The 43749-nt window shown below is 36.4% G+C and carries 41 protein-coding genes and 2 pseudogenes; 27 read left to right on the forward strand and 16 right to left on the reverse strand.

Going from position 1 to position 43749, the window contains the following annotated elements:
- The 11 genes and pseudogenes from HC176_RS14155 to HC176_RS14205 form a co-directional block, all read left to right on the forward strand.
- A pseudogene (locus tag HC176_RS14155) lies at positions 1–149 on the forward strand (IS3-like element ISLbl1 family transposase); the annotation flags it as partial.
- 166 nt (positions 150–315) lie between these two features.
- Positions 316–2208 carry an O-antigen ligase family protein gene (locus HC176_RS14160; protein WP_167919397.1) on the forward strand — a complete coding sequence of 631 codons (1893 nt, stop codon included), beginning with the start codon at positions 316–318 and terminating at the stop codon, positions 2206–2208.
- Positions 2209–2258: 50 nt separating this feature from the next.
- Entirely contained in the window at positions 2259–2420 is a 162-nt protein-coding gene (locus tag HC176_RS20360) for a hypothetical protein (RefSeq protein ID WP_167919399.1), read from the forward strand.
- Between the two features lie 281 nt (positions 2421–2701).
- Positions 2702–3754, forward strand: a complete 1053-nt coding sequence (locus HC176_RS14170; protein WP_167919401.1) for a hypothetical protein — start codon at positions 2702–2704, stop codon at positions 3752–3754.
- Between the two features lie 385 nt (positions 3755–4139).
- Entirely contained in the window at positions 4140–4361 is a 222-nt protein-coding gene (locus tag HC176_RS14175) for a hypothetical protein (protein WP_167919403.1), read from the forward strand.
- A 70-nt stretch (positions 4362–4431) separates the two neighbouring features.
- Positions 4432–4629: a hypothetical protein gene (locus HC176_RS14180; RefSeq protein WP_167919405.1), complete on the forward strand. Its 198-nt coding sequence runs from the start codon at positions 4432–4434 to the stop codon at positions 4627–4629.
- Between the two features lie 243 nt (positions 4630–4872).
- Complete coding sequence (gene lepB, locus HC176_RS14185; protein ID WP_209309721.1) at positions 4873–5991, forward strand: signal peptidase I; 1119 nt, start codon at positions 4873–4875, stop codon at positions 5989–5991.
- A 15-nt stretch (positions 5992–6006) separates the two neighbouring features.
- The gene (locus tag HC176_RS14190; RefSeq protein ID WP_167919409.1) at positions 6007–8004 is read left to right on the forward strand and encodes a transglutaminase domain-containing protein; all 1998 of its coding nucleotides are present in this window, start codon (positions 6007–6009) and stop codon (positions 8002–8004) included.
- Positions 8005–8315: 311 nt separating this feature from the next.
- On the forward strand, positions 8316–8933 hold the full coding sequence (locus HC176_RS14195) for a YqaA family protein (protein WP_167919411.1): 618 nt from the start codon (positions 8316–8318) through the stop codon (positions 8931–8933).
- Between the two features lie 74 nt (positions 8934–9007).
- Positions 9008–9304, forward strand: a complete 297-nt coding sequence (locus HC176_RS14200) for a DUF3817 domain-containing protein (protein ID WP_167919413.1) — start codon at positions 9008–9010, stop codon at positions 9302–9304.
- Positions 9297–10550, forward strand: a complete 1254-nt coding sequence (locus HC176_RS14205) for a mechanosensitive ion channel family protein (protein WP_167919415.1) — start codon at positions 9297–9299, stop codon at positions 10548–10550. Before HC176_RS14200 ends, HC176_RS14205 begins: the two co-directional genes overlap by 8 nt.
- A 253-nt stretch (positions 10551–10803) precedes the next feature.
- On the opposite strand, the gene HC176_RS14210 is transcribed toward HC176_RS14205, so the two are convergent.
- From HC176_RS14210 to HC176_RS14220, 3 genes are read right to left on the reverse strand one after another with little or no spacing between them, the layout of a single operon-like run.
- Positions 10804–11295 (reverse strand): GNAT family N-acetyltransferase, encoded by a 492-nt coding sequence (locus tag HC176_RS14210; protein WP_167919417.1) that lies wholly within the window; start codon positions 11293–11295, stop codon positions 10804–10806.
- A gap of 40 nt (positions 11296–11335) precedes the next feature.
- Complete coding sequence (gene trhA / locus HC176_RS14215) at positions 11336–11962, reverse strand: PAQR family membrane homeostasis protein TrhA (protein ID WP_167919419.1); 627 nt, start codon at positions 11960–11962, stop codon at positions 11336–11338.
- Positions 11963–12646: a DUF4294 domain-containing protein gene (locus HC176_RS14220; RefSeq protein ID WP_167919421.1), complete on the reverse strand. Its 684-nt coding sequence runs from the start codon at positions 12644–12646 to the stop codon at positions 11963–11965.
- Between the two features lie 103 nt (positions 12647–12749).
- Here HC176_RS14220 and HC176_RS14225 point away from each other — a divergent pair, with 103 nt between their 5' ends.
- The 5 genes from HC176_RS14225 to HC176_RS14245 all read left to right on the forward strand — a co-directional run bounded on the left by HC176_RS14225 (position 12750) and on the right by HC176_RS14245 (position 18075).
- A complete protein-coding gene (locus HC176_RS14225) occupies positions 12750–13838 on the forward strand; it encodes a M42 family metallopeptidase (protein WP_167919423.1) in 1089 nt (362 codons plus the stop codon).
- A gap of 136 nt (positions 13839–13974) precedes the next feature.
- Entirely contained in the window at positions 13975–14526 is a 552-nt protein-coding gene (locus HC176_RS14230) for an NUDIX hydrolase (RefSeq protein WP_167919425.1), read from the forward strand.
- Positions 14527–14585: 59 nt separating this feature from the next.
- Positions 14586–15074, forward strand: a complete 489-nt coding sequence (locus tag HC176_RS14235; RefSeq protein WP_167919427.1) for a biotin/lipoyl-containing protein — start codon at positions 14586–14588, stop codon at positions 15072–15074.
- Between the two features lie 5 nt (positions 15075–15079).
- Positions 15080–16522 (forward strand): acetyl-CoA carboxylase biotin carboxylase subunit, encoded by a 1443-nt coding sequence (gene accC, locus HC176_RS14240; protein ID WP_167919429.1) that lies wholly within the window; start codon positions 15080–15082, stop codon positions 16520–16522.
- Between the two features lie 2 nt (positions 16523–16524).
- A complete protein-coding gene (locus HC176_RS14245) occupies positions 16525–18075 on the forward strand; it encodes an acyl-CoA carboxylase subunit beta (protein ID WP_167919431.1) in 1551 nt (516 codons plus the stop codon).
- Between the two features lie 10 nt (positions 18076–18085).
- Here the strand turns inward: HC176_RS14245 and HC176_RS14250 are convergent, their stop codons facing one another.
- The 3 genes and pseudogenes from HC176_RS14250 to HC176_RS14260 form a co-directional block, all read right to left on the reverse strand.
- Positions 18086–18739, reverse strand: coding sequence for an acyloxyacyl hydrolase (locus HC176_RS14250; RefSeq protein WP_167919433.1), 654 nt, complete (start codon positions 18737–18739; stop codon positions 18086–18088).
- A gap of 128 nt (positions 18740–18867) precedes the next feature.
- Entirely contained in the window at positions 18868–19446 is a 579-nt protein-coding gene (locus HC176_RS14255; RefSeq protein ID WP_167919435.1) for a YceI family protein, read from the reverse strand.
- A 154-nt stretch (positions 19447–19600) separates the two neighbouring features.
- A pseudogene (locus tag HC176_RS14260) lies at positions 19601–21577 on the reverse strand (alpha-ketoacid dehydrogenase subunit alpha/beta).
- A 138-nt stretch (positions 21578–21715) separates the two neighbouring features.
- Between HC176_RS14260 and HC176_RS14265 the strand changes: the two are divergent.
- From HC176_RS14265 to HC176_RS14290, 6 genes are all read left to right on the forward strand, one after another.
- Positions 21716–22669 carry an isopenicillin N synthase family dioxygenase gene (locus tag HC176_RS14265; RefSeq protein ID WP_167919437.1) on the forward strand — a complete coding sequence of 318 codons (954 nt, stop codon included), beginning with the start codon at positions 21716–21718 and terminating at the stop codon, positions 22667–22669.
- 41 nt (positions 22670–22710) lie between these two features.
- On the forward strand, positions 22711–23040 hold the full coding sequence (locus tag HC176_RS14270) for a translation initiation factor (protein ID WP_167919439.1): 330 nt from the start codon (positions 22711–22713) through the stop codon (positions 23038–23040).
- 4 nt (positions 23041–23044) lie between these two features.
- Positions 23045–23986, forward strand: coding sequence for a DUF1835 domain-containing protein (locus HC176_RS14275; protein WP_167919440.1), 942 nt, complete (start codon positions 23045–23047; stop codon positions 23984–23986).
- Positions 23976–24851 carry a nucleoside phosphorylase gene (locus tag HC176_RS14280; RefSeq protein ID WP_167919442.1) on the forward strand — a complete coding sequence of 292 codons (876 nt, stop codon included), beginning with the start codon at positions 23976–23978 and terminating at the stop codon, positions 24849–24851. Before HC176_RS14275 ends, HC176_RS14280 begins: the two co-directional genes overlap by 11 nt.
- Positions 24852–24889: 38 nt before the next feature.
- Complete coding sequence (locus tag HC176_RS14285; protein ID WP_167919443.1) at positions 24890–25744, forward strand: ABC transporter substrate-binding protein; 855 nt, start codon at positions 24890–24892, stop codon at positions 25742–25744.
- Between the two features lie 97 nt (positions 25745–25841).
- Positions 25842–27215: a TlpA family protein disulfide reductase gene (locus HC176_RS14290; RefSeq protein ID WP_167919444.1), complete on the forward strand. Its 1374-nt coding sequence runs from the start codon at positions 25842–25844 to the stop codon at positions 27213–27215.
- A gap of 30 nt (positions 27216–27245) precedes the next feature.
- Here the strand turns inward: HC176_RS14290 and HC176_RS14295 are convergent, their stop codons facing one another.
- Positions 27246–28826 carry an NAD(P)H-hydrate dehydratase gene (locus HC176_RS14295; protein ID WP_167919445.1) on the reverse strand — a complete coding sequence of 527 codons (1581 nt, stop codon included), beginning with the start codon at positions 28824–28826 and terminating at the stop codon, positions 27246–27248.
- A 343-nt stretch (positions 28827–29169) separates the two neighbouring features.
- Here HC176_RS14295 and thrA point away from each other — a divergent pair, with 343 nt between their 5' ends.
- The 4 genes from thrA to HC176_RS14315 are packed head-to-tail and all read left to right on the forward strand — an operon-like array spanning position 29170 to position 34983.
- Positions 29170–31614 carry a bifunctional aspartate kinase/homoserine dehydrogenase I gene (gene thrA, locus HC176_RS14300; protein WP_167919446.1) on the forward strand — a complete coding sequence of 815 codons (2445 nt, stop codon included), beginning with the start codon at positions 29170–29172 and terminating at the stop codon, positions 31612–31614.
- A gap of 3 nt (positions 31615–31617) precedes the next feature.
- Positions 31618–32547, forward strand: coding sequence for a homoserine kinase (locus HC176_RS14305; protein ID WP_167919447.1), 930 nt, complete (start codon positions 31618–31620; stop codon positions 32545–32547).
- A 2-nt stretch (positions 32548–32549) separates the two neighbouring features.
- A complete protein-coding gene (gene thrC, locus HC176_RS14310; protein WP_167919448.1) occupies positions 32550–33842 on the forward strand; it encodes a threonine synthase in 1293 nt (430 codons plus the stop codon).
- A gap of 25 nt (positions 33843–33867) precedes the next feature.
- A complete protein-coding gene (locus HC176_RS14315; protein ID WP_167919449.1) occupies positions 33868–34983 on the forward strand; it encodes a DUF2914 domain-containing protein in 1116 nt (371 codons plus the stop codon).
- A gap of 143 nt (positions 34984–35126) precedes the next feature.
- Here HC176_RS14315 and HC176_RS14320 read toward each other — a convergent pair whose 3' ends face one another.
- Positions 35127–35624: a CAP domain-containing protein gene (locus tag HC176_RS14320; RefSeq protein WP_167919450.1), complete on the reverse strand. Its 498-nt coding sequence runs from the start codon at positions 35622–35624 to the stop codon at positions 35127–35129.
- A gap of 163 nt (positions 35625–35787) precedes the next feature.
- Positions 35788–36432 carry a pyridoxamine 5'-phosphate oxidase gene (gene pdxH / locus HC176_RS14325; RefSeq protein WP_167919452.1) on the reverse strand — a complete coding sequence of 215 codons (645 nt, stop codon included), beginning with the start codon at positions 36430–36432 and terminating at the stop codon, positions 35788–35790.
- Positions 36433–36515: 83 nt separating this feature from the next.
- Between pdxH and HC176_RS14330 the strand changes: the two genes are divergently transcribed.
- Entirely contained in the window at positions 36516–36929 is a 414-nt protein-coding gene (locus tag HC176_RS14330; protein WP_167919454.1) for a hypothetical protein, read from the forward strand.
- A 449-nt stretch (positions 36930–37378) separates the two neighbouring features.
- Here the strand turns inward: HC176_RS14330 and HC176_RS14335 are convergent, their stop codons facing one another.
- From HC176_RS14335 to HC176_RS14365, 7 genes are all read right to left on the reverse strand, one after another.
- Entirely contained in the window at positions 37379–38284 is a 906-nt protein-coding gene (locus tag HC176_RS14335) for a ribonuclease Z (protein ID WP_167919456.1), read from the reverse strand.
- Positions 38285–38289: 5 nt separating this feature from the next.
- A complete protein-coding gene (locus HC176_RS14340) occupies positions 38290–38757 on the reverse strand; it encodes a DUF3291 domain-containing protein (RefSeq protein ID WP_167919458.1) in 468 nt (155 codons plus the stop codon).
- Position 38758: 1 nt separating this feature from the next.
- Positions 38759–39091 (reverse strand): ribonuclease Z, encoded by a 333-nt coding sequence (locus HC176_RS14345; protein ID WP_167919460.1) that lies wholly within the window; start codon positions 39089–39091, stop codon positions 38759–38761.
- A 3-nt stretch (positions 39092–39094) separates the two neighbouring features.
- Positions 39095–40024: an aspartate carbamoyltransferase catalytic subunit gene (locus tag HC176_RS14350; RefSeq protein WP_167919462.1), complete on the reverse strand. Its 930-nt coding sequence runs from the start codon at positions 40022–40024 to the stop codon at positions 39095–39097.
- 176 nt (positions 40025–40200) lie between these two features.
- Positions 40201–40740, reverse strand: a complete 540-nt coding sequence (gene pyrR, locus HC176_RS14355; RefSeq protein ID WP_167919464.1) for a bifunctional pyr operon transcriptional regulator/uracil phosphoribosyltransferase PyrR — start codon at positions 40738–40740, stop codon at positions 40201–40203.
- Between the two features lie 116 nt (positions 40741–40856).
- Positions 40857–41999: a T9SS type A sorting domain-containing protein gene (locus HC176_RS14360; protein WP_167919466.1), complete on the reverse strand. Its 1143-nt coding sequence runs from the start codon at positions 41997–41999 to the stop codon at positions 40857–40859.
- Between the two features lie 10 nt (positions 42000–42009).
- Positions 42010–43566: a T9SS type A sorting domain-containing protein gene (locus HC176_RS14365; RefSeq protein WP_167919468.1), complete on the reverse strand. Its 1557-nt coding sequence runs from the start codon at positions 43564–43566 to the stop codon at positions 42010–42012.
- Between the last annotated feature and the right edge of the window lie 183 nt (positions 43567–43749).

Consider the following 43749-nt stretch of genomic DNA (forward strand, 5'->3'; position numbering starts at 1 on the left):
ATAGTTATAGATTAAGATCTGAGGCCGAATTATCCATCTTTCAGTGGATAGAAACTTGGTACAATAATAAACGAAGACATTCCTTTTTAGGGAACAAAACAATTAAAGAATTTGAATTAGATATGTATAACCTTGAACTAGCGGCATAGTCATTCAACTAATTGTCCAGTTTTTTGTTGAAAGTCCAAATAATTTAACTTCAATAAAACATACAGGACAGTACAGGACAGTTGTTGTGCGTAAAATCTTTTAATTTAGGCAGATATTATAATACAACATGCATCTCTCAGCATAAATTAGAATATAAAAACACTTATGTTTAGAGATAAAACTGTATCAACTTTTCTTTGCTTAGAAACAAAGCAGTTTTTAACAATTCTCTTACTTATAGTTTTATTAGTTGCCATTCCTCAAATAAATCTAACAGATTATCCTCAATCTACAATTACCAGTAAGTTTATTGTGATTATATATAGTTGTATTGGTTTATTTGGCTTTTCCATTTTCTGGATTTTAAAATCGAAAGTAACTCACTTATCATTATCTAATATAGATTTGGTTTTAGTAGTCTTAGTTATTTATATCGTAATTAATAGATATTTATTTCAAACAGATTATGGTTTTTCCATTCGTTTTATAGAATTATTAGGGCTTGTTTTTTTGTATGTAATTTTCAGAACTATAAATGTTAAGCTGTTTTATTGGTTGCTGTTGGCTATTGTAACCTCTGGCATTATTCAAGCTATTTATGGTAATTTGCAATTATTAGGGTATTATCCATCTAACCATTTAGGGTTTAAATTAACAGGAAGTTTTTTTAATCCTGGTCCTTATGCAGGCTTTCTTGTTTCTGTTTTTCCAATAGCTTTAGGTTTATATCTTTTTAGAGAGAAAGTAATCAGTCATGTAAGAATAGATATAAAGAATAAAAGCTTTTTACATCTTAATACTATTATTAAGCATGCTGTGAGGTATATTCCGTTAATTGGCATAATAAGTATTATTCTAGTTATTCCAGCAACACAGTCTAGAGCATCTTGGTTGGCAATTATAATAAGTAGTAGCCTAATGTTTGAACAACGGTATAAAATTCTCAACAAACTATTTAATCGCTTATCTAAACTAAAACAAGTAGTATTAGAAACTAGCATAATATTAATTATAGGAATAAGCTTATTAGGCGTTTATCATTTTAAAAAAGGGTCTTCAGACGGACGTTTATTTATTTGGAAAGTTTCAACAAAAATGATAAACGACAACCCCCTTTTTGGTGTAGGTTTTGATCGCTTTAAGGCGCATTATATGAACTATCAAGCTAATTACTTTTCAGAGCATGGAGAAACTCAAGAAGCTTTGGTTGCTGATAATACGTATTATGCCTTTAATGAGTTTATTCAATTTATAACCGAACAGGGAGTCTTTGGTTTTATCATATTGATACTAATTTTATACTTCATTATAAGAACACCTGCAAGAAAAGAAAATAAGTATTTAAACATCATTTTTAAAATAAACCTATTGCCCATTGGGGTCTTTGCTTTTTTTTCATATCCAATGGAAATCCTGCCTATTAAACTTATTATGGTTGTGTTATTGTCAGGTTTAGCTCTGTTAGACCAAAACAAAATAAAGCGATTTCAAACTTTTAAAATTAATACTTCTATAAAACTTGCTTTAAAAACATCAATACTAGTAGGTCTTCTATTAATCACTGTTTTTAGTTTTAACCATGTAAATAGATTAGATACCAGCTTTAAAAATTGGAAATTAGCGCAAAACAATTATCAATATGGTGATTATAAAAGTGCTATACAAGAATATGAAGAAGCATATCCAGAATTAAAAAACAATGGCGAGTTTTTAATGAATTATGGTAAAGCACTATCCATTTACAAACAAGACAAAAAAGCTATTGAAATTTTAGAACAAGCCAAAAGGCATCTAAATACCACCATTATAGAAACAGCTATCGGTGACGCTTACAAATCTAGTAAAAAATACAAAAAGGCAGAATTTGCATATACAAAAGCGTACAATATGGTCCCTGTGCGTTTTTACCCTGTGTATTTATTAGCAAAATTATATGACGAAAGTAACCAAAAGGAAAAAGCGATAGATATTGCTAATAAAGTATTGCAAAAAGAAATAAAAGTACCATCTACTGCCATTAAAGAAATACAATTAGAAATGAAGAAAATAATTAACTAAAAATAGAATAATGACCTACCACCAAAAAAAAAAAAAAGGAAAAACATTTGTTGTATTTAATTGAACAGAAACGCTTATGTAGATTAGAAAAAGTAGCAGAGGATTATGGTTGTAGTATTAGAACAGTAAAGAGAATGCTAGAAAATCTTAGAAATGAAGGTAAAAGCATCGTGTATTGTAGAAAAAACAAAAAATATTTTATAGAAAAATAGCAAAGTGACAGAATTTGTCCCTGTGAGGTTTTAATTTTGAAAAATCAACAAAAAATATAAAACCTCTGAGCATATTAGGTTAAAAAATATAATCACAAATTGTTTAACTAAAAATTCATGCCAATGACATAAATAAAAATAACACCCAGAGGAAGTCTTTAATTTTTTTATTGACTAAATCGCTTATGAAGTCAAAAACGATTTAATATTCTGCAAAAGTAGTATTTCCTTTAAGACTTTTGAAAAAATATTAAATAAAAATCAATATAAAATTTTTAAAAATGAAAAAAATAATTTATTTAGCATTTATTGCATTATCTATTGTGTTTAATTCTTGCTCAGATAACCAAGAATTTAAAGACATTTATTATAATGGAGTTGAACCAAATTTTAGTGAATCTGATATTGAGCTAGGTAATCTTTTTGCTGAAAGTTTGAGCAAAACAACAAAAAAATTAAAGAATAACAACATTGATTTAAAAAACCGCTGGGCTGTACAAAAAGTTGCTAATGAGGTGACCACAGAAGTCATTGGTAATAAGTATGCTATCCCTCAAGAAGATATGCTTATTCTACAAGAAGAGAACATTGCTTTAAAGCAAATGAATAAAAACCCTACTACGAAGCAGACACTAACTACCATGCAACAACGTGCGCTTAATGCCATTGAACATGCACGTACCCACAGTAAATCGGCACTTGCATTTATGGATAAACTTGCTGCTATTAACCAAAGAGTTGACGACTTAGTTCCTGAAGGAGAAAGGGAGTTGTTACATCAAATAATTGCATTTGATTATTATGGTCTTAAAGTAATGAATAAACTCGTAAGAACTGGTTATATGCCTGGAAAGGCTGAATATAGGCCAAAAAAAATAAAAACAGGAACCACAATGGCTTTTAACAATACTAGTCTTTTAGATTTAACAAAAATAGCGCATGCCAATGGTGAAGTAGAGGTACTCGCTGAAATAGTGATAGTAGTTCCTGCTTATTCAGAGGGTGATGGAATTTCATGGTCAGACTGGTATCAACTTCAAGATGCCTATGGAAATTATTATGCAGATGAGGGGACCAATGATGATTATGACGACGATTATCAGAACACTAATTATTCTGAAGAAGAAGAAAGTTGGTGGAATGAATGGGGTGATAATTGGTATGACTGTATGCTAAGATCAGTTGGAGTTGATGCTGTTATTGAACTATTTAACGGAAAAGTTACAAAACAAGTAGCAAAAAAAGCTCTTAGAAAAATTTTGTCTAGAACTTTAGGGTGGGTTGGAGCTGGAATAGCAGTTTATGAGTTCGGAAGTTGTATGGAATGGTATTAAAAAGTTGAAATCCATGAGTTATAAATATAAAATGACAATACCAAGAAGAATTATGTTTCTAATATTTACTATAACAGGTATAATTCTTTTAATAATTAACTACGAGGTTATGAAATTATATGAAATACTCGGTAGTGTCTTGTTGATTGTTTTATTACTTTTTTTAATTTTTCCTCGTGATTTTAGAAAACAAAGGAAAACAAATCAATAAAGTAATATTAAAAGTTTTACGGGAAACAGCGGTTAATATAACCTAAAATTTAGTTTGTAATCCACCAGCACTTGGAGCTACACTGGCATCATCCTGTGTTACAGCAGGCTTATACTATGTTTCTGCCTCTGTTTCTGTAGGACTAGCTTGTGATGATATTTAAAAATGATAGACATGAAAAATTTTTGGCTGAAGTACCCGATTATATACTTGCTCCTATTCTGCTTATTAGCCGGATTCGCAGGAATTGATACTGGCTTTATTATTAAAAACGGTTTTCCTCAACAAAAAGGGATTATGTATTTAAAAATATTTCAAATAGTTATCGGTTTTACGCTCTCATTTCTTTTCTTATATACTTATGTGAAAATTAAAAACAAAAAAGGCAATGATTAAGAATTGTTGGTGTTATAACTGGAGCATTATATGCATTAGGTACTGCTGATGCATGTTAAAAAAACGAGACATGAAAAAAAATGAAAATAGACGAATAAGGATTATGTTTATAATTATGGGAATTCTGTTTTTTAGAAGTTTATTTTTATTTATAGAAAAAGGAATTCCGAACGGCTTTGATAATTGGAAATTTTATGTATCCCTATTAGGAACTGCTGGCTTTTTAGGTCTTTTTATTTTTTCTATTAAACAAATCATTAATAAATAATCACTTTCGAAAAAACTAGAGTATAAAAAATAGCAGCTAAGAGCTAAACTAAAACGTTTGTTCTTTTCTGCTATTTTTTTAAACTGACAACAGAAGAATTTCTAATTAACAATATGCTGAATTTAAGTCTTAAAACATCAATGACCAACTCACTAATCAATTAATTGATAATAATTGAAAACAATTAGCTTTACTAACATTAAGAACAAACATTATCTAATTTATTTTTTTTTGCTATTCATATTGATATCAGGAAAACTCTGGTTTTTTATATTTTTAGTAGTATTATGTTTAGTTTGTTTTTTAATCAACAAGTTCTTAACCCTGATTAAAAATAGTTATTGTAAAAAAGTACTTAAATTTATTTTAAGTATATTTTTTTTAGTGTTAGTAATATCGAGTTTTAAAACATTTGTTTTCGGAGTATTTAGAATCCCTAGTTCTTCTATGGAAGACACTTTATTTCCAAAAGACGTTATTATAGTTAACAAACTAAAATATGGCCCACGATTACCACGTTCGCCTTTTGATATACTTTTTATAAACATACCTTACTATTATAACGAAAATGCAAGAAAACGGTTTAACGAGTATTGGTGGCCCTATAAAAGATTTTCTGGTACAACCGCTATTAAAAAAGGCGATGTTATTGTTTTTAATTCTCTTTTAAGAAAAGACTTTATTTTAGTAAAACGATGTGTGGCTATTGCAGGGGATACTTTACATATAAAAAATGGCATAGTTTATAACAATGGTAAAATTTTTAAAGTTGAAGCCGCAAAATATAGATATAAATTTAAGGTAAAATATAAAACGGCTTTTGATAAGGCCATTGACTCTTTAAATTTGGGTCATATCAGATTCAGTATAATTCGCAAAAATAATTTTCTAAAAGCTAGGTTATCAAAAGATGAGGTGGAAAGGATTAAAAACTTAGAAAGCATTGAAAATTTCCAAATAAGTTTAGACCCTTTTAGACCCAAAAGAAAGTTTTTGGCAAAATTACCCAACAAAAACTGGACCTTCGATTCTATGGGGCCTTTTGTAATACCAAAAAAAGGCTTGAAAATTGATTTAAACTACGAAAACTATTTGTTATACAAGCAAACCATTAACAAATTTGAAAAAGGGAATCTAAAACATAATGAAGGTAAATTTTATGTTAACGGTAAAACAGCAACAACGTATACCTTTAAAAAAAACTATTATTTTATGATGGGTGATAATAGAAAAGCAAGTTCAGATTCTAGAGTATGGGGATTTTTGCCAGAAGAAAACATTATTGGCAAAGTACAATGTGTGTTGTTTTCGAATTATAAAAACAAATTTCAATGGAATCGTCTATTAAAAAGTATAGACTAAAAAACACGACCAAAAATGATATTTAAAAGATTAGGTATAGTATTTATTGTTAGTTTAACTTTTTGCTCTTGTAGTAAAGGAAACCTTCCAAAAGAAGTAAAACAAGCACTTTCATTAGCAGGAGAAAATAAAAGTGAGCTTTTAAAAGTAATTAATACATACAATAAGAATCCTAATGATAGTTTAAAGCTTAAATCTGCTTATTATTTGATAGCTAATATGCCATATCATTCTTTTAAAAAAGGTAATAAAGTTTTTGATGAAGCATTTGCATTAGCGGGCAAAGAACGTGAAAAGCAGATAAAAGAAAACCCAAGCGAAAAAAACCCAAAAGACTCTACATACACAAAACTGGGTTTGCTATTAGACTCAATATCAATAGCAAATCCATTATTAGATAAATCACCAGACTTACATTATGATTTAAAATTCGTAAATGCGCAATATCTTATTGATAATATTGAATTAGCTTTTATAGCTCATAAAAAAATGCCATTAAAGCTATGTGAAAACTTTGATGAGTTTTTATATTACGTCTTGCCTTATAGAGTTGGACAAGAACCAATTGAAGCAAATAAAAGAAAAGAATTACATGAAGAGTACTCATGGGTATATGATTCGTTAAAAACGAATTCTTTGGATGATGTGGTAGGGAAAATATATGACATCAATAGGTTTCGAGTGATATCAAAACGTCATCCTAATTATAATTACCCATATTCATTTTCTCAAATAAACCATATTAAGATTGCAGACTGTACAGATATAACTAATTATATCGTGTATATTCTTAGGGCATTAGGTATTCCAGCAGGTGTTGATTATACTACCAAGTTAGGAAATACAAATAGAAGTGGTGGGGCTCATACTTGGGTTTTTTATTTAAATAATGGCAATCAAAGAGCCTTGAACAGTGGTCCAGTCTATTTTGATTTAGAAAAAACGTTTAGGTTTAGTAGTACTCCTAAAGTGTATAGACGGCAATTTCATAAAAAACAAGAACCTGCATATGAAGTAACTCATTTATATAGAGATGTTTTTGACGTCGATATTCCTGCTATTTGGAATATAGATAAACTTAGTGATAGTAATATTTTTTTAGGAATTTATGATTCTAACAAAGACCTTTTCAAGGTAGCAACGGCTGAAAAGATTAATAATAACAGTGCCTTTTTTAAAAACATGGGGAACAATATTATTTACTTTCCTTATGTTGAAAGTCCTGAAAACCCAATTAATTACCCTTTTGAACTAACTAAGGATGGAAAGATTGTTTTTTTTAATAATAATGAAACTGTACTTGAGAAAGCAAAACTGTTAAGGAAATATCCGCCTTTTGGGATTAAATCAAAAAAGCAAAAATATAGAAGAATTGAAGATTTAAATGGGGCAATAATTCAAGGAGCAAATATTGATTCTGATACACATTACATTGATTTAGATTCAATTTCAAAATTCAAGAGTACACAGAGTATTAAATTTTATTTCAATACTCCGAAAAAGTATAAGTTTTTTAGGTTTAAAGCAAAGAAATATGGAAGAAAAGTTAGTATAGCTTCTTTCAAATTGCTAGATAATAAAAATGGTGAAGTTTTAAAAGATTGGGATAAATTGCTCATAAATAGTGAAGAGGAACCTGATGATTATACCAACATTATTGACAATAATCAGTTATCATATGTAGAAAGAAAATTTTTAACCATAACTTATTCCTTTAATAAACCTAAAGAAATTTTTGGTTTTGAAATTCAAGCTAGAAATGATGGGAATCACATTAATGTAGGAGACAACTACGAGTTACATTATTGGGATAAAAAATGGGTTTCTTTAGGAGAAAAAAAGGCTACAGATACTGTCTTAGTCTATAATTCAATACCCAAAAATCTATTGTATTTACTAAAAAATAATTCAAGAGGTAAAGAAGAATTTGTCTTTAAATTTGATGATGACGGCAATCAGTTTTGGGTAGGCTGTTCAGAATATGAAAATGATAAGTCTTTTTATAATTTGTAATGATTACAATTATAGATACAAATGCATTAACGCTGCGTAGCAGACCGATTCTTGTTTAATGACCCAAGTTCCAATTATCCTTATGAAAACAGATGCTTCTGGGATATTTTACATAATACTACATTATAGCTATCAAATGGAAACAATGGCTTAAACAACATAATGAACATTTGTACTATAATTTACATTATGTAAAATAGAAAATTTCAAAACCCCACTACCACTGTTAAAATAAGATTAAATATAATATAGTATTTTACAGAAGTTCGATCTTGTAGTATCTTTGTACTCCCAAAAATCTTGGATTGGACATGAAACCGAAACCAAAAAACAAATCTGAAAAATCACGATGGCAGTTACTGCACCAGTATTACAGCTATACGGGGTTTTATACGTTTGTTTGGCAAGCCGTTAAAAAAGCCTTGCCATATATTATCGGTATTGTGGTGGCGCTTTACGTAATCAATTATTTTTTTGATATCAATGCGGCATTAACCAGGCTCACCGAAATACTCCCGGCTTATGGCGTACTTAGTTTCTTTTTTGTTTCCGAAACGCTTTTGGGGCTTGTTCCACCAGAAATTTTTATTGCTTGGGCTGGAAAAATGTATGCGCCTTGGCTGTATTTAAGTCTGTTGGCACTGTTATCGTACAGCGGTGGTTTGTTATCCTATTGGATGGGACGCACCATTACCAAAATTCCATCGGTTCACAATTATTTGGAGCAAAAAATGGAGAAACAGTTAAAAAACTCCAAAAAATGGGGCGGTTTTTTAATTGTGGTTGGTGCCCTATTGCCACTACCCTTTTCCATTTCCTGTATTGCGGCGGGCATCATCAAATTTCCGTTTCGTAGTGTGATGCTTTACGGTTCGTTAAGGTTGCTGCGCTTCGTTATTTACGGCATCCTCATTTTCAATGTGGTTTAGCCATAGCCTAAAAAAGTCTTAAATCGTATCGCTATTTGGGTGTTGTGTTCTACTTTTGCACAAAACAAATCAACATGCTTTCATTTAAAAATATTTTCCGAATTGTAGCATTGCTGGAGGGCGTTTCGTATATCCTTTTGCTATTTATCGCTACCCCAATAAAATATATGGCCAACGACCCGCAATACGTTAAAATGTTGGGTATGCCACACGGTATTTTATTTATAGCCTATGTGGCTATGGCGTTTATGCTGAAAAACGACTACAAATGGAATAACCGCACATTTATGGTGGTTTTACTTGCCTCCATAATACCTTTCGGAACGTTTTATGTGGAAAAGAAATTTTTAAAACCTAACCGCAATGGATAGAATAAAACACTGGTTGTACGACTATTTAATTGAACTCGGCACTACTGAAGCCGCCGCCAAATATTTAAATATGTTGTTGCTATTGGTGGCCTTATTCATTCTTATTTTTATTGTCGATTTTATTGCTCGAAAACTGCTTATTGGTGTGTTTTCGCAATTTGCTTCAAAATCGAAGACCAATTTTGACGATTTGTTGGTAGCCAATAAAGCACCACGGAATATCGCACACATCGTTCCGTTGCTAATCGCTTTGGAATTTGTGCCCATCGTACTGGCCGATTTTGGTTACTACGAAAACATCGCCGAAAAAGGCTTAAAAGTATTTGGTGTTATTTTAATGCTATGGATAGCCCGTAGCTTACTCAATACCGTAAAAGATTATTTAAAAACCCTAAAGCAGTTTAAAGACAAGCCCATTGCCAGTTACATTCAGGTATTTATGATTTTTGCTTGGGTGGTTGGTATATTTTCGTGCTTGGCCATTATTACCGAAACCAATTTTATAAAATTCATCACCGGTTTGGGTGCCGCTTCAGCCGTGATTATTTTGGTGTTTAAAGACACGATTTTGGGCTTTGTGGCGAGTATTCAAGTCTCAATCAACGATATGGTACGCATTGGTGACTGGATTACCTTTGAAAAATATGGTGCCGATGGTGATGTTACAGAAATTACTTTGGCTACGGTTAAAGTCCAGAATTTCGATAAAACTATTACCACTATTCCAACCTATGCTTTAATTTCCGATTCGTTTAAAAATTGGCGAGGCATGACCACATCGGACGGCCGACGAATTAAAAGAGCGCTTTATATTAAACAGGATGGCGTAAAATACCTTTCGGAAAAAGATGTTGAAGAATTGAAAGATATACAATTAATCAGCTCGTATTTAGAAAGCCGTCAGTCTGACATTAATGCATTCAATACAGAACGAAACATCAATAAAGAGTTACTCATCAATGGTAGAAATTTGACCAATTTGGGCGTATTTAGAAAATACATTGATTCGTATTTAAAACAGCATTCGGCCATCAACAAAGATATGATGATTATGGCCAGGCAATTGGCGCCCACCACACAGGGTATTCCTTTGGAAATTTATGCCTTCAGTAGTGACAAACGTTGGGAAAATTACGAATATATCATGTCTGATATTTTCGACCATTTGATAGCCGCACTCCCCTACTTCGGTTTGGAAGTTTTTGAATTGCCTAGTAATTCCGTGTTTAAGGCCAATCACGCTTGATAAAAATATACTCTTGCAGAGGCGCTAAGTCGCAAAGAATACTTAAAATAAAACTAAGCATCTTTAATTTAAGAGTGGCGTCAGTTCGAGTGATTTTGAGGGACGATAAATTGTATCGAGAACTTTTCATGAAAATTCTATTCTCGATACAAATTTCACTCTTTCTATCGTGAAATTTACTCGAATTGACGAATTTTATAGAGATTAGATAAAACTTCGCGCCTTAGCGCCTTGGCGAGCCTTTCCCGAGAAATCAAAGCATTTTCACCATTTCAAAATCATCCATAACAAAGCCATGGCCAATGTCGATAACAATTGGTCCCACCAGTTTAAAGCCCAACTTTTTATAAACTTCAACAGATTGAACATTGTTTTTGTTTACGGTTAATCGGATGTGTGTTTTCCCAGAATCCTTTGCATGTTTTTCCACAAAATCCATAGCCTTTTTGCCTATTTTTTGTCCACGATAATGGGGCAACACATAAATCTTGCTTAAAAACAAGGCTGATTCTTCGGGTTTTATGGCTAAATAACCAACGGTTTCACTTTTATAAATCAACAGATAATATTCAAATCCGTCAGCTATTTGATTTTCAATGGCAGCTGCCGACTGGAATTTTTCCAGCATATAATCTACTTGGGCTTTTCCGATGATGGGAATATAATGGTCATTCCAAATCGTGTAGGCCAACACTTCAATGGTTTTATAGTGTTCCGTTGATTTTGCAAGGGATATTTCAATCATAATTCATTGATTAAGAGATTCCCGTTTTCACGGGAATTTGTCAAATCACATAAAAATAAATCATAAAAAAATGGCAAATCGCACCTGCTAAAACAAACAAATGCCAGATAACATGGTTAAACAGAATGCGCTCCACCACGTAAAAAACAATGCCCAAAGTATAGGCCATTCCACCAGCGAATAGTAACAAAATGCCATTACTGTGCATCACTTCTGATAGCTGACTAAAATCGAAAACAATCAGCCAGCCCATAACCAAATACAACAGCGTGGAAAAGACTTCAAACTTCCCGGTAAAAAACAACTTCAAAATAATACCAAACAAAGCAATACCCCAAACGGTGTAAAATAGCGTCCACCCTTTGCTGTTCAGTAGCGAAATAAGCAAAACGGGCGTGTAAGTACCGGCAATAAGGAAGTAAATACTAATGTGATCCAGGATTCTAAAAATATGTTTTCGGCTCTCATTTTTCGTAGCATGATAAAACGTAGAGGCGGTAAAAAGCACAATAATTGAGGTACCGTAAATAATAGCACTTAGCAGACTATGAGCCGTTTTGTGCGTATCGAATAAAATTAGCACCACCAAAGCCACAATGCCAAACAAGGCACCGATAGCGTGCGAAATGGCATTAAGTTTTTCCTCTAAGGGCGTTTGTTTGCGCATTTACTCTTGTTTTTTGTCATCTGAAAACACCCATTTGTTCGAGAGTTCGTAGAAATCGAATTTCAACGCCGGGGTTTGTTTTTCCAATAGGCCGCTCTGGAAATTACGCTGCAAAATATCCTCAATTAAATAGTCTTCCTCAACGTTTACGGGGTCGAACTCCCGTTTTAAAGAAATATCGAACATACTCGCTGTGGTATTGTACCAAAAGGCACGCCAACCGCTTCGGAGTTCTTTTACCAAATCGAAAGCCGTGGTGCCCGTTTGACGATGAATTAACTTCACGAGAATTTGCCCTTCGGTACGGGTCATTTTCTTGAGTTCTTCAGAAAACTCCCCTTCAATATATTTTTGAACAATTCGGGTATACCGTTTTTTATCACGATTACGTTTTAGTTGCGCCATACGTTGGTTCATCGAATCCAATCGTTCGGCAGCCAATTTAGCATACGGATATACTTTTAGGGTTTTTCGGCGTAAAATTAAATAGCGGATGCGATCTTCCCTACTGTCGAATTTCAGTTTGTGCAACAACATTACCTGATCTAGATCAATTGCTGTTCTCGGCACCGAATCGCCCTCAATAATTAGGTAGTCCACATCGGTTGAATCGGTTTCAAATTCATTTACCTGAGCTGCCAATACTGTGGGGATTAGTAGAAATATAAATCTTAAATAATTCATCTGTAAAACATTGGAGCATTTAGTATGCCAAAATTAAGAATTTACAGAGTGTAAAACATTTTTTTTCTGTGGATATTACTATTTTAGTGCAAAACTTTAATATATGGCGAAGAAGAGCATACTGAACAAAAAGTCGATGGATTTTTTGGAAAAATATTTAAATAATGCCTCTCCTACAGGATACGAATGGACGGGGCAAAAACTGTGGATGGATTACCTGAAACCCTACGTAGATGAATTTATTACCGATACCTACGGAACGGCTGTGGGTGTAATAAACCCCGAAGCCAAATACAAAGTGGTGATTGAAGGGCATGCTGATGAGATTTCGTGGTATGTGAATTATATCTCGGACAACGGACTCATTTACGTGATTAGAAATGGCGGGAGCGACCACCAAATTGCTCCGAGTAAAGTAGTGAACATCCATACTAAAAACGGTATTGTAAAAGGTGTTTTTGGATGGCCGGCTATTCACACACGCGATAAATCGAAGGAAGAGGCTCCAAAACCCGATAATATTTTTATCGACTGTGGTTGTGCCAATAAAGAAGAAGTTGAAAAATTGGGCGTGCACGTGGGCTGCGTGATTACCTACCCAGATGAATTCCATATTCTAAACGAAGATAAATTGGTTTGTCGTGCCATTGATAACCGAATGGGCGGATTTATGATTGCCGAGGTGGCCCGTTTATTGAAAGAAAACAAAAAGGAGTTGCCTTTCGGACTTTACATTACTAATGCGGTACAGGAAGAAATTGGTTTACGTGGTGCCGAAATGATTACCCAAACCATTAAACCCAACGTGGCCATTGTTACCGATGTAACCCACGATACCACTACCCCAATGATTGAACAGAAAAAAGAGGGGCTTTTAGAAATGGGTAAAGGCCCAGTGGTGGCATACGCGCCTGCTGTTCAGCAGAAATTACGCGATTTAATTACCGATACGGCCGAAAAGAAAAAGATTCCGTTCCAACGCTCGGCACTATCGAGAGCTACAGGAACCGATACCGATGCCTTTGCATACAGTAACGGTGGCGTGGCTTCAGCATTAATCTCCCTGCCGTTGCGCTACATGCACACCACGGTAGAAATGGTGCACAAAGACGATGTTGAAAACGTGATTAAACTGATTTACGAAACACTACTTCAAATAAAAGCTGGCGATACGTTTAGCTATTTTGAGTAAACCAAAAATTTAAGCGTCATTGCGAGAAGAGCCTGTGCTGAGCGGAGTCAAAGTGAAACAATCTCAACATTAAGAACTATCATTAAACAGATTACTTCAGTCATTCTTCCTTCGTAATGACGCTTTTAATTCAACTATGGACGAATACATCGACATTGCAGACAAACACGGTAACCTTTTGGGACGTTCCGAATTAAAATCGGTAATCCACCAAAAAGGCTATTACCACCACACGGCACATATTTGGTTGTACACCGAAACAGGAGAAATCCTATTGTCGCAACGTTCTGCCCAAAAATTGATTTGCCCGTTGATGTGGGATGTTTCGGTGGCTGGACATATTGATGCCGGCGAAACCCCAAAACAAGCCGCTATTCGAGAAACCAAAGAGGAAATAGGATTGGATTTATCTGCATCCGATTTAAAAAAGATTGGCGTTTTTGAGTGTTTTCAATCCTATGAAAGTGGCATTCAGGACAACGAATTCCATAATACTTTTATAGCTGAATTAAAGTTGTCTCTTTCAAAATTAATTCCGCAAGTCGGCGAAGTTGACGCTCTTAAATTGGTAACAATTGATGAGTTTCAATCTTTGATAGATACCATTTCCGAAGACAACAATCATTTTGTGCCTTCAAACAAAAGTTACTACCAATTGGTGCTAAATCAAATAAAACAAGCACTTTAAGGTACCTTATTGAATCTACACTTTAAATCCTTATATTTACTCATACCAACATGTAAACTATGAGTAAAAACTTTAAGGCTACCGTAAATAGCGCTTTTCATTTTAATATTTCAGAAAGCGATGTTTCAAATTTAGATGCCCTTGAGACTTCAAAAACGAGCTATCACATTCTTCATCAAAATAAACCTTACGAAGCTAAAATCGTTTCATCTCATTTCAATGGGAAGTCTTACCGAATCCGCATTAACAACAACAATTATCATGTCCAAATCAACGACGACTTAGATGTGATGATAAAAGACATGGGCTTTACGGCTCGTGCATCAAAATTAGTTGATGTCATTAAAGCCCCCATGCCTGGACTTATCTTAGAAATACAGGTTGACGTGGGCCAAACGGTTAAGGAAAACGACCCACTTTTGATATTGGAAGCCATGAAAATGGAAAACAGTATGGTATCACCCAGAGATGGTGTTATTAAATCTATCGTCATAAAACCGGGTGATGCCGTTGATAAAAATCAGTTGTTAATTGAGTTTGAAGCATAAAATCTATGAAAAAGATACTTGTAGCCAATCGCGGTGAAATCGCTTTACGGGTAATGAAAACCGCACAAACGATGGGCATAAAAACGGTGGCTGTTTATTCTGTGGCCGATAGAAATGCACCACATGTAAAATTCGCCGATGAAGCCGTTTACATTGGTGCAGCGCCTTCTGGCGAGTCGTACCTTAAAGGCGATAAAATCATTGAAGTCGCTAAAAAAATGAAGGTCGATGGCATTCACCCTGGTTATGGTTTTTTGAGTGAAAATGCTGCTTTCGCTGAACTTTGCGAAGCCAATAACCTTGTTTTTATCGGTCCGCGTTCCAAGGCCATAAAAATAATGGGGAGCAAATTGGCGGCCAAGGAAGCTGTAAAACAATACAATATTCCCATGGTGCCGGGCATTGATGAAGCCATTACCGATGTTGAAAAAGCCAAATCCATTGCCAACCAAATTGGTTTTCCTATTTTGATAAAAGCTTCGGCAGGCGGCGGCGGAAAAGGTATGCGTATTGTTGAAAAGGAAAGCGATTTGGAATCTCAAATGAAGCGAGCCATCAGCGAGGCAGAATCGGCTTTTGGTGATGGTTCGGTATTTATTGAAAAATATGTGAGTTCGCCTCGACATATCGAAATTCAAGTATTGGCCGATAGCCATGGCAATTACCTGCATTTTTTTGAACGGGAATGCAGTATTCAGCGACGCCATCAAAAGGTGGTGGAAGAAGCGCCCTCCTCTATTTTAACGCCCGAATTACGTCATAAAATGGGCGAAGCGGCGATTAAAGTGGCTAAATCCTGTGATTATTTGGGCGCCGGAACGGTAGAATTTTTATTGGATGCCGACCACAATTTTTACTTTTTGGAAATGAATACCCGTTTGCAGGTGGAGCATCCCGTTACCGAATTAATCACAGGTATAGATTTGGTGGAGCAACAAATTAAAATAGCTCGCGGTGAAGTGCTTCAAATTAAACAAAACGATTTAAAAATTAACGGCCACGCGTTGGAATTGCGGGTTTATGCCGAAGATCCACTCAATGATTTTCTGCCTAGTGTAGGTAAACTGAACACTTATAAAGTCCCAACGGGCAAAGGCATTCGCGTAGATAATGGTTTTGAGGAAAATATGGAGGTGCCCATTTATTACGACCCCATGCTTTCTAAGTTGGTAACCCATGGGAAAACGCGCGAAGAGGCCATTCAACTGATGATTGAAGCTATTGAAAATTATCAAATTGAAGGCGTTGAAACTACCCTTGCATTCGGGAAATATGTTTGTAAACATGAAGCCTTCCGAAGTGGAAATTTCGACACGCATTTCGTCAAACAGCATTATTCCCCCGAAACAATAAAACAAAGGCAAGAAACCGAAGCCCGAATGGCTGCACTAATTGCAGTAAAACAATACCTTAAAGACCAAAAACTTTTACGTTTACCAAATCACTAACTATGCAATCCAAACAAGATAAAATAGACGAACTGAATAAGCGACTGGACCAAGCCAAATTGGGCGGCGGACAAAAACGCATCGATAAACAGCATGCCAATAAAAAATTAACAGCTCGTGAGCGCATTACCTATTTACTGGATGAAGGATCGTTTGAAGAAATTGGCGCGTTGGTTACTCACCGAACCACCGATTTTGATATGCAAAAGCAGTTATATTACGGTGATGGTGTGGTGACTGGTTATGGTATGATTGACGGACGATTAGTGTATGTTTACGCTCAAGATTTTACCGTTTTTGGTGGGTCGCTTTCCGAAACCCATGCCGAAAAAATTTGTAAAATCATGGATTTGGCCGTAAAAGTAGGAGCGCCCATTATTGGTTTAAACGATTCAGGTGGGGCGCGTATTCAGGAAGGAGTTCGGTCACTTGGTGGTTATGCCGATATTTTTTATCGGAATGTGCAGGCTTCGGGTGTCATTCCACAAATTTCGGCCATTATGGGCCCATGTGCCGGTGGCGCTGTGTACTCCCCTGCCATGACCGATTTCACTTTGATGGTTGAAAACACAAGTTATATGTTCGTTACGGGGCCCAATGTGGTGAAAACGGTAACGAATGAATCGGTTACCAGTGAAGAACTGGGTGGCGCTTCAACCCATGCTACAAAATCGGGAGTGGCGCATAAAACTTCTGCTAACGATGTGGAGTGCTTAAACGATGTGAAAAAATTATTGAGTTACCTGCCTCAAAACAACACCGAAAAACCAAAATCACAGCCGATTGAATTACAGGACGAGATACGAGAAGAACTTCAGGATATCGTTCCAGAAAACCCAAACAAACCATATGATATGCATGCGGTTATAACTGGGATTATCGATGAAGATACGTTTTTTGAAATCCATAAAGATTACGCAGGAAGTATTATAGTGGGGTTTGCGCGTTTGGGCGGACAAAGCATTGGTGTTATCGCCAATCAGCCTATGGCATTTGCTGGTGTTTTGGGCGTTAATAGTTCGCGGAAAGCGGCAAGGTTTACGAGGTTTTGCGATTGCTTCAATATTCCACTTTTGGTGTTGGTAGATGTTCCTGGGTTTTTACCTGGGACTGACCAAGAATGGAACGGTATCATCATCCACGGAGCTAAACTCTTGTATGCATTAAGCGAAGCCACTGTGCCTCGTATAACGGTCATCACCCGAAAGGCCTACGGTGGCGCCTACGATGTGATGAACTCCAAACACATTGGTGCTGATTATAATTTTGTTTGGCCAGGCGCTGAAATTGCCGTTATGGGCGCCAAAGGTGCTAGTGAAATTATTTTTAGAAAGGAAATTTCAAAATCAGACAATCCAGAAGAAAAACTAGCCGAAAAAGAAGCCGAATACGCCGAAACATTTGCCAATCCGTACCGAGCGGCGCAACGTGGTTTTATTGACGAGGTGATTCTTCCGAAGGATACCCGACGAAAACTCATTAAGGCTTTTGCTTCTTTGGTAAACAAAAAGGTGGAACGGCCCAATAGAAAACACGGTAATATTCCGCTCTAAATGGCAGTATTTACAGTTGGTATAAAATAGAAAGTTCGGTATTGGTGGTGTTATGGCCACTGTTAGGGTACTTCATTTCAAGATTTGAAGTATGCCGGACCGAATATAGAAACCCGACCTGCCAACGCTTTATTCGGTAGGACAGCCCAAGCCCAAACACATCGGAAAAGGCATAGTCTTTTGCCAAACGTTCGGTAGCTTTATCTGAAATCATAGGGCCTACACCGCCTATGGCGAAGGTACTCAAATCTCCAATTAATTTATATCTGACTACAAATCCGAGGTTAAGCACATATTCTTTTATGGTTCTTTTTTGCAGGAATAAGTCCCTTTTTTCTTCCCAATTCTCATAATCACCCGGCTTAACAAACCACCGATTCAGCATTTGGTGTTCGGCTACATTGTAGCTCGGTTCAACCTGAAATTCGAATGCCCATTTCTTCTTTTCCTTCAATGTATAATTTAAAATGGCTTTATAAAAAATCACTTCATGCGAATAATCGCTAAGATTGAAGGGGTATCGGTTTTGTGAACCCGTACCTGAAGCAAACCCAACTTTTGTATTTTCTTTTTTTAATTGTGCGGCACTTGAAAAAGGCAACAAGCTTAAACTGATTAATAGAAATAAATACTTAATCGGGATTTTTTTCGAGGCAGGGTTCATTAATTCTTTGTAAACGGTTTAGAATAATTTTGCAAATATAGCATTCTAAAAAACAAAAAAAGCACCCATTACAGGTGCTTCTTGCTATTAATCTCAATTTTTCTTTTTCAAGTATTTTTGAATTCTTTTTAGAATTGCAAATCGACTACCAAATCGAACTCATCGTAAATGGCTTTATCTTTTAACCCATCGAAAAAACTAGAAGATCCGTAACGGATATCGTATTTTGTTCTGTCTACCTTTACCGAAGCCGTTGCTTTGTTTCCGTAAATAGAAATCACAAATTCGATTGGGTGTGTCATGTCTTTTATAGTTAAATCGGCCGTTACGTCGTAAGCGTTTTTACCTGAAGCTTTTACGTTTTTGAATACTAAGCTAGCAGTTGGGTGATTGGCCACACCAAAGAAATCATCGGCTTTAAGATGCCCATCTAATTTAGTTTTATACTCGCCTTCTAAATCGGTAGTATTGATGGTATTCATATCAATTACGAACTCCCCGCCCACTAATTTATCTCCGTCAAAAGACAAAGTTCCGGATTTAATATCAATCGTTCCTTCGTGCGACCCCGTTACTTTATATCCTTTCCACACCAATTTACTTTCCGAAATTTTTACCGCTTTCTTTTCTACATCAATTCCTGTGAAAGAAAATGTTGTTAATGCCGCTATGGCCACCAATGCTAATGTCTTTAATGTATTTTTCATTATGAAATATTTTTTAATGATTAATTACAATACAAATTTCAGGAAGAAAAACAAGTTGTAAAATAAAGTAGATTAACAAATGAGGTTAATCTAGTTTAACATTTTTAAGACGATTAAATTTTGTGCAGCAACTAGAGAACTGTATTTAAGCTGATTAATAGGCTAACAACTCTAACAATGCTGATTCAAATTTACCTTTTGAAAGATATTGTTCTTCCAATTTATTCGCAAAAGGAATAGGCGTATCTAAACTGGCCACCCGTTTTACGGGAGCATCCAAATACTCAAAACAATGTTCCATAATCAATGCCGAAATATCACTGGCAATGCCACCAAAAAGAGAGTCTTCTTGTAAAATAATGCATTTGCCTGTTTTTTTTACGGAATTAAAAATCGTTTCGGTATCTAATGGTTGAAGCGTTCTTAAATCAATGAGCTCGGCAGAGATTTCGGAATGTTTCTCCAAAGTTTCCAAAGCCCAATGTACGGTAGCACCATAAGCTACAACGGTAATATCTTTCCCTTCTTTTAATATTGACGCCTTCCCAAAAGGTAAAGTATAGTAATCTGTAGGCACGTTTTGCCAAATACTTCGGTATAAGCCCTTGTGCTCAAAAAATAAAACGGGATTGGGATCATTAATGGCTGTAACCAAAAGTCCTTTAGCGTCGTACGGAAAGGCGGGATAAACCACTTTTAGTCCCGGTGTTTTGGTGAACCAGGCTTCGTTGGTTTGCGAGTGGAAAGGCCCGGCACCTACCCCTCCGCCGCAAGGCATCCTAATCACTACATCGGCATGTTGCCCCCAACGGTAATGGCTTTTTGCTAAATAATTGACAATGGGGTTAAAGCCCGAACTCACAAAATCGGCAAATTGCATTTCAACCACACTTTTCATTCCTGCTATCGAAAACCCCATGGCTGTTTCAATAATGCCCGATTCACAAATAGGAGTATTCCTTACCCGATCTTTTCCAAACCGCTCTACGAACCCTTCGGTGATTTTAAAAACGCCACCATATTCCGCAATGTCTTGCCCCATAATCACCAAATCTTCATAGCGTTGCATGCTTTGTTTCAATCCCTCGGAAACAGCATCGATAAACCGGATTACCTTTGAGTTTGAATTTTATTTAATTTGCTTATATTCAAACTCTTTAAACACATTATTTAACTCATCAGTTTTATTTGAATCAATTTCATTTTCAGCAAACGAAACTTCTAAATGCTCATTGATTTCTTCTGTAATTGATGTTTTGATAGCGTCGATTTCTTCTTCCGATAAAAATTCATTTTCCTTTAGAAAAACTTCATAATTTGATATCGGGTCTTTTTCGGCCCAGGTATCCAAAAGTGCCTGCGGAACATACTTCGTGCCACTAGCCTCTTCATGTCCACGCATTCTAAAAGTTTTGAACTCCAACAAAACGGGACGCGGATTGTTGCGAATGCTTTTAGCAATATCATTCACTTTCGTATAGACCTCTAAAATATTATTTCCGTTAATAATATGCGATTCCATACCGTAGCCAATACCTCGGTCGGCCAAATTTTCACAGTGATATTGTTCGTTCGTTGGGGTCGACAGTCCGTAGCCATTATTTTCAATACAGAATAAAACAGGTAATTGCCAAACCGATGCGATATTGAGCGCTTCGTGAAAATCGCCTTCACTAGTACCGCCTTCGCCCGTAAAAACTGCCGTAACTTGATTTTTATTTTTCAACTTTGAAGCCAGTGCAATACCATCGGTCACACCCATTTGTGGTCCTAAATGGGAAATCATCCCAATAATTTTGTATTGCTGTGTGCCAAAATGAAACGATCGGTCTCGTCCTTTTGTGAAACCCGAAGCTTTTCCCTGCCACTGTGAAAACAATCGATACAATGGTACATTTCCACTAGTAAAAACACCGAGATTTCGGTGCATGGGCAGCATGTATTCATCATTCTGCATGGCCATGGTTATACCTGCCGAAATCGCTTCTTGGCCAATGCCCGAAAACCATTTGCTGATTTTGCCCTGTCGCAACAAAACCAGCATTTTCTCTTCAATCATCCTTGGTTTCAAAAGGTTTTTGTAGAGATTGACTAGTGTTGGTTTTTCCAAGTTTCCGATGGTGTATTCCATGTGTTCTAAAAAATATTCATCAAATCAAATATACCACAAAAAGTAAAAAATCAAGTAGAATCCGTAGGCTGAAACTAGGGCTGAAATCTTGTAATGTTTTTGTACATTTGTTATAATCACCATTAAAAACAAATCTGCATGAATGCTATACCAAGTGTCAATTTAAACGACTTTATTTCCAACGACCCCGCACAAAAACAAAACTTTGTTGATGCCATTGGCGAAGCCTATGAAAATATTGGTTTTGTGGCGTTGAGAGGTCATTTTTTGGATGACGTATTGGTGGATAATCTCTATGTCGAGGTGAAGAATTTTTTCAATCTTCCTTTGGAAACCAAGCAGAAATACGAAATACCGGGCATTGGCGGACAACGTGGTTATGTGTCCTTTGGAAAAGAAAGCGCCAAAGGAAAAAAGGAAGGCGATTTAAAGGAATTTTGGCATTTTGGACAATACGTTGAAGACAACGATAAATTAAAAGCGGAATATCCAGAAAATGTTATCGTTGAAGAATTGCCCGAATTTAACAAAGTGGGTAAAGAAGCTTACAAAATGTTGGAAAAAACAGCCAAATATGTCTTGCGTGCTTTAGCACTACACATCGGGTTGAAAGAAACTTATTTCGATAACTACATCCACAATGGCAATTCCATCTTGAGGCCCATCCACTACCCGCCCATTACCCAAGAACCCAAAGAAGCGGTACGTGCAGCGGCTCATGGCGACATTAATTTAATAACTCTTTTAATGGGAGCACAAGGTCGCGGATTGCAGGTTCAAAATCATAAAGGCGAATGGATAGATGCCATTGCCGAACCCGACGAACTCATGATAAATGTTGGCGATATGCTATCGCGGCACACCAATAATAAATTGAAATCGACCATTCATCGCGTGATCAATCCACCAAAAGAACTTTGGGGCACCTCGCGTTACTCTATCCCGTTTTTTATGCACCCTATAAGCGACATGAAACTCGATGTTTTGGAGGAATGCGTTGATGACCAAAACCCCAAACAGTTCACCAATATTACAGCAGGTGAATTTTTAACTGAACGATTAATAGAGCTCGGACTCATAAAAACAAAATAGCTGTATTCAAACATACAAGCTTTACAATTGATAAATAATACATGGACTTAAAAGACCAACTAAAGAACTTATTTCCAGACCACGTTGAGAAAAAAACGGTTTCAGAAAACAGTAATGAGCCTAACATTTGGATACAGGACGACCCCATGATTTGCAAATACGAAAAACGCAAGGGCAAACCCATTACCATTATTGAAGGCTATACCGGTGCTCAAGAAGATTTTAAAATTTTGGCCAAAGATATTAAAACCCAATTGGGTGTTGGCGGAAGTTTTAAAAACGAAATGATTATTATCCAAGGGGATTATCGGGATAAAATCATGGAAATTCTCAAAGAAAAAGATTTTAAGGTAAAGCGAGTTGGCGGATAGACTAATGGACAAAAAGCCACTTCATATCACCAATGGTAGTGTTTTAACCGATGTTCTAAAGGGGCTTAAGGTTGAAGGCGATATACTTACATGGCAAGAAATGCTATGTGAGGGGCCTGCTATTGAGCATATCGATTCTGACGAGTTTTTAGACATGCGAAAAACCTTCTTCAATGATTTTTATGATATAGAAATCGACGAAAAAGCCGTTAAAAAAGAGCTAAATAAACTAAGTGATCCCGAAAAGTATTCAGAAATAATCCTGTGGTTTGAGTACGATTTATTTTGCCATTTAAATATGGTTGGGGTTATTAGCCTCATAAACCAGAAAAAAATAGAGCTACCTCTCTATTTGGTTTGTAGTGGTCGCGTTGAAGATGGCAAAGGCTTAAAAGGACTTTCGGAATTAACGCCCAATCAGCTTTTAGAGCATTACAAATCGAAAGTACTTCTCAAAAATGAAGATATCGAAATGGCTACAACCATTTGGGGTATTTACTGCGGTGTAGACCACAATCTGTTGAAGCCTTTTATCGTGAAGCCATCATCCTTTGATTATTTAAGCAGTTGCCTAAAGGCTCACCTAAAACGTTTCCCAAACTCTATAGACGGACTGAATACCTTAGAGCGTAACATTCTCGAAATTATAGATAAGCACAGCATTACCTCAAAACATCATTTGTTGGGTTACGCATTAAACTATCAAGGGTTTTATGGCTATGGCGACCTTCAGCTTAAACGCATGATAGACAAATTGGAAGTGTTTTACACCGTTAGCGAGGGGTCTATCGAATTAAGCCGAAAAGGTCACGAGGCTTTGATGGGGCATCATAATTTTTCCACTGAAATTGATCATAAAATGGTTTTTGGTGGGGTTAAAAAAATCGATTTCGTGTTCAGCAAAAAGAAAAACAAACTCATAAAATCCATTTTTAATGCCCATTAAGGAATCAGAACTTATTTTAAATCCAGATGGTAGCATTTATCATTTGAATTTAAAACCTGAAAATATTGCCAATACTATAATTTTTGTGGGAGACCCAGACCGTGTAGAACGGGTGACTTCACATTTCGATTCCATTGATTTTGAAACCCAGAAGCGCGAATTTAAAACGCAAACGGGTGTTTTTAGAGGGAAGCGCATCAGTGTAATTTCAACAGGTATAGGCCCTGACAACATAGATATTGTTTTAAACGAACTCGATGCTTTGGTGAACATCGATTTTAATACCCGACAAATTAAAAAAGAATTAAACAGCTTAAACATTGTCCGCATTGGCACCTCTGGGTCACTTCAAAAAGCCATCCCTGTTGATTCTTATTTAGCGAGTCGTTACGCTTTAGATCTTAACGGTATGCTTCAATCGTATCAAATTGATGCTATTTCAAATCCTGATATTGAACAGACCTTTATTGAACAAACCCAATGGAGTCTCAATAAGGCTCGACCTTTGGTCATTTCCGGTAGTGAAAAACTGTTTCAGGTATTTGCAGACTCCAATTTGAGTTCCGGACTTACCGCAACGGCAGGAGGGTTTTATGGTCCGCAAGGAAGGGTGCTTCGCCTAAAACCTCAGGATAAGGAGTTAAACAAAAAAATGGATGCTTTTCAACATGAAAATATAAAAATCACAAATTTAGAAATGGAAACTTCGGCTATTTATGGTTTGTCAGGATTATTAGGGCACGAGGCCATTTCATTAAATGCTATTATTGCCAATCGTGCCGTGGGTACATTTAGTAAAAACCCATTGAAGGTAGTAGACAATTTAATTACGTTTGCTCTCGATAGAATAGCAGAAAAATTATAATTTAAACGAATATTAGGTAATTACAAAAATTTATAGGAGTGAAAGAGATTAATATCGGTGGCGTGCCAGAGCACTTTAACTTGGCCTGGCATTTAACCTTGAAAGATGGAGAATATAAAGAGAAAGGTATCGACTTAAAATGGCAGGATTATCCCGGTGGCACAGGTGCCATGTGCAAGGCCTTAAGGGACGCTGAGATTGATATGGCTGTAATTTTAACCGAGGGGATCATAAAAGATATCATTGCCGGAAACCCGAGTAAAATTATTCAAACTTTTGTGGATACCCCTTTGGTTTGGGGTGTTCATGTGGCAGCGCATTCTTCATTTAATAACATAAACGAGCTAAAGGGCACCAAAGCCGCTATTAGCCGATATGGTTCGGGTTCGCACCTTATGGCTTATATCAATGCAGAGTATCATGATTGGGATTTAGAAAACGATTTAAATTTTGAAGTCATAAAAAATCTGGATGGCGCCGTAAAAGGCCTTACCGATGGTGATGCCGATTATTTTCTTTGGGAAAAATTTATGACCAAACCCATTGTAGACGAAGGTGTTTTTAGGCGTATTGGCGAATGCCCAACACCTTGGCCTTGTTTTGTTGTGGCTGCCCGCGAAGATTTTCTAGAGTCGAATGCTGATGAATTAAAAAGTGTTCTAGGTATTATAAACAATACTACCGCAGATTTTAAACATATTCCAAGCATCGATAAAACCATTGCCAACCGATACGGACAGCAGTTGGCCGATGTTCAGGAATGGTTAAGCATTACCGAGTGGTCGCAAGACGTTATTGATGAAGAAACTATAAATACCGTGCAAGACCACTTGTTTTCTCTAAATATTATTCCTGAAAAAGTAGCCTACAGCAAACTGGTAACAAAACTTTAAGCCAGATTAGCTACTTTGCCCAGCTTCTAAACTAATGTTAAAAATTAACAGCGTAATAAGGCATTACGTATTTTTACAAAAATTGAAAAATTAAAGAATGAAAAAAATAGCTTTAATAGCCTGTACCATGGCTTTTATGGGTTGCAAACAACAAGCGCAACAAGATTATGCCATAATAGCGGGCCATATTACCAACAAATTACCCAACGACTTAACCATAAACAGTTACGACCAAAGTTTTTCTGAAGTCGTTAATATTTCCGAAGACGGCAGCTTTATAGATACCATTAGTGTAGATCGTAGCTATTATGTTCTTTTTGATGGAAAAAACCCGGTATTCTTACATGTGGAACCAGGGTACAATCTAAATATTGATTACAATGCCAACGATTTTAAAAATTCCTTGAAAATTTCTGGAACGGGAGCGGAAGTGAGCAACTACTTGGTGGAAAAAAGAAAGATTGAACAAGATTTTTTTGGGAATGCCCAAGCCACCTATAGCTTAAGCGAAGCCGATTATAAAGCGAAGCTGCAATCAATGAAAAGTGAGCAATTATCATTTTTGGAAAATTATGCCAATATTCCAAGTGATTTTGTTGAAAAAGAAGAAAGAAACATACACTACACCTATTTAAGACTGTTGAGTGTTTATGAGCCAGCTCACAGGCAATTTTCAGGAAATCCAAATTTTACGGTTTCAGGAGATTTTTTAAATGAATTGGATCAATTGGATTATAACAACGATGTCGATTTTGAATTCTCCAACCACTATAAATTTTTAGTTTCAAACTACTACAGACAAAAGGCTGATAGCATTTCGAAAAGTAGCGGCAAAGCCAACGAGTTGACTTATTTGAATACTGTTGCCGAAATTGATAACGAAACCATTAAAAACGGCTTGTTGTTCGATTTTGTAAATACCAGTTTGAATCGTGTTGCCAATCCTGATGAGGTTTACAAGATTTTTTCTGAACATTCTACCGATGAAGAAAACAACAAAATAATAGAGGAAAAGTACAAAAAAATAACCGCGCTTGATGTGGGCAAACCTTCCCCTAAATTTGAAAACTATAAAAACTATAACGGCGGAACAACATCGCTTGACGACCTAAAAGGTAAATACGTATATATTGATGTTTGGGCCACTTGGTGCGGACCGTGCATTATGCAAATTCCTGCGCTAAAAGAAGTCGGAGAGAAGTACCATGACAAAAACATAGAATTTGTCAGTATTTCAATTGACAAAGCATCAGATTTTGACAAATGGAAAACAATGGTTAAAGAGAAAGACTTAAAAGGTGTACAGCTTTTTGCCGATAACGACTGGAGTTCTTCTTTCGTAAAAGATTATGGTATTCAAGGTATACCGCGGTTTATTTTAATCGATCCAGAAGGCAATATTGTAGATACAAATGCACCACGTCCTTCTGACCCTGCGTTAATTGAACTGTTTGGCAAATTAGAACTATAATATCCAGACAATACGATTCAAAAAAGCCGCTTACTTGCGGCTTTTTTTGTTGGATGTTTTGGCGTTCTTTTCACTTTCTTGTTGTTGGCGTGGTTCGGGTTTGACAAACAAATCTATAAACGCCTTCCCTAAATACTCAATAATATGACTGGCCATTAAACTTTGATAACCAAAATCTGCAACCGCAATATCTGCAGACCTACCATGTAAATAAACTCCAAAAATACTCGCCACTAATGGATGGTAGCCCTGTGAAATAAGCCCCGTTATAATTCCGGTAAGTACGTCGCCACTACCAGCGGTCGCCATACCTGGATTGCCAGTGCTATTCACATAAAGTTTTTCATCAAAAACGGTTATAGTATGCGCTCCTTTTACAACAATAACCAGGTTGTGTTTTTTCGAAAAGGCTTTCACTTTAGTTAGTTTATCAAAATCATCGGCCCACGAGCCAATCAGGCGCTCCAATTCTTTAGGGTGAGGCGTAATAACAGTTGGTGATTCTGGCAGCAATTCCAATAACTGTTTGTGTTTTGATAAAATATTGAGTCCGTCGGCATCAATCACCAAAGGAGAGTTGTTCGTTTTTAAAAACGCTTCGAATGCTTTTGTGGTTTCCTGTTCCTGCCCTGTCCCAACACCAAAGGCGATAACCGTAGGTTTAATGTTGAAATCAATATTACCTATTGTTTCATCATTTCTATCTGTGATTACCATAGCTTCCGGAAAAGAAGTCTGCAAGGGCAAATACCCACATTTTGGAACATAAGCGGAAACCAATCCGGCACCGGCAGAAAGTACGGCCCTACTCGCTAAAGTTACTGCACCTATTTTTCCGTAGCTGCCTCCAATAACCATGGCGTGTCCAAATTCGCCTTTATGGGCAAATTTATCGCGTGGTATGTAGTTTGGCAAAACTTCGTGTTTTCCAATAAGTTCGGCTTCAGCCTGTGTAGTCAATAAAAATTCTTGATCTAAACCTATATCCAATACTTCCCACTGTGCAGTGTATTTTGCCGTTTCGGGTAAGAAGAAAACCAATTTGGGCGATGCAAAACTAAGGGTGAACCCTGCCTGAACCACGGCGTTCTCATCTTCCACAGGTTTATCGGTGTAAAGTCCCGACGGAATATCAATTGATAAAGTAAATGCTTTGGTTTTTCTAAAATGGACAAACAGTGCTTTAACCCAATCATCAACCGGTCGATTCAATCCAATACCAAAAACGCCATCAACAATAATATCTTCAGGTTTTATTCCAGGGAAATCCTCTTCACATTTTAATAATGTTGGCCATTCTTTGGTTACGTTTTTTATTCGGTCGTAATTAATCAAAAAATCCTTTGAGCGTTTGTCACTGCAATTCACCACATAGGTTTTTACGTTATAACCGTGGGTTATTAAATGGCGTGCTATAACCAGTCCGTCGCCACCGTTGTTTCCAATGCCGCAAAACACATGAATGGGAACTTGTGCCCCTTGCATACGCATATGCAGCCAATTGAATATTTGCGTTCCGGCGCGTTCCATTAAATCGGTTGATGAAATGTTTTGCCGTTCGGCTGTTAGTTTATCACCTTTATAAATTTGTTCTTTGGAAAAGATTTTCATTTTAAAATTGGTTGTAGATTTTTTAATTCTTTTGAAGGATTGTTTCTTTTTTTTTATGAAACACCAAACTATATAAGAATACCGTAAAAAGCGTATTTTAGTTTTTTTATAAGCTTAAAAGTAATACTTTTGAAGAGTATTTTTATAACACCCATGAATAATTTAAACCAAAATATTACAAAGTCTGTTTCTTTTTTCTTAAGAAAAAACATTACTTTTTTTGGTACAGCTACAAATATTACAACCCCTTGGGGTTGCTAATTATATATTCCTCGGGCTATCTTTGTAATTTCAGTAATTACAATTTTTCAACTATTTTTTCAATTATTCAACACATTAAAACATGAAAGTTTTAAAATTTGGTGGAACTTCGGTAGGTTCTTCAAACAACATAAATAAAGTTATAGATATTTTAGAAAACTATGGTAAGGAAGACGCCATAGTTTGTGTGGTTTCGGCTATTGGTGGTATTACAGACAAATTGCTTTTGGCGGGTAAACAAGCCCAAAATAAGGAAGATGCCTTTAATGACACCTTCAATAAGATAAAGGACATCCACTTTAACATTATAAAAGAATTAAATCCAACTAACAGTGATGCCATACTCAACTATGTTGATGAAAAATTGGAAGCACTTAAAAGTTTGTTGGAAGGCATTTATCTTATTAACGAGCTGTCACCAAAAACATCTGACAAATTAGTAAGTTTTGGTGAATTACTTTCCTCATTCATTATTGCAGAAACAATGAAAAACAGAGGACTTTCTGCCGACAGAAAAAATTCTCAGGAATTGGTTGTTACCAACTCTAATTTCACAAAAGCAGAGGTAGATTATAAAGTTACCAATAATAACATACAGGATTATTTTAAATCCGTTCCGCAAAATATTACCATTCTTCCTGGATTCATTTCAAAATCGAAAGCAGGAGAACAAACTACTTTAGGTCGTGGGGGCTCTGACTTTACAGCGGCCATTGTAGCGGCAGCATTAAAGGTAGATCAACTTGAAATCTGGACCGATGTTAGCGGTATGTTTACCAGTAACCCAAAAATGGTAAAGCAAGCCTACCCTATTAAAAAGATTTCTTATCAAGAGGCCATGGAGTTGTCTCATTTTGGGGCCAAGGTACTTTACCCGCCTACAGTTCAGCCCGTATTGACTTTAGGTATTCCTATTCACATTAAAAACACTTTAGACCCCGAGGCCGAAGGGACTATTATTTCACACGATCCCGTAAACGCCAATGGTCCGGTAAAAGGGATTAGCAACATCAACAATATTGCTCTTTTAACCTTACAAGGTAGTGGTATGGTTGGTATCCCGGGCTTTTCTAAACGTTTGTTCGAAACGCTATCGCAAGAAAAAATCAATGTGATTTTAATTACCCAAGCCTCTTCTGAGCATTCTATTTGTTTAGGCGTTGAAGCCAAAGATGCGCCATTAGCCAAATCGGCCATTGATGCTGTTTTTGAAAACGAAATCGCGCTGAACAAAATAGACCCAATTATTGTGGAAACAGGTTTGGCCATTATTGCGTTGGTGGGCGACAATATGAAAAATCACCAAGGTATTAGCGGGAAAATGTTTAGCAGCTTAGGAAAAAACAATATTAACATAAGAGCCATTGCACAAGGGGCTTCAGAAAAAAATATTTCAGCAGTTATTTTGGAAAACGATGTAAAAAAAGCACTCAACACCTTACATGAGCAGTTTTTCGAAACCAAAACCAAACAGCTCAATGTATTTATTACTGGTGTTGGTAATGTTGGAGAACGCTTAGTTGAGCAAATTAAGCAGCAAAAAAAATACCTTAAGGAAAACCTAAAAATCAAACTTCGTGTTGTTGGTTTATCCAATTCAAGAAAAATGATTTTCAATGAAGAAGGTATCGATTTGAAAAACTGGAAAGAGCAATTGGAAAACGGCGAAAAGGCTACTCTAGATGCGTTTTTCGAGAAAACAAAGTCACTCAATTTGCGTAACAGTATTTTTGTTGATGTAACCGCCAATAAGGCGGTGGCAGACATGTACGCTAAATACTTAAAACAAAGTATAGGCGTTGTGGCCTGTAACAAGATTGCATGTTCAAGCGATTATGAAAATTATAGATTACTCAAGCGTTTATCATTAGAATACAACGCTCCACTATTGTTCGAAACTAACGTTGGTGCAGGTTTACCAATTATTGACACCTTAAACAATTTAATTGCTTCGGGGGATAAAGTGAATTCTATCCACGCCGTACTTTCAGGAAGTTTAAATTATGTTTTCAACAATTTTAACGATAAAACGAAATTCCACGATGTGGTAAAACAGGCCGGTGTTGAAGGCTATACCGAACCCGATCCAAGGATTGATTTAAGCGGTGTTGATGTTGCTAGAAAAATATTGATTCTAGCTAGGGAAAGTGGCGTAGAAATGAACTTGGAAGATATTGAGAACATTTCGTTCTTATCGGAAGCTGGGTTGAAAAGTGATACCGTTGAGGATTTTTATGAAACTTTAATTGCAGATGAAGCACATTATCAAAAATTATATGCTTCTGCCAAAGAGAAAAATTGTCAATTAAAATATGTGGCGAAATTCGATAACGGAAAAGCCAGTGTAAGTTTACAGGAAATTCCAGAGGGTCATCCTTTTTACAATTTAGAGGGCAGCGACAACATCGTAATGTTTTATACCAAGCGATATGCACAACAACCTATGATTATAAAAGGAGCCGGTGCTGGCGCCGATGTTACAGCTTCAGGTTTGTTTGCAGATATTATCAGATTGGGCAACGATTAAACTATGGAAGAAATTAAAATATTTTCGCCCGCTACGGTAGCCAATGTGGCTTGTGGCTTTGACGTGCTTGGATTTTGCTTGGATAGTGTTGGTGACGAAATGGTCATTCGTAAAACACCTAAAAAAGGCATTTTTATCACACATATCGAAGGATTCAATTTACCATACGAAGCTGAAAAAAATGTAGCTGGCGTATCGGCATTGGCCATGTATAACGCCATTGATGTCGATTTTGGTTTCGAAATAGAAATCTACAAGTGCATTAAACCCGGAAGTGGAATTGGCAGCAGCGCTGCTAGTGCCGTTGGAAGTGTGTTTTGCATGAATGAAATTTTGGGAAGGCCGTTCAATAAAACACAATTAACGGAATTTGCCATTAAAGGAGAGGCTTTGGCCAGTAAATGTGAGCATGCCGATAATTTGGCCCCTGCCCTTTTTGGTGGCTTTACGCTCGTAAAGAGCGTTGCTCCATTGAATATTTTGAAAATCCCATCGCCCGACGATTTGTTCGCTTCTATTATTCATCCGCAAATTGAAATAAAAACAGCCGATGCGCGTGCCGTTTTACCTAAGGAAGTCAGCCTAACCGATGCGATTACGCAGTGGTCTAATTTGGGTAGTTTGGTGCACGGTTTGCACACCAGCAATTACGATGTTATAAAAGATTCGCTGCACGACGTTATTGTTGAGCCTCACCGCAGCAACCTTATTCCGCATTACCAAAGTGTAAAGAGCGAAGTGCTAATGGCAGGTGCGCTGGGCGCGTGTATTTCGGGGTCTGGTCCTTCTATTTTTGCATTAAGCAAAAGCATTGAAACCGCTAAAAGCGTGGCCGATGCCATGAATAAAGTCTATACGGCTACCGAATATAATTTCGATATTCATATTTCAAAAATCAATACTGAAGGTATAAAAATAATTGAACAACACTAACAATGAATTATTATTCACTTAACCATAAAGCTCCTAATTCAACATTTAAAAATGCCGTAATTAAAGGTTTGGCACCAGATAAAGGCTTGTATTTTCCAGAAAGCATTACGCCGCTGCCAAAATCTTTTTTTGAAAATATTGATGATCTATCTTATTCGGAATTGGCTTTTGAGGCCATCAAACAATTTGTTGTACCCGAAATTCCAGAAGAGGTTCTAAAAACAATCGTTGAAGAAACCTTGTCTTTTGATTTTCCGGTGGTTAAATTGAATGATAATATTTCGACGTTGGAATTATTCCACGGCCCAACCATGGCCTTTAAAGATGTCGGTGCCCGCTTTATGGCGCGTTGTTTAGGCTATTTCAATAAAAACAACGACAAGGAAGTAACGGTTTTGGTGGCCACTTCGGGCGATACCGGTGGTGCAGTAGCCAATGGATTTTTAGGGGTTAAAGGTGTTAACGTAGTTATTCTTTATCCTAGTGGAAAAGTAAGTGAAATTCAGGAAAAACAGTTAACCACTTTAGGACAAAACATAAAAGCGCTTGAGATTAACGGTACTTTTGATGATTGCCAAGCCATGGTAAAGAAAGCTTTTCTCGATGAAAGTTTAACAAGCCAAATGCAGCTCACTTCTGCGAACTCTATTAACGTGGCGCGTTGGTTGCCGCAATTATTTTATTTTATGTTCGCTTATAAGCAATTGCATAATAGCTATGACGACATCGTATTTTCGGTGCCTAGCGGTAATTTCGGAAACATTTGTGCCGGTATGATGGCGCAAAAATTAGGGTTACCCATCAAACATTTTGTAGCTTCAAACAATGTAAATAATGTGGTAACGCGTTATTTAATGTCTCAATTGTACGAACCAAAACCTTCTATACAAACCATCAGTAACGCGATGGATGTTGGTGCTCCAAGTAATTTTATCCGTATTCAGGAAATTTATAAAAACGACTTCGAAACCTTAAAGGAGAATTTATCGTCTTTCAGTTTTACCGACGATGAAACCAGAGAAGCGATGCGCGAGATTTTCGATAATTATAATTATGTGGCCGACCCACATGGTGCAGTTGGCTATTTAGGCTGCAAATCGTATTTAAAGGAAAACCCTGAAGCACATTGCGTATTTTTGGAAACCGCCCACCCTACCAAATTTTTAGACGTGGTAGAAGAGGTTGTTAAAGAAGAGCAACCCTTGCCAGAACAAATACAATCGGTAATGGGTAAACAAAAAGAATCGGTAAGCGTTTCAACTTACGAAGACTTAAAAGACTTTTTGCTAAATTAGCTACAATCTGTACGGGTAGCTAAATATGAAACGAACCTTAGTAAAATTTAAAAACAACAGGTTTCTTAAATTTATTGGAAGGCATGAAAAGTACGCTCCAGTAGTATTTTTTATTGGGGGCTTTATATTCGATACCCTAACCTTGGGAAGGATAGATCGGGCTTACGACCTTACGGTGTTGTCCCTACACATGTCGTTGTTAAGCATCACCCTGTATTTGTTCAATTTAGTAGACGATGGTAAATGGGAAAATACGTTCCTGGAACGTTACCAGGCTTATTTTCCGTTGGCCATCCAATTCTTTTTTGGAGGCTTGTCTAGTGCTTACGTGATTTACTTTTCACGTAGTGTATCGTTAACCAAGACAGCTTCTTTTTTTGTCATTTTAGTAGCCGTGCTCTTGGCCAACGAATTTTTGAAAAAGCGCATTTCCAATAAATATTTGCAGTTTAGTGTTTACGCCTTTTTGAGTTTTACCTTCTTTTCGTTTATGATACCGGTAATATTCAATGTGATGAACACTAAAGTTTTTGTTATATCAGGATTGGTTAGTTTTGCCTGCACCTTGTGTTTACTATTGTTTATTTACTGGTCTAGCGCCAGTACTAGGGCCGAAATACACTTGGGTAAACTTTTAGGTTTTGTTCTGGCTATATACTTTTCTATAAGTGCTTTTTATTATTTTAATTTAATCCCTCCGGTTCCTATTGCCTTAGAAACAGGGCTGGTTGCGCATAGCGTAAAAAAACAAAACAACAAGTATTTGGTGTCTTACCAAAAGGACAACTCATTAATGTTCTGGAAAGATTACCATCAGGAGTTTTTCTATAAACCGAACCAAAAGGTTTATGTATTCTCTTCAATATTTGCGCCTTCAGATTTAAAAAAGACCATAACACATAAATGGAATTGGTTTAATGAGACTACTGAGGAATGGGAAGTTTTAGATAGTATAAGTTATGACATTACAGGAGGTAGACACGATGGCTTTCGGGGATATACATACAAAAGCAACGTAAAACCAGGAAAATGGAAAGTAGAAGTGGTTACCAATGAAGCTTTGATAGTTGGTGTTATAGATTTTGAAATTATACCATCTCCATCTTCAAAAGCCATACCTTTAACAGAAAAGGCATTCTAAAAAAAAAAATCCCCTAAAAGAAGGGGATTTTTATCCAAACTAAAATTTAAATAACTAATTCAGTTATCATGGTTGTCCTTTTAAGGTTTGTTAAATGGCTATTAAATCAAATTAAAAAGGATGCTTTTAATACTTTAGTTGTTTTATTTTTTAATGAAGATATTGGTGTAAAACCACCGTCCTTCTTCATTTTTTTCGGCCGATACATCAAAGTTGGTGTAATCGCCTTCCAAATTATTTTTATGGGCTTCACTTTTAAGCCAAGCGCGAACTACCGATTCTGCCGAGCTATAACCATAAGCCACGTTTTCAGAAACCCGTTTTGCCCCGGCATTGCTTTTTAAATAGTTACTTCGCTTAAAAAAATTGTCGTGAGATACTTCACCATTATCTACCATGTAATCGGTATGACTAAAGGCGACCGATTTTACGATGTCCATATCTTCTAAAGGATTTAAACCTTGTGAAATACGGTGGTCGTTAATGAGTTCTAAAATTTCTAGTTCAATTAACTTGGCTTGTTGGGCGACTAGTTTAAGTTCTATGGCTTCGGCATCATCATCCAAGTTATGGGTTGAGCACGATAAAAACGAAAGCATAGCCAACAAAGCCAATAACGGCAGTTTGATTGGTAACTTCATGTGGGTTAAGTTATTTTAGATTTGGGATTGTAAAATTATAAGCCTAACCCGAAGTAAATGTTAATGAAAAGTTAAAATCGACTAAAAACATGCTTTTTATCGATTTTTAATGTTTTTAATCGTTTAAATGCGACTTATTGAAAGAATTTATTTTCAAAAAAATTTATGGCGCCAATCGGTCTATTTGCCAATTATAATCTTCCAAAAGTTTATAACGAATACGGTCATGCAGTCTATTGGGACGCCCTTGCCAAAATTCCATTTCAACAGGTTTAACAATGTAACCGCCCCAATGCGATGGCCTAGGTATTTCCTTTCCTGCAAACTGTTTTTCCAGATTTAGCAACTCCTTTTCTAAATCTTCGCGATTTACCACTTCACTTTGATTGGACACCAAAGCCCCCAATTGGCTTCCTCTTGGCCGGGATTCAAAATAACCATCGCTTAAGTTCTCTGCTATCTTTTCAGCTTTTCCTTTTATAATGACTTGCCGTTCTGCTCCATGCCAAAAAAATGACAAACAAACGTTAGAATTTGAGGCAATGGCCTTTCCTTTTTCACTATTATAATTGGTGTAAAAAATAAAACCTTCAAAGGTGTATTTTTTGAGTAATACTACCCGGTTTTTGGGATAACCATCCAAACCAATGGTCGAAATGGTCATGGCATTGGTTTCATTTTCAGGAAAATGTGCATCAACTTCGTAAAACCACTTTTGAAACAGTTCTATAGGGTTTTCGAGTACTTCAGAAAGAAGTAACTCCGACTTTTCGTATGATTTCCTGTAGTTGCTAAGATCCTTTTCCATAAGTACAAATTAACAAAAAAAACTTTCGTGCTCTATTACAACCGTTTCATAAAATCACTAAATTTATGATGTGAATTTTCTTTATGACTTTCGAAGAAAAAAAATATTATAACGATTTAAAACCATACAAGTTGAAAATGCCTTTTGGTGATTTTTACTTGTGTGATGGTTTTGTGGTTTCCGAATTAAAGGAAGGGGTGCATTTCGATTGGGAGCGAATAAAGACTGTAATGGATAGAGTTATTGAGTATTATGGAAAAAACACCAAGTGGGGATATATTTCGCATCGTGTTAATCCGTATTCCACGAATCCTCAAACCTGGGAATTAGTCGACCAAACTTACAATAGTGTTATATCCTCTGGGGCTATTGTTTACTATAATAAAATGACTTCAATCAACGCGGCCTTAGAGAAGCATTTTGCTCCTGTGAACATAAAGCGCTTTGACTCATTGGAAGCAGCCATTGATTGGACCTTATTTGAGAAAAATAGTTGAACATAATCTGTTGAATCAATAAAACTTCGTTTGATTTCCATGTATTTAGAAACTTCAGAGTGTTGTAAAAATAATCCTTCACATAAGTTAACGCTTCCGTTTGGAACATTTTACCTTTTTAAAAAATTTTATGCTTCTAAAAAAAAACGAAGGCGAGCATTTAACTTATGAAAAACTCAAGCTTTTAATGGTTTAACTTATAAGATTTTACAGAAAAAACACTAAGCTCGGGTTTATTGCAAACCGCATACACTCCTATTCTACCGATCCGGGCTGTTACAACAGAATTGATGAAGAATTCAATATAATAATTGCCAGCGCATTCGTAGTTTATAATAACTTTTCTTTCGGTAATGCCAATTTAGAAAAACAATTGACTAAAAAAAGATTAAAAGGTGTACTTCCATTAGCCAAGCCATAACCTGGATCTTAAACTTGAAAGAGTTGAATTAAAACTCAAAAGTTTTACCGTCTTTGGCCAATTCAACATTGGCAAAAACTTCTTCAGCTTCATCTTTAAACACCTCTAAGCTGTCGTATCTCGTGGAGTAATGCCCCAAAATTAAAGTCTCCACTTTAGCTTTTTGGGCAATTAGAGCAGCTTCTCGTGCAGTGGAATGTTTTGTTTTTACTGCCAAATGGGCATGCTGGTTCAAGAATGTAGACTCGTGATAAAGTACAGTGGTATTCTCTATAATGGGTACAATATCTTCCTTGTACATGGTATCGCTGCAAAAGGCGTAGCTTTTGGGGCTTGGACCCGGTTCAGTTACGGTATCATTCTTAATAAGTATGCCATGTTCGTTTTCAACATCAAAACCCTGGGTAAGTTTTCTGTAATAGGCAACGTTAATATGGGCGTTTTCTACGGCATGTATTTTTAGTTTTCTTGGCCCTTCTTTTTCCTTAAACAGATAGCCATTGGTGTAAATTCTATGGTTTAAAGGTATGGTGTGCACTTCCACCTTATCGTCTTCAAAAATTAATTCTGATTCTTTTGATGTGAGTTCATGGAAAATCAATTTGTAATTGGTCCACGAATCGGCCAACTTCATTTGAAGCGTAACCACTTCTTTAATGCCTTTTGGGCCGTAAATATGCAAATCGGCTTCGCGCGTCAACAACCTAAAAGTTGAAACTAACCCCACCAGCCCAAAAAAATGGTCGCCGTGCAAATGCGAAATAAAAATATGTTTGATGCGGTTGAACTTGATTCTGTGTTTTCGCAATTGTACCTGTGTACCTTCGCCACAATCAATTAAAAACATGTGATTGTTTATTTCCAATACTTGCGAGGTGGTGTTGTTTAAGGTTCGGGGGGTGGCACTGTAGCAGCCTAAAATAGACAGTTTCATATTGTTTAAAGCTGTTTGTAGTTTAGGGCATCTGCAATGGTAAATTTGCTTTTAAAAGTAAAGGCAAAAGGGGTTTCGCCGTGAGTGTTCAAATAATCCAAACGTAACTTAGCGTCATTAAAATTTGGCATATACCCCACAGGTACATACCAGAACGCCATGTGGGCCATCTTCACTTTACTGAACCATTCCTTTTTCCGTTTGAAAACTTCAATGTGGTTGGACCGATATGTGTAATTAAATAAGGATTCCTGATTTTCCCAAACGGACATATTGATTAAAAGCGAATCGTCCTGAAAAATTGAGGCGGCTTCGTCTTTATCTTCATCTTTTAGGCGCCAAACAAATCCGTTACTTTGGTCGGCTATGGCATTCATTTTGTCAACATTATTCACGAAATCTTGCATTATGGGGTCGTCCATTGGCGCTAAACGCTTGGCAATATTTACTTGTGCAAGATGGTATGCTGTCATATTAAAACCCTAAATCGCGCTCCATTTCTTCCATTTCAATAATATCGTGGGCTTCCTGAATGGTGGGCACCACAACAATTTCGTCTGGAACAAGGTCTAAATCTATTTTATTGTTAACGATTACGAACGATTTTTTTGAGCCGCGATGTATGTTCGAAATTTGCAGAAACTCAACAATATCTTCTTGTCCTAAAGGTTTTAATGAGGTTAAAACCACAATGATATTATAGTTTTTTATTTTTGAATACGACTCCTGAATTTTTTTCACTAATTCTACAATCGTAGCTTGTTCTTGCGTGATTATAGAAATATTTCCGTTTTGGTCTAAAATCATAGTCTACTGTTTTATTTTTGAAGCTAATAAGTATATCACCGCCATACGGACAGCTACGCCGTTCTGCACTTGGTCGAGAATAATCGACTGACTGGAATCGGCCACATCACTGGTAATTTCCACGCCTCGGTTTATTGGCCCTGGGTGCATGATGGTAATTTCTTTATCCAAAGAATCCAATAATTCCTTGCTTACGCCAAACTGTTGGGTGTATTCTCTCGTTGAAGGGAAATAACTGATGTCCATGCGTTCATTTTGCACACGAAGCATATTGGCTACATCACACCAATTTAAGGCTTTACGTAAGTTGGTTTCAACTTTTACTCCAAGGCTATCAATATACTTTGGCAATAGTGTTTTTGGACCACAAACCATCACTTCGGCGCCTTGTAATTGTAATGCGAAAATGTTCGACAGTGCTACTCGGCTATGCAGAATATCACCAACAATAACCACTTTTTTCCCACCAACTTCGCCTAATTTTTCACGGATGGAATAAGAATCCAATAGGGCTTGTGTAGGGTGTTCGTGGGCACCATCGCCAGCATTGACAATACTCGCATTAATATGTTTGGAAAGGAACACGCCTGCCCCAGGATTTGGGTGTCGCATTACCACCATATCCACTTTCATCGATAAAATATTGTTTACCGTGTCGATGAGGGTCTCCCCCTTTTTTACCGATGATTGCGCCGATGAAAAATTTAATACATCGGCCGACAACCGTTTTTCGGCAAGCTCGAACGATAATTTGGTTCGGGTGGAATTTTCAAAAAACAGATTGGCTATGGTGATATCGCGTAGCGAGGGCACTTTTTTAATGGGCCGGTTAATCACTTCCTTAAAATGGTCGGCCGTTTCAAAAATAAGTTGGATATCTTCAGGTTTAAGATATTTTATTCCCAATAAGTGGTTTACACTTAATTCGCTCATTATTCAAGTTAAAAGTTAAAAGTTAAAAGTTAAAAGTTGCTTTTTAAGCAGCTCAGTAACCAACTTCAAGTTATTATTTTATGTTTTTAGGTTTTGACTACACTTCGACTACGCTCAGTGTGACACTCATCCAGACACCAAACTTTAGGCTTTGTGCTCTAGTCTTCAACCTTACATCATTTCTCAATTAAGTAAACCGAGTCTTCGTTATCGTGTTCTTTCCAGTTTACCCTTACTTTTTCTTCGTTTATCACATCTACCTGACGGCCTCTATAATTGGGCTGAATAGGCAAATGCCTACTGAAACGCCTATCGATTAAAGTCAGCAATTCTATTTCGTTGGGGCGGCCAAACGACTGAATAGCGGTTAATGCCGCACGGATGCTTCTACCGGTATAAAGCACATCGTCAATAAACACAATGTTTTTATCTTCTACCAAAAAGTTGATTTTGGTTTTGTTGGCTTCCAAGGGTTTGTCTCCCCTTCTGAAATCGTCCCTAAAAAAAGTAATGTCCAAATACCCCAATTGAATATTTTTCACTTTATAATCTTCACGTAAAATTTTTGCCAATCTATCTGCCAAAAACACGCCACGAGGCTGTAAACCAATGAGTACGGTGTCGCTAAAATCGTTGTGTTTTTCAATAAGTTGACAAGCCAAACGGTGAAGAATGATGTTTACCTCTTTTGCGTTAAGTAAAACTTTTTGACTCATATTTAATCCAAACGTATCTGGTAAACAAAGGTAGTGCAAAAAATTAGAAGTTGAAACGAATGCATAAAAAAAGCCCCGCATTTCTGCAGGGCTTTTGAGATTACCATATGCGTTACTCACTCCTTAACCAATCTTTTATAAGCCGTTCCGTATTCTGAAATTATTTTAATAAAATATGTGCCCTTAGATAGGTTTTTAGACGAAACACTAATTAATAATTCTGGTTTTTCGTAATTACTTTTTTCGACAACTCTTCCTGAAACCGTATAAATACATATCGAATTTATTCCGTGTTTCGATTCAATATTGAAGCCATTCTTTACGGGATTGGGATATAAGCTAAAATCTAAAACAATAGCTTTTCTTGTTGACAAAGTGCTTTCTGCTTCCAAATAGTCGGGAACACCGTTAACATTTGTGTCATCATCTGCTGGATTCCCGTTATTGTTTGCATCTTCATTAATGGTTAAAATACCGTCATTGTCATCATCGTCATCTTCGTAATTTTTCAATCCATCTTTATCGGTGTCGTCATCTATATAAAGCGAGTTTTTATTGGCGTCTTCTGCTAAATCTGGAATGCCGTCAGCATCTGTATCGGTTGAACAACTAACCAAATTTACATTCAATAAATCATCAATAAGAAACTCGTTGGTTGTCGTGTTCTTTATTTTCCGATAAAACGTTTGTGAAGATGATATGGTATAAACTTCATTTATAGGATTAGTTTCATTTTCCGCATCGCTTCGTGAAAGGTAAAAGGTGGTTTCAATATCATCATCAGAACTAGCGCAAAATGTTCCTGTTGGAAAACCATAACCAGAATATTTACATTGTAAATTGTTTAAATAGACCTCTTCACTTCCATTACCATCCATATCGCAAACATCAAAATAACATGGGGTAATACCTGGTGGCGGACCTCCTCCCACCTCTTCTGAAATTAACGTACATTCTTCAATTGCAAAATTACTATCAACGTTGCTGTCTACACGTGCATAAATGGTTTGCGGGTTTGAAATAGGCTGATAAAATCGCGGTAGCGCATTAATTTCATTTTGGGCATTGGACATGGAAATATAGTAAGCCACCGAAACATTATTTTGATGCCCAATTACAATAGGGTTAACATAATGTAAATCTGCACAACTGGCTCCTAAAACATTTGAATCGTTTACTGAGGGATATACAACCACTTGAGCAAAAGCACCTAAGCTTAGCAGTAATTGGATAATTATAAGACTGTAGTTTTTCTTCATAGTTTGAGTTTTAATGACTTTTAATGACTTTAAACACTGAAGTCTCACCAGTATCTGTAATTACCGTAATGAAATATAACCCCACAGGACCAACAAAATCAACGTTTATGAACTGTTTTGACTCATACTGTTTCACAAGCAGGTTTTGCCCTAAGCTGTTGGTCAATTTTACCTTTATATTATTGAATGTTTTTTTAAAATCGATATTTATGTTTCCGCTAGTGGGGTTTGGGTGGATTTTGATGGAATCCTCAAGAGAATTTTTATTCAAACCTAAACCATTATCCATATCGAAAATATAAAATGCCCCAGAGTAATGGGATGCTGCAGTTATGTACACTTCATCATTTCCTATGAATACCTGAGTGCCAAACCTATCGAGTATCGATCTATCGGAAGCAATGACTTTTTGGGTTTGTTGCCAAATGTCATTTTCGCTTTTTTCAAAAACGTAGGCAGCTCCAGATTGCCAAACTGAATTTTCTCCTGCCTCATCATAACCATTTTTATGAGCACCTACAATAATCGTATCTTCTTTCAAAACGACTGAATTTCCAAAATTCACCTCTTCTCCTCGATCTAAAGGGATTAATTTTTGAATCTCCCCCCAATTATCATTTCCATCATTTTTAAAAACATAAGCGGATCCTTGACAAAAGCTAGAACATTCTCTGGGCTCTTCATCGGTATCACTAATGGCTGAAACAATAATATAATCATTATCAATACCCACAGCGTAACCAAAATAATCTTTTTCCTTTCTGTCTGAGGCAATAATTTTATCGACTTCATTCCATACGCCATTCGTATCCTTTTTGAACACATAGGCAGCACCGGCAAAAGGAATCAAATCTGTTCCCTCATCTATTGCACCGATGACTGCATAGTTTCCACCCATCGCTATGGAAGAACCAAATTTATCACCCCGATCTGTATCAGAAACTGTTAGTATTTGTGTTTCCTGCCAAACACCTTCAGAGTCTTTTTTAAAAGCATACACAGCCCCGCCATTGGCAAGTTCGTCATGATGTACTGCCCCTATCAACATATCATTTTCATTTAAGACAATTCTGTAGCCAAAACGGTCGTCTGAATCACCTCTATCAGAAGGCACTATTTTTTGAACTTGATTCCAAACACCGTTAATTGACCTTTCAAAAACATAAACAGCCCCTGCTTGTCCTAAAAAATTTCCCCCATCAGAATCATAACTATGTAAATGAGCTCCAACTACAGCTGTATTTCCATGAATGGATACAGATTCGCCAAACTTCATATTATAATGTCTATGGGTACCGACAATTTTTTGATGAAACTGCCATTTTCCTTCGTTATCTTTTTCATAAATATAGGCAGCACCCGCATTTTCTATTGATTTTTTTCCATTTTGATCAAGCTTTTCGGTATTGTTCCCAATGATTAAATAATTTTCATGTTGCGAAATGGAAATCCCATAACCTATTAATTCGTTATCATCTGGGTTAATAATTTTTTCTCGTTCTATTAGATTTTGGGCCGGAACCTGCAATGTTATTAATAATAGCATTGCAAAAAGTATATTCTTCATGTAACAAGTAGTTTTGATAGAGCAAAATTAGTTTACTAATCTCTTTTGATTATAAGGGTTTACCATACAATCATTACAATTTTTAGTGAAACTTATTTTATTGCTTTTTTTATGGTTTTAAAATCTTTGACATCTATTTTTTTGTCTTTAAAGCTTGGCCTTCCGAAAAATAAAATTTTTCCA

It is taken from the genome of Tamlana crocina, assembly GCF_012037625.1.

What these genes read in the sequence shown, in the direction of transcription:
- HC176_RS14365 (WP_167919468.1), bottom strand. Translation starts at nt 43,566, where the DNA reads ATGAAGAATATACTTTTTGCAATGCTATTATTAATAACATTGCAGGTT.
- HC176_RS14235 (WP_167919427.1), top strand. Translation starts at nt 14,586, where the DNA reads ATGAGTAAAAACTTTAAGGCTACCGTAAATAGCGCTTTTCATTTTAAT.
- HC176_RS14315 (WP_167919449.1), top strand. Translation starts at nt 33,868, where the DNA reads ATGAAACGAACCTTAGTAAAATTTAAAAACAACAGGTTTCTTAAATTT.
- HC176_RS14265 (WP_167919437.1), top strand. Translation starts at nt 21,716, where the DNA reads ATGAATGCTATACCAAGTGTCAATTTAAACGACTTTATTTCCAACGAC.
- HC176_RS14210 (WP_167919417.1), bottom strand. Translation starts at nt 11,295, where the DNA reads ATGATTGAAATATCCCTTGCAAAATCAACGGAACACTATAAAACCATT.
- HC176_RS14205 (WP_167919415.1), top strand. Translation starts at nt 9,297, where the DNA reads ATGGATAGAATAAAACACTGGTTGTACGACTATTTAATTGAACTCGGC.
- HC176_RS14345 (WP_167919460.1), bottom strand. Translation starts at nt 39,091, where the DNA reads ATGATTTTAGACCAAAACGGAAATATTTCTATAATCACGCAAGAACAA.
- HC176_RS14360 (WP_167919466.1), bottom strand. Translation starts at nt 41,999, where the DNA reads ATGAAGAAAAACTACAGTCTTATAATTATCCAATTACTGCTAAGCTTA.
- thrC (WP_167919448.1), top strand. Translation starts at nt 32,550, where the DNA reads ATGAATTATTATTCACTTAACCATAAAGCTCCTAATTCAACATTTAAA.
- thrA (WP_167919446.1), top strand. Translation starts at nt 29,170, where the DNA reads ATGAAAGTTTTAAAATTTGGTGGAACTTCGGTAGGTTCTTCAAACAAC.
- HC176_RS14320 (WP_167919450.1), bottom strand. Translation starts at nt 35,624, where the DNA reads ATGAAGTTACCAATCAAACTGCCGTTATTGGCTTTGTTGGCTATGCTT.
- HC176_RS14225 (WP_167919423.1), top strand. Translation starts at nt 12,750, where the DNA reads ATGGCGAAGAAGAGCATACTGAACAAAAAGTCGATGGATTTTTTGGAA.
- HC176_RS14280 (WP_167919442.1), top strand. Translation starts at nt 23,976, where the DNA reads ATGCCCATTAAGGAATCAGAACTTATTTTAAATCCAGATGGTAGCATT.
- HC176_RS14255 (WP_167919435.1), bottom strand. Translation starts at nt 19,446, where the DNA reads ATGAAAAATACATTAAAGACATTAGCATTGGTGGCCATAGCGGCATTA.
- HC176_RS14160 (WP_167919397.1), top strand. Translation starts at nt 316, where the DNA reads ATGTTTAGAGATAAAACTGTATCAACTTTTCTTTGCTTAGAAACAAAG.
- pdxH (WP_167919452.1), bottom strand. Translation starts at nt 36,432, where the DNA reads ATGGAAAAGGATCTTAGCAACTACAGGAAATCATACGAAAAGTCGGAG.
- HC176_RS14230 (WP_167919425.1), top strand. Translation starts at nt 13,975, where the DNA reads ATGGACGAATACATCGACATTGCAGACAAACACGGTAACCTTTTGGGA.
- accC (WP_167919429.1), top strand. Translation starts at nt 15,080, where the DNA reads ATGAAAAAGATACTTGTAGCCAATCGCGGTGAAATCGCTTTACGGGTA.
- pyrR (WP_167919464.1), bottom strand. Translation starts at nt 40,740, where the DNA reads ATGAGTCAAAAAGTTTTACTTAACGCAAAAGAGGTAAACATCATTCTT.
- HC176_RS14180 (WP_167919405.1), top strand. Translation starts at nt 4,432, where the DNA reads ATGAAAAAAAATGAAAATAGACGAATAAGGATTATGTTTATAATTATG.
- HC176_RS14295 (WP_167919445.1), bottom strand. Translation starts at nt 28,826, where the DNA reads ATGAAAATCTTTTCCAAAGAACAAATTTATAAAGGTGATAAACTAACA.
- HC176_RS14195 (WP_167919411.1), top strand. Translation starts at nt 8,316, where the DNA reads ATGAAACCGAAACCAAAAAACAAATCTGAAAAATCACGATGGCAGTTA.
- HC176_RS14330 (WP_167919454.1), top strand. Translation starts at nt 36,516, where the DNA reads ATGACTTTCGAAGAAAAAAAATATTATAACGATTTAAAACCATACAAG.
- HC176_RS14335 (WP_167919456.1), bottom strand. Translation starts at nt 38,284, where the DNA reads ATGAAACTGTCTATTTTAGGCTGCTACAGTGCCACCCCCCGAACCTTA.
- HC176_RS14220 (WP_167919421.1), bottom strand. Translation starts at nt 12,646, where the DNA reads ATGAATTATTTAAGATTTATATTTCTACTAATCCCCACAGTATTGGCA.
- HC176_RS14270 (WP_167919439.1), top strand. Translation starts at nt 22,711, where the DNA reads ATGGACTTAAAAGACCAACTAAAGAACTTATTTCCAGACCACGTTGAG.
- HC176_RS14175 (WP_167919403.1), top strand. Translation starts at nt 4,140, where the DNA reads ATGAAAAATTTTTGGCTGAAGTACCCGATTATATACTTGCTCCTATTC.
- HC176_RS14200 (WP_167919413.1), top strand. Translation starts at nt 9,008, where the DNA reads ATGCTTTCATTTAAAAATATTTTCCGAATTGTAGCATTGCTGGAGGGC.
- HC176_RS14340 (WP_167919458.1), bottom strand. Translation starts at nt 38,757, where the DNA reads ATGACAGCATACCATCTTGCACAAGTAAATATTGCCAAGCGTTTAGCG.
- trhA (WP_167919419.1), bottom strand. Translation starts at nt 11,962, where the DNA reads ATGCGCAAACAAACGCCCTTAGAGGAAAAACTTAATGCCATTTCGCAC.
- HC176_RS14170 (WP_167919401.1), top strand. Translation starts at nt 2,702, where the DNA reads ATGAAAAAAATAATTTATTTAGCATTTATTGCATTATCTATTGTGTTT.
- HC176_RS14275 (WP_167919440.1), top strand. Translation starts at nt 23,045, where the DNA reads ATGGACAAAAAGCCACTTCATATCACCAATGGTAGTGTTTTAACCGAT.
- HC176_RS14290 (WP_167919444.1), top strand. Translation starts at nt 25,842, where the DNA reads ATGAAAAAAATAGCTTTAATAGCCTGTACCATGGCTTTTATGGGTTGC.
- HC176_RS14350 (WP_167919462.1), bottom strand. Translation starts at nt 40,024, where the DNA reads ATGAGCGAATTAAGTGTAAACCACTTATTGGGAATAAAATATCTTAAA.
- HC176_RS14245 (WP_167919431.1), top strand. Translation starts at nt 16,525, where the DNA reads ATGCAATCCAAACAAGATAAAATAGACGAACTGAATAAGCGACTGGAC.
- HC176_RS14190 (WP_167919409.1), top strand. Translation starts at nt 6,007, where the DNA reads ATGATATTTAAAAGATTAGGTATAGTATTTATTGTTAGTTTAACTTTT.
- HC176_RS14305 (WP_167919447.1), top strand. Translation starts at nt 31,618, where the DNA reads ATGGAAGAAATTAAAATATTTTCGCCCGCTACGGTAGCCAATGTGGCT.
- HC176_RS14250 (WP_167919433.1), bottom strand. Translation starts at nt 18,739, where the DNA reads ATGAACCCTGCCTCGAAAAAAATCCCGATTAAGTATTTATTTCTATTA.